Here is a 44,111-nt window from a genome sequence, read left to right on the forward strand (position 1 = left end):
ATAAAAAAACTTGCACTTTTACAATAAAACGAATATTATTAATAACTGTTGAGTTTATCATTCGTATTTTACAAGGAGATCTATTATGTTTAAATTAAAAGAGGCTAACACTTCGTTTAAAACAGAAATTATAGCTGGTTTTACCACTTTTTTAACAATGGCTTATATAATAATTGTTAATCCTATAATATTATCTGCGGCTGGCGTTCCATTCGACCAAGCATTTACCGCAACAATCATTGCAACATTAGTTGGGACATTATTTATGGCATTGTTCGGAAACTACCCAATTGCGATTGCTCCCGGAATGGGAATGAATGCATACTTTGCCTATTCAGTTGTTTCAAAAGCACATGGCATTTCGTATCATTTAGCATTCTCAGCTGTATTTATTACAGGTATTTTATTCGTTATTCTATCTTTAACTAAATTTAGAACGCATTTAATAGAAGCAATTCCAAATACATTAAAACATGCAATTAGTGTTGGAATTGGATTATTTATCGCATTTATAGGTTTACGTCTTTCAGGTATAATCGTTGCTAACAAAGATAATCTTGTAGGATTAGGCGATCTCCATTCTACTGGTGTAGTCCTTACTATAATCGGAATTGCAATTACAATTATCTTATTTGCCTTAAATGTAAATGGAGCTTTATTCTTCGGAATGGTTGCAACAGCAATCATTGCGGGCATTGCTGGAAAATTACACATTAAAGGAAATATATTCTCCTTCCCTAAATTACCTGAACATATTATTGTTGCTAATCCAATAACAGCCGCTTCAGATGTCATTCATTATGGACTATATTCGGTTGTTTTTTCTTTCTTATTAGTTACAATTTTTGATACGACAGGTACATTCTTAGGTGTAGCTTCACAAGCTGGTTTATTAAATAAGAAAGATGAAAAACGTACTGGTCGTGCGATGCTTTCTGATTCACTCGGTACTACAATTGGTGCTATGTTTGGTACTTCACCTACAACAGCTTATATCGAATCTACTGCAGGTGTTGCAGCTGGAGGTAGAACAGGTTTAACGGCACTTGTTGTTGCATTACTATTCGTTTTTGCAGCATTCTTTAGCCCACTTGTTAATTCAATTTCTGATGTAGCGGCAATTACATCACCGTCATTAATCGTAGTAGGTTGCTTAATGATGGGTAGCGTTCGTCATATTGAGTGGGATCACTTTGAAGAAGCATTCCCTGCATTTTTAGTTATTATCACAATGCCACTTACATCAAGTATTGCGACAGGTATTGCACTTGGGTTTATTACCTATCCATTATTAAAAGTCGTTAAAGGGAAAGCAAAAAATGTTAAACCAGTTATTTATATATTTGGTATTTTATTCTTAATCCAATTGGTTTTCTTCCCACATTAATAATAAATATTTTAAGGCACATGATCTTTTAAAAGATTAATGTGCTTTTTTATTTTTTTTTTAGGTACTAGCCTTTCCTTGATGGGACATCTATGCATATTTTGTTTATGTAGATTATTCAAGGAGGTGTTCTACGATGTGGAACAACCAAGATCAAGTCAACATGAACTCAAGTAGATGTAGACGTAATGACTGTGATTGTGACGATTGCAGAAGAAGACGTTGCGATTGTGATGATTGCCATCGAGATCGTTGTGATTGCCATAACCATGATTGTCACTGCAGATGCAGATGCTGTTGTACTAGAAGAAAAAGTAACTGTGGCTGTATGAATCCGTGTTTAGGTGTCGATATGGTAATGTTTGAAATGATGATGAAAAACATGATGAACAATAATAACAACAAAAATAATAATAATAAGGATTAATCTATTTTCTCCCTCCCCCAAAAAAAAACCTGAATTTAACAGGTTGATCAAACTGATGAAACGCTCGCTTTCTTAGTTGTTTCGCTTTTATAATACGCTTCGTACTTTGAAAGACAAGCGTTTTTAATCAGTCTCAATAGTTTAATTTTCAACATATTAAAACGACCTGATTAACAGGTCGTTTTTTCATACGATATAAAACCTAAAATTTGTTTACGAAGTCGCTTAGCATCTTCATAACCTTCTTTATAAAGCTCTAATAAACGTTCTTTTTTCCGTTCGATTCGACTAACCTTTAACTTTTGTATAGGACGAATGACTAATATATTTCCAGCTTTTTCTTGCTCCTCAATATATTCAAGTTGCTTATTATAAACTTCATACCTATTTAGTACTGCCTGAACAAGCCCTGGATAATCTTTATACTTTTTTTGCAAATACCAAGTTCCTTTTGAAGGCTTTTTACGATAACCAGCATTTCTAGTTAAAACAACTATATTTTTAAGATTGCCATCCGCTTCAGATTTACTGATCGGAATCGGATCTGCAATGCCACCATCCATCAAGAAATGTTCATTAAACTTAATGATTGGAGCCATTAACGGTAAAGAACTTGATGCCCGAATTATATTTAACATATCTGTTGATTCTACAATTTGATCTTTATCAAAATAGACAGGTTCTCCTGTAACACAATCAGTCGTACCAACTACAAATTTTTGCTCAGCATTATAAAAAGAATCAAAATCAAAAGGATCTAACTCATTAGGAATAATATCAAATAATAAGTCCATACCAAAAAGCTGCTTATTACGAATTAAATTTTTAAAAGAAATATAATCTGGATGCTGTAAAAATTCCGTATTTACTCGTTTATTACGACCATGTTGTTTTGATAGATAAGAAGTACCCATACAAGCACCCGCAGAAACACCAATTACATAAGGAATTTCTATATTTTGTTCAAGAAAATAATCAAGAACACCAGCAGTATAAATCCCCCTCATTCCTCCACCTTCGAGAACTAAGCCCATTCCATTCATTTTCACAGCCCCCCTTTTTTCAAATTTTTTAGGACAATCTATTTAAATATTTTATTATATGAGGTGATGAAAGGGAAGAAATTAGAGTTGTGTGCGGTCAAGTGTGTTCAATTCTTAGTTTGCTTGATTTAACCTTTAAGGTGATAAATTCCTCGAAGCTGTAATTAAATTCCGGGTATCGCAATTAAATTCTGAGAATCGCAATTATAATACTCAAATTCCCCGCTCATCTAATAAAATTAATTCGTTTCCACCCATTCCTATTCAATTTTACAAATAATTGGTCGGATTCCTTAAAAAATGCTATATAAATCACTACATTCTCACTTCTCAAACAAGAAAACAGACCTCCTATAGGTCTGTCCTCTGTATTTCCTGCCTTCCTACTTCTTCTTTGTTTTTCCCGGTTCGAATAGTTCTTTAACACCTTCAACATTTTTCAAAGAAGTAGTATGATATGTTCCATTTGCCCACTCTTCCATTTGATCACTATACCATTTGCTTCCGAGGTTTCCGGATTGACCTGGTCCAACTACGTTTACTGATTTACTTAAATCTGCAAAGTTTACAACAGTTCTCCATGATGCACCATGGTCTACGATTCCTTGGTCATCATATCCAGCTGCTTTCACTGTAGTTGAGCTGCCTCCTACTGGAATTGGATCTCTTGCATTAAAGAAATAGCTTAAGATTTTAATACTGGATAATGGGTGTTCGAAAGCAACTTTATGGTGATCACCCCAATTCCACTTAGCTGCATTTTCACCGTCGGTTTTGCTAATATTTTTAATCGTTGTTTTGAAGGTTTTTAATAAAAGTTTATCAATTCCGCCTTGTTCATCAACCCAGATTACTTTATTCCCATTTAAGCTGTCACGTAGCAATTGATCGACTACGACTTTGCGGTCTCCAAATAAATCCATCATATCGTTTGAGATTTGTTGATCGAACAATGCTTTATTTATTTCAGTCATCCACATTTGGAATATGAGAGGAGAGGCTTCATCTTTATCATCTATAAAATTCCATTTTTCAAGTTCCTTTAAAGCTGATTTTTCAACAGATGATAATTGATCTTTATTTTGTTTTATTGACTTAATAAACTTCGGTGCATGTTCCTTAGCCTGTAGGTTCATTTCGTCCATTTGTAGCTTTTGCATATCTTTAACAGTCAGTTTGTTATTTTCTTTTAATACTTCCTGAATGCGTAATTGACGGTAAGGCTGTGCCCATGAATTTGAAATATGGTATGGATATGAATCATCTACTACTTTATTATTTGCAGATGAAATAAATCCTTCCTTTGGATTAACGATTGTTGGTAGTTCATCGTATGGAATGAATCCTTTCCATCCATAATCACTAGTCCAACCCGGAACCGGCATTAGTCCATCACCTTTTTTACGAATTGGAATTTTTCCATTCGCTCGATAGGCAATTGTTCCGTCATCCGATGCAAAAACGAAATTTTGAGCAGGGGCTTCAAATAAAGCTAATCCTTCTTTAAACGAATTCCAATCCTTTGCAACGTCAAACTTTAAAACGGCTTCTAGCTCTGTTGTTGGTTGTAGTGCTGTCCATTGTAAAGAGAATACAGTTTCTATTCCAGCATCGCTCGCAAATTCCGAAATCACTGGACCATGTCTCGTAATCATAACAGGTAAAACCTTATTCTTTTTACCTTTAATTTTGATCGTTTCATTTATAACCTGTGCCTTTTCCCATTGACCATCATATAAAAATTCGTCTGGCTCATTTAGATTTCGTTTTTCAATATATAAATCTTGTACATCCGGTCCTACGTTTGTTACTCCCCAGGCAATATGTTCATTATGACCAACGATGATTCCCGGAACCCCTGCAAAAATTACACCACTTACATTCATATCACCAGATTTTAATTGAGTTTCATACCAAATTGCTGGTGTCGCTAATCCTAAATGAGGATCATCTGCTAATAACGGTTTACCGGACTTAGTTTTAGTTCCACTAACAACCCAATCATTACTTCCATTCCAAACAGGTGGAATAATTGCGCTTGCAAAGCTCTTTTCTACGTCTATTTTTGAAGTATTACTTGGAATAATATACGGATCTAGATCATTATTAGCTGGGAATAGCTCCAAAGCCTTATCCTTTGGAAATTTATTCATAGCATAATAACGAAATGCTTGTTCATTCCAGTGACCGCCTAAATCAAATGCCATATATTTACCAATTACTAGTGAGTCAATTGCAGTCCATTTAGTTGGTTTATATTTTAAAATTTTAAATTCAACTGGTAGTTTATTTTCCTTTATTGCGTATTTTATGTATGCATTTACTCCTTCTGCATACCAATTTAAAACATTTTGACCATTTTTATCGTATTTGCTGTAAGAAGCTTCTGCAGCTCTTCTTAAACCAAGCGTTCGAAAATATGAGTCACGCTCCACAGTAGCATCACCAATCACTTCACTTAATTGTCCGGATGCTTGTCTCCTACTTAAATCCATTTGAAATAATCGATCTTGTGCAGTTACAAAACCTTGCGCAACATACAAATCATGCAAACTCTTAGCACTAATATGAGGTACACCTTTATCATCCCTAACTACCTCTACTTTATGGTTTAACGTACTGATCCTTAAATTTCCTTTAATGCTTGGTAATGATTTTTTTGTTAAGTACAGGCCGGTGCCCGCAACGATTAAGACGATGACAATTAAGATAGTTGATGTAACTTTAATCCACTTCGGAAAGCGCTTCCGACTTTTTGAAATCTCAATTGGCGCACTCATTTTTCTCCCTCCTGCTTAAACTGCATATAAAACATATACTGTATAATAATTCTGCAAGTCTTATTGCATTCCTTCTTATGACGAATGGGGTATAATACTATTTATTAACATTAAAGGAGTGTATGGAAATGTCACTAAATTCTTGGTTCGAAAAAGGCATGACTTTTCAAGAATATGTAGAAGCAATGAATGTAAATAAAGAAGAACTTCTAAAAATCTATAATGAAGTTACGATTCCTGAAAGTACACAAGCAAAACTTGAACAATTAAAGAATCGTCATTGGAAGGTTGTTACTTTAACTGCAGATTGGTGTGGAGATGCATTACTTAATGTACCAGTTATTCAGAAAATGATGGAGAATGCAAATATAGATACTAGATTCCTAATTCGAGATGAAAACCTAGAATTAATGGATCAATATTTAACGAATGGTAAATCTCGTTCTATTCCAATTTTTGTTTTTATGGATGAAAAAGGGAATGAAGTAAATGTATGGGGTCCACGTTCTGCGGAGATTGAAGAAATTGTAGTTGAAATGAAAAAAGAGCTTCCAGATAAAGAAGATCCAAATTTCCAAGAAAAACAAACTGCTGTTTTTAAAGCGATTCGAACAAACTTCGTTGAAGACAAAAAATACTGGAATTCAGTTATAAATAGTGTAGAAGAGAAATTATTCTCATAAGAAAAAGTAAGGGTTATTTAGTTGAAGAATCTTTCAATTAAATAGCCTTTTTATTTATAAAAAATTATATCGTAAATTTCTAATAGATTTTCACAATAAAAATAACTAATTAATCCACCCATTGCAATGAATGGACCAAAAGGAATTGGATTACGCCGCTTTAATTTTCTTGACAATATTACAACTACCCCGTAAATACTGCCTGAAAAACAGGCAAGCATAAATGCAATGAGGGTCAGTTTCCAACCTAATATTATTCCTAGCACACTAAATAACTTAATGTCTCCCCCTCCCATACCACCTTTACTAATCAGATTAATTAGAAGCAAAACCACAAATGCTCCTATCGCTCCTACTATACTACTCCACCATGGGTCCATTGGAAATAAGATTCGCTCAAAACTATAAATAAATAAAAAGAATAGTAGAATCCGATTAGGGATAATCATATAGTTCACATCCGAAACAACAATAATGATTAATAAAGATACTACCGAAAGAGTGATCATTAACTCTTTATTAAAACCAGTTTCATAGATGGAAAAAACAAATAATAAACCTGTTAGTACTTCAATTAATAGATATTGTTTGGAAATTAGCATCCCGCAACTTCGACATTTCCCTCTTTGGAGTAAAAAAGAAAATACCGGTATTAATTCTATAGAACTCAATTTATGTCCACAATTTGAACACGAGGAACCTGGTGAAATAATTGATTTCCCGATAGGTACTCTTAACCCAACAACATTAAAAAAAGAACCAAATACTAGGCCTAATACAAAAAAAGTAAAGTAGACTAATGCTATGATTACCAACTCCTTTAAAGTCATTCAACTAGTTTAGTTAAGGGTCATTATATCATTTAAACATAATCTACTTATTTATTAAAAAAGAATACTTTATGAAAAGATAAAGAAAACTTGCAGATTGGCGAAGGCAGAGTCGTAGTTGCACCTATCTTTTATTTCTAAAATTGGTAATTGCGTCGAATACTCCTCCTCGAAACTAATCTATAATTTCTTAAAGTACAAAAAAAAGCAATCTACCATTCTTATGAAAAGTAAATTGCATTTATTATTATGTTTATTTAATTACACTACCTGAGCCAGCGAATTTCGGTTTCCAATATGAATTAGAAAGACTGACAACAGCTACTCCCTTACTTGAAGTCGCTGAAATAAAATTATTATTTCCCATGAAAATTCCTACATGGCTAATACCTTTTTTATATGTATTTTTGAAAAAAACTAAATCTCCAGGAACAGGCTTTTTAACAATTGAGCTGACAGTGTACATTGACGAAGCAGTTCGAGGTAGTGTAGTACCTACTTTTTTATATACATACCCTACGTAACCTGAACAGTCAAAACCTTTAGTAGATGTACCACCAAAACGATATGGCACTCCAGTATATTGTTTAGCGATTTTTGTTACCTGATTTTTCTTTGAGTATGGGTTATATGTAGATGCTGCTTGTGATTTAGTCGTAAAAAATACCATGCTCAGTAAGCATACGAAAGCTATAAGGACTTGCTTTTTCATCTCTTTCTCCCCCTTCATTGATTAATGTTAGTCTAACAAAATACACTTTTGAAAGCCATTACAAGAGTGTTACAAATTGTCGAAGTGTTTGTAATACTATAAAACCTTGTAGGTTTTTGCCAAAAATATGCAGCAAAAAATGACTATCATTCGACAGTCATTTTTTAGGGTATTGAAAAATTCGAATACAAATTGCCCCTAATTCATCAAGTTGTACACCACGTTATATAGGGCTGTTCTTATTTGGTTTTACGGTGAAATCTAGAGGTAAAAAGTTCGGACCATGCTTTGATAATTAAGAAGAAGAATTCATTTGTTTTTACTGGATTATGTTTAGTTTTTGGTTGTTTCAAAGTCTAATTTAATGTTATTTCTTCTATTTCTTTGATTTATTATTCTATTACCCTATGTTTCTCTAACTCTATTTGCAGTTTTAATAGTTTATATTGTAGTTTTGACTTTTTTATTTGAAGATTTGCCAAATTTAATTGCAATTTCAGCTTTTTTATCTGCACTTCCATATATTTCCACCATGGACAGCAATCATCCTGTACAAAATGAAAACAGACTGTCATGTGACAGTCTGTTCAGTAAGTACCAACTAAAAAAATTAAATTAAGCGATAAACTCTAGCTTCAAAAGGTTTAAATTCCATGTTTTCAACTAATTGATGATCTGTTAATTCAATGTTCGTTAAACTTAATTGTGCGTTCTTTTTCGTAAGTTCTTTCGGTAAAGTAAATTTTTGTTTCTCTGATGATAAATTAGTAATGACTAAGAATATCTCTTTTTCACCATTTCGAGTGTATGCATATACAGGTTCATTTTTTACGTCTAGATATTCATACGATGCATAAACTAGTGCCTTATTTTCTTTACGTAATGTAATCATCTTTTTATAGAATGATAAAATAGAGTCTGCATCTTTTTCTTGAATTTCAACATTTATTTCATTAAAGTTTTCATTCGTTTTAAGCCAAGGTTTACCCGTTGTAAATCCAGCATTCTTTGTACTGTTCCACTGCATAGGTGTGCGGGAATTATCTCGGCCTGTTTTCCATAAAATGTCTAGAACATCTTGTTCAGTTGAACCATTTTCAATCATTGTATTATACATATTTTTTGCACTTACATCATTATAATCGTTAATTGATGTGTATTGTACATTTGTCATTCCAATTTCTTGCCCTTGGTATATGAATGGAGTTCCTTGCATAAAGAAATACATTACTCCAATAGCTTTTGCTGAAATTTTCCAAAATGCCTCATCATCGTTTCCTAATGTACTAACTGCTCTAGGTATATCATGGTTCTCTATAAATAATGCATTCCATCCATATCCTTCTAAACCAGTTTGCCATTTAGTAAGTACTTCTTTTAAATCAGCGATCGAAGTTTCAGATTCATCAGTTTTTTTCCAAAGATCTAAACTTTCGAATTGGAAAATCATATTGAACTTACCTTCTTTTTCTCCAACCCACAGGTGTGCATCTTTTGTTGTTACACCATTTGCTTCTCCGACTGTCATGATGTCATATTTATCAAATGTTTCACGTTTTAGTTCATCTAAATATTTGTGAATTCCTTCTTGATTCATGTGCATATCAAAACTTGCCACATATTTCTCTTTCTTTGGATTTGGCATATCTGGAAAACCTGGTCGTTTTCTTATATGACTAATCGCGTCTACTCGGAAACCGTCGATTCCTTTATCTAACCACCAATTAATCATATCATAGACTTTTTGTCTTACTTCTTTGTTCTCCCAATTTAAATCAGGCTGTTTTTTGGAAAATAAGTGTAAGAAATATTCATCTGTTGCTTCATCATATTCCCATGCAGATCCACCGAAAATACTTTCCCAGTTATTTGGCTCATTGCCTGATTTATTTCCTTCTCTCCAAATATAGTAGTCTCTATAAGGATTGTCTTTAGATTTTTTAGATTCTAAAAACCAAGGGTGCTCATCACTTGTATGATTGACTACTAAATCTAAAATTAACTTCATTCCTCTTTCGTGTACGTTCTCTAATAATTCATCAAAATCAGCCATTGTGCCAAACTCATCCATAATGTCCTGATAATCTGAGATATCGTAACCATTATCATCATTTGGTGATTTGTAAAATGGACAAATCCAAATGACATCTATACCGAGTTCCTTTAAATAATCTAATTTCGAAATTACACCTCTTAAGTCACCAATTCCATCACCATTTGAATCCATAAAGCTACGTGGATAAATTTGGTAAGCAACCGCTTCCTTCCACCAACTTTGATTTGTCATAATCTCTCTCCTCCAAATGCATAAAAGCGTTTTCAATATTGACTATATTAGTAGCCTTCAATAAAAATTAAGTACAATTTTATTGCAACCGTTTGCACATCATTATCTTAACATTCAACTAACTATAGTTCAATAACCGAAATTAAGAGCCAGCTTGCACTTTATTAGAACTTTCTATTCTAAGTCCCCTATGCTGCCTTATTTAAAAACCGTTTTCACAAAAAGCAAAAAAAAAGCAACTTAGGATATCCCTTAAGCCGCTTATAGTTCTAATTTCTTTACATCCTTTACTTTTGCTGAAGGATGAATTTGAACATCTTCTCTATATTCCACAAGGTCAATGACACATTTTTGTCCAATTGTAACAGCATCGCCTCGTACTACACTCGCTGTCGTATAATCAATTTTTACAGCACTTCCTTCAATAACATCTGCTTTGAAGTTTGTACGGTTGTTAAAAATTTTCGTAAAAAGTCGTGAAAATACATTACTTTCATCAAATCGACTAATTTCAATTGTTTCTCCGCCAATTTCAGGAATATAACTAAATCCACTATGATAGCTATATCCACCATGCGTAATTTTTACATTTTCAGCATTTAATAAACCATTCATTGATAAGTGACCTTTTGCTGTAAATACTTCACATTCAGATCCTTTTTCTGTTGAAAGCGATCCTTTTATATTAATGACTTCTGCTTTTACTAATCCTGTCGTTTTCATTGAACCAGAGACATGAATACTTTGAACATTTAAGTCACCTTTTGTTTTAAAGCTACCACTAATATTGACATCTCCACCAGAAACTTTTCCATCAATAGAAGCTGAGCCACTGACGTTCATTTTTTTTGCTTCAACATCACTTAAACATTTAGCACTACCACTGCAATTAAAGTATTCCGTTTCTACTTTACCATTAAATTTAGCAGAACCACTTACCTTTACTTCATGACAAAGAATATCACCTAGTATTCGACCGCTACCACTAATTTTAACGTCATCATATCGTCCAGTACCAATTGTTCCTGAACCATTAATAATCGCATCTTGCCTCGATTGCACATTCGCCATACTGTCTCCTCCTTATCTTTATTTAATCGATTTATCTAAATAGCTCGATAGAGTAACATTGATTAAGATTGAATCCTTTTGATCAACAAACGTCTCTTGATTTCCAATAATCCATGTACCCATACCAAATTTTCGAATATAAATGATAGTCGCTTCATCCATATTAATTTGGTTTTTATGCGTTTCTATTAAATTTAAAAATTGTTTTATTTCATCTATTGTTACACTTCCATTTGAAAGCCACTCGTTTACAAAAAGTAACGAGCATAGTTGAACCGTACCTAAATGCTCTAATTTAGTATTTGGAAAAAGTGATTGATATATTTGTACGACTTGTTTAGGGATTTGCTCCAAAGATAAAGTAGCATTCCCACGATCAGAAACGATTTCTTCATTGATTGAAAACACTCTAGCAATATCATCTAATGATTGGTCATCCTTCAACTCTTTTATTTTTTCAATCCGATCCAAAATTCTCTGTTTTGGAAAAAACGTTTCCTGTCCAGTAAAGCTTGATTTTTTCATAAACCACTCTTCAGGAATGATGTTTTTCCTTTTCCATCTATAAAGCTGTCCGTACGATATGCCTGTAAGTTGTAGTAAATCTTTTTTGGAAATTAATTCTTCACTCATATGACATTCCTCCTGACACGAGTATAACAAAACAATGTTTTATTGTAAAGTATTCGGATGTAGCACTTTTGATATAATACCTATTCAATTTCCCAACAATATTTCGCGTAACAATGTTTTAATAAAAGTCATTTTCATATAAAGAAAACTCGTCGATTGACGAGCCTATTAGACAAAAACGTAGTTGCACTTATACTTTTTTCATAGAATTGTTTATTACGTCGAGTATTCCCCATATTTCTTGAAGTGAAAAAAATACCCAAAATCCATTTATTCATGAAGTTTGAGTAGCAATCTCATTTTAAATCTATTTAGTTAGAATGCACCTTTTCCTTACCCCTAAATTAAATCTACATCTTCTTTCTCAAGAACTACGCTTACTTGATATTCCTTCAAGTTAATGGTTCTCTCGCTCGCGAATTTGACCCCTTCGTTTTCGAGCAAACGCTTTTGCCTTAAAAATCCTTCTTCATCTTGGATTCCTATTTCACCTTTAGCATTTATCACTCTATGCCATGGCAATTGGTATTTTTGGCCCATCGAGTGTAAGATTCTTACAACCTGTCTAGCTCCTCTTGGACTTCCTGCCAACTTTGCAACTTGGCCATATGTCATTACTTTTCCTGGTGGTATATTTTTAATAATATCAATCGCTCTACTTGTAAAAGATTCCATTTTTTCCCTTTCTAAAATTCACATTTTGGGCTATTTTATATTAATTTTACCACATAACTTATTATGCCTATTTATTAATAAAATAGTGTCCGTTTCTACTATTAAAGAATAGTCTAGTAAGTAGATTAAATATACTCGGGAGGATGATAGTGAATTGAATGCTAATTTTTTAATAGCTTTACGAGAAGGCCTTGAGGTTTCCTTAGTAATCGGGTACTTACTCATTACTTTAATTCAGAGCAAAAAAGAGCATTTAATTAAGTCAGTAGTTTACGGAACAATACTTGGAGTAGTAGTAAGTATTTTTGCTGGATTTTTCTTATTTACAACATTCGGTGAACTAGATGGAAATGTTGAACATACTATTGAAGGCGTAATCCAATTAATTGCAGCATTGCTAATCTTCTATTTTATCTACTGGTTAAGTGGTCAAAGTAGCATTAATATTTCAAATAAACTAAAATCAGAAGTTAAAATTATAGATAGTAGTGTTTCATTATTTTTAATGGCAAGCGTATTTGTGATCCGGGAAGGCTTAGAGCTAGTTCTGTTTGTTTTATCAAATGCTCATACAATCGCCTTTGTTGGTATGATTTCTATCTTACTAGGAATTATTGCAGCTATCTTGATTGCATATTTATTTATCAAAACTACAATTAATTTAAATATTAAAGTGATTTTTACTTTACTAGGTATTCTATTAATTTTCTTTGGCGGTAAAGTATTCACTGAAGGTCTTTTCTCCTTTATCGATGCTACCCCACTAGTTGAACAAATCGTCTATTATGGATTTGTCGTCATTTCACTATTTATTTTATTTAAAAACAACATACTATCATTTTTCAAAAAATAAGATAGAATTGTCTAATGCGCCTGACTTTAAATACTTCAATAATAGAAGAAAACCTGCAAGATGTGAGTTTTCTTCTTTTCTAGTTTCACTTTTGCAATAAACATCACTTTTCTGTATAGTTTTTCCCATTCATACTATAATATTTTTATAAGATAAAGAAAGGTCGGATACAATGAAAATTACAATTTCCGAAGATGCATTAAAATGGTTTCAAGATGAGATGAATGTCAAAGAAGGAGATACAATTCGTTTTTTCGCGCGATACGGTGGAAATAGTACAATACATAAAGGCTATTCTTTAGGTGTTACTAAAGAACAACCTGTGGACATCGGAGAATCTATTACGATTGATAACGTAGTCTATTTTATAAACGAAACAGACTTATGGTATTTTAAAGATTATAATTTAAATGTAATTGTAAATGAAAATAATGAATTACATTTTGATTATGAACCTAAATAATGTAAGGAGCTTAGGTAGCGTTTGTGCCTAAGTTCTTTTTTTTGGTTCTGTTTAATTTGATTGTTGAGTTTCTTGTTCAAGTTACTGGCAGGATAGCTCAATTAAAAAAAATAAGCATTTATTTATGAAGAAATCCTATAATTAATTCTGATATATTACTTGTTGAATCTAGTCATCTTGGAGGAATTAATTTGGAAAAAGATATTAGAAAAGGCCTCATTTATGGCTTTTTATTTGGAGTAGCAATTGCGATTTTATTTATTAAACATTTTGAAATAATCGCAGATTCTGAAGGAAATGAGATCAATTATTTACGGGTATTTGATTATTTAATCATAATTTTAAAGCGTGGTATAGTTGGTTCTTTTAGTGGAGCGATTATTGCTTTTATTCTATTTAAACTAAATTCTTCTTTAAAACTGACTAAAAAAATGAAAATTGGTGCCCTTATTTTTGGCTTATGTGTAGTGGGACCGGTTATTCAATATTTAGTATCTTTAAGATTAAATGAAATGTTACTTTTTAACTAACAAAATTTAGGTATTTTTTTGCTAGAGGAATTGGAGCGATTTAATTTATAATGACAATTGTTAGCTTTTTAAAAATTGCTTGGATTCTAAGCAGGTTTAAGTTTGAACAAATATTTGTTCAAGCGTTTAAAGAACTTTTTAATAAAGAAATAACAAAAGCAAGTTATTATTTCATCTTTTTTTGTATTGGAGCAATAGGCGACATCGTATTATTAATAAATGGTACTTTTTATGATAAACTCTGATACGCTTTAGTCTATGTTATTTAGTAAGTTATTTCTAAAAGGTTGTCTTATTAGACAGCCTCTTTTTTAGTTTAAATACAAAAGAGTGCCCCACTATTTATGTGAGGCACTCTTCTTCAATTATTCTTCAATCTTTTTCTTTTTGCTTACTAACTTATAAATAACCGGAATGATGATTAGTGTTAAGAATGTTGAAGTTGTTAAACCACCAATTACAGTTACTGCTAATCCTTTCGAAATTAAGCCAGATGTTGAATTTGAAAGGGCCATTGGTACTAATGCAAGAATTGTCGCTAATGCTGTCATTAGAATCGGACGTAATCTCGTCTTTGAAGCCTCAATTAATGCGTCAGTTACTTCTAATCCATTTTTACGGTTATGTTCGACACGGTCTAATAATACAACCGCATTCGTTACTACAATACCGATCAACATTAATAGTCCAATCATTGCACTCATTGATAATGTTTGCTTACCAATAAATAGTGCTAAGAAAGCTCCGACTGGTACGAAGATTAATGATGTTAAAATAACAAACGGTGTTCTTAAGCCACCAAATGTCATACTCATGATTAAGAATACTAATCCAACAGCAACTACCATTGCTATTCCTAAACTGCTGAATCCATCTGAAATCATATCTAAACCGCCGCCAATTTTCATATCGACGCTTTTTGGTAAATCAATTTTATTTAAATGATTTGTTACATCTTTTGTAATTGCTGCAGTATCTTTACCCTTTACTTCTGCACTTACTGATGCAAACATTTTTCCATCATCATGGTTGATTGAAACTGGTGCATCCTTTTGAGAAATCGTTACATAGTCTTTTATTTCTTTCGGACCTGTTGCAGTCATAAATTTAATTTTTTCAATATCTTCTTTTGAAGTTGCTTTAGTTTTATAACCTACAGTAAGCTTATTTGTTTCGCCGTTTAAATCGTAATCACCGATTTCAACGTCGTTAATTTTTTCATTAATAGCTCCCATAACTTGGAACATTGAAATATTTTCATCGCGTGCTTTATCGTTTAATGTAATTTCTAATTTAGGTTGTACATCTTTTAAATTATTAGAAACATTTTTCAAACGATCATCACTATTTAATTCTTTTTCAATTTTTGATGCTGCTTCTTTTAAATCAGCAAAGTTAGCAGAATATAAATTCACATCAATATTGTTCCCAGTTGGAGGACCATTTTGAGAAAGTTCTTTTGCTGTGATTGTTGTACCTCTTACTTTCGCATCAACAATTGAAGGAACTTCTTTGTTAATTTTTGAAAGTTCTTTATCCATGTTCTTTCCATCTTTTAGATTGATTTGGAAGATTGCTTTATTTTTGCCACCATCCATATTCATCATAAAATCACGTTTACCACCAACAGTAGCTTGTACACTGTCAATTTTGTCTGAATCTGCAAAGTATTTTTCTAATTCTTTTGCAACTATATTTGATTGGTCCACAGTACTATTCGATGGAAGAGTTGCTGTCACTTGAAGTGTTTTATTTACACTACCTGGTAAGAATGAGAATCCTAATAAAGGAATCATCGATAATGAACCAGCTAATAAAACGATTGATAATAAGATAACAATCCATTTACGTTTTAATGCCGAACGAAGTAACTTTTCATAACCTCTCATAAAACGAGTATCATTACTGTGTTCTTTTAATGGTTTTGATAAGAATTTTGCTCCTAATGTTGGAATTAAAATGATCGCAACAATTAGAGAAGTTAAAATCGAAACTACTACTGAAATAGCAAATGGTCTAAAGAATTCTCCAATAATACCACTTACAAATGCTAAAGGTAAAAATACTACTACCGTTGCAAATGTAGATGATGCAATAGCACCAATTACTTCTTTAGTTGCATATAAAGCCATCTCTTTTTTCTTATATTGATTTCCTTTTTGTTGTCTCCATCTGTAAATATTTTCAATTACAACGATACTATCATCAACAATACGTCCAATTGCAACAACTAGACCACCTAAAGTCATAATGTTCAAAGTATACCCCAATGAATTTAATACTGATATTGTTGCAAAGATTGAAATTGGTAATGATAGAATTGAAATGATTGTCGCTCTAATATTTCTTAAGAATAATAGAATAACGACTACTGTAAATAACGCACCTAATAAACCTTCTTTAATTAAAGAACTAACGGATTTCTCGATTTCTTTACCGTTATCCATAATGACATGCGTTTCTACATTATTGTCTTTCTTAAACGATTTAATTTCTTTTTTAACAGATGTTGCTACATCCGCTGTATTTGAATCTTGTGTTTGAGAAACAGATAAAATATAACTTTCTTTTCCGTTATATCTAGAAATTTGATCTTGAACTGATACTACTTTTACATCTGCAATGTCAGCAACCGTAACATTTTTTGGCGTTACTGTTTGTGCTTGTCCTGCACCTCTACCTAGTTGTGCTCCTTGAGTCATCGTACCCATTTGTGAACTTTGAGCAGCTGCACTAGATAAAACTGTTTTTTTGATTTGATCGACTGAGTTTAGCGTACCTTTCATTCGAACAGAAACTGTTTTTCCATTGTTCTCAACAGATCCTAATGGCACTGCATAATCTAGACCTTGAATTGCCGTTTTAATTGTATCTAAAGAAATCCCTTTTTCTTCTGCTTTTTTATTATCTACAACGATTTGAATTTCTTCATCTTTTGTACCTTGAAGACTTACATCACTAACACCAGTGATTTTTTTAATTTGAGGAAGTAAATCTTTTTCAATTGATTGTTGTAAATCTTTTACTTGTCCGTTATTTGCAATTGCAACTTGATAAATAGGAGCAGAATCCATCGCAATACGTTGAACTGTCGCTTCTGCTTTATCAGGTAACTTAGTTTTATTGATTACATTATCAACGTCTTTTTCAATTTTATCCATATCCGATCCAAAAGGATAAATTAAAAAGATTGAAGCCATATTTTCACTCGAAGTACTTGTTAACTGATCATAGTTTTCAAGCTTCATTAATCCTGATTCGATTGGTTTAGTGACCTCAGTTTCTATATCCTCAGATGATGCACCAGGGTATACTACCTGTACTGCAACAGCTGGAAATGAAACATCAGGAAATGTTTCAATTTGTATTTTTTGGGCTGAATAAATTCCCCCAACTAAAACAAGAACACTTAATATAATAACTGATATTGTGTTCTTCAAACTTAATTTCGTTAAGCCTGCAAACATAATGTATCTATTTCCCCTTTCAATTGGTTACAATTCTAATACGTGATTAGTTTATCAAATGTATATGAACAGAATATGAACAATTAAGAACATAATTTGAACTTTTTAATTTTACAAGTTTTTCGGAAGGATAATCATAAAGCTAGTTCCTTTTCCAACAACACTTTCAACTTCTATTTTCCCATGATGTATTTCGATAATTTTTTGTACAATCGAAAGACCAAGCCCGGTTCCTTTTTTATTTCTAGAACGGTCTGCTTGATAAAAGCGTTCAAATATCCGCTCAATATCTTCCTTACTTATTCCTAGCCCACTATCGCTAATGATGACGTGAATAGTATGATCCAACTCCAAAATATCTACTTTAATGTATCCAGCTATACTTGAGAACTTAATCGCATTTTGAAGTAAATTAATCCAAACTTGTTCAAGTAGTAAACGATCTGCTACTATTTCTGTTTGTGGTAAATTTAAAACTAATTGTAGCTTTTTACTTTCCCAATGTGGCTCTAGCGCTAAAATAATTTTTCGAATTTGTTCATCTAATTTATAGGTCGTAGGCTGGAATGGATGTTGTTCAGAGTCTAGTGAAGCTAGCTTTAATAATCTTTCGCTCATCATAGAAAGACGTTCACTCTCTGCCTCAATAATGGATATGTAATGTTCCTTTTTCTCTTCAGCTAACTGCTTATTTCTTAAAACCTTTGCAAATCCCTTAATAGATGTTAACGGCGATTGAATTTCATGAGAAACATTTGAAACAAATTCACTTCTCATCTCTTCTAACTTGTTTAACTTGTTCGTCATTACATTAAAGTTCGAAGCAAGTAATCCAATTTCATCTTTACGTTTAATCGTTACTTGAACGTCATAGTTACCTTTAGCCAGTTCTTTTGTAGCCCGAATTAGTTCTTTTACTGGCTTTACTAATAACTTAGCAACAAATAAAAATGTTACTGATCCAATGATTAATGTTGTAAGCAAGCTAAAAAATAAAACTCTCCGCATTTTAAAGAACCCACGATCTATATTGGGCTGAATAAATAAAGCATATTGATGCCCATCTTTTTCAAAAGGTAGACCAATGAGATATCCTTTTGTTTGAACATCACTTTTGTTTAGTACATTTAATACTTGTTCTTTTTTTATATTCTTCTTTTTTAGTGCTGTATTTTTCAAAACGATTTTACCCGACTCATCATACAGTGATATATAAAAATTTTTACTAAGAATTTGTAAGGTCGCATCTACTCCATTTTGATTATCTTGTTTAGAATAGATAGAAATAAAATTTTCTCCAACATCAATTAAATCACTTTGTACTTCTGTTTCAACATGTTTAATAAAGTATTTTGAAGCGATAAAAAAAGTAATGACTAAACTCAATAAAATAACTGAAATAAAGATTAAAACCAATCTCGTATACATGCTTTTCATGCGTGATTTTCCTCTAATTTATAACCTAAACCTCTTATTGTAACGATTTCGACTGTAGCCTTTAACTCTCTTAGACGCTCTCGTATTCTCTTTATATGCACATCAACTGTGCGTTCATCTCCTTCATAATCAAGTCCCCATATTTGCTCAATCAAATCATTTCTCGTAAAAATTCTTCCAGCTTGACTTGCAAGCTTCATCAATAATTCGAATTCCTTTAATGGTAATGTAATGGATTGTTCATTCGCCGAAATTTCATATTTAACTTGATTAATCGTTAAATTACCTACAAAGATATTTTTATCAGATAGTAATTGAAATCTTCTTAATAGAGCTTTTACACGGGCTACGATTTCCAATGGATCAAAGGGCTTAACAACATAATCATCTACCCCGAGGTCAAAGCCTTTTAATTTATCTTGAGATTCACCTTTTGCTGTAACCATTAAAATTGGAATATCATAATACTTTTTAACCTCTTTGGTCAGCTCATATCCATCTACTTCAGGCATCATCACATCAACTACTACTATTTGAATATTATTTTCTTCCAGTAACGTTAATGCTTCTTGACCATTTTCAGCCTCAATAACTGTATAACCTTCACCACTTAAAAAAATAGAGATTAACTCCCGAATATTTGCATCATCATCGACAACTAATACTTTTACATGATTCAATAAATTCACCTACTTACATTTACAAATAATTATGTACCTATTATATAAATTCATTATGAACTAAATATGAATTACGAAACCAGAACTAACTATATAAAAAAGAGAATGGCTTAATTGACCACTCTCTTTAGGTAGTTTTAAATATTTTTTCGACCTATTTTAAATTCGTGATTTTCTACAATACTAATCAATCTATTCTCACGACTTTACCTGATTTTCTAACTCTAACGATCCTCTTCCTTTTCTCAGACTTTCCACATTGATATTTTCCATTTTCATCATCTACTACAGAATCCTTACGAGTCATAAATACTGCTATTAACATAGTTAAAATAAGTATCCCGCCAAATATATACATTTCTAGCACTACATAACCCCCACTTACTTTATCAAAATTGAATGCAAAAAAGACACTAGGAAAATCTCCAGTGCCTTAATAAGACATCATTTTGGAAACCTTCTCCTACACGCCTACGAGGTTAGCTGTCGGATTCGGACCTAAAAAGTAGCCCTACCTAAAAAGGATTCACCCCAAAGTACAATTGTACAAAAATTGGTTCCCCCGCTTCAAAATTGAAATGTCCTCAATAATAGAAGAAACACTCAACCAAAACTCAGCGATCTATGGTCATTTAATTTTATGTATATTACTTAAATTACAATTCAACTACTAAATTGTAAACTATTTTACTACTTAAAGAAACTAATATGTCTTTTGATTAAAAATGCTGGGCCAATAAATGACCATTATGTTAATCTTTTCCTAGTTGATTTTTGGAAAGCAAGTTGTTCAATATTACTTACTAAAAAAGGGCATGAGTCCATCTCTATTATGAAACCCTAATTCACAGTTAACGTATGTAATAATCTTTAACTATGGTCTTTTAAAATAAGTAATAACCCCCATTATTAAATTAAAAGTCACATATATCAATAAGATGGTTCCAACAATTCTTCCTGTGCTTTTATTCTTTTTCTTTGCAAATTTGTTAATTAAGAAGACAATAATAGCTATTACTAAAATAAGAATTAATAGTGGCAAAAAAATAAATAAGTCTGACATAGTTTATTCTCCTTTAAGTAATCTCTAAACATGAAGATACTAAATAAACTAATATTCTATGGAGAATCTTTTTATTCCTTGTTTACTAAAATACACTAGTACAAATAGAAAAAAGGATCGCCGCAGCAACCCTTTCTTAGCGCAGATTATTTCTCCCAAAGTTCAACCAATCTACCTTCAGGATCTTTAATCCATGCAAACTTACCATAATCACTAATCTCTTTATCCTTTGCAAGAGATACACCGACTTGTTCAAGATGCTTAATCGTCTCGTCTAGGTTATAAACTTGAAAATTTAACATCACTTGCTGTTCTGATGGGAAATAATTGTCTTCTTCCGTAAAGAAAGAAAAGATCGTTTCATTTTCTGAATCAGGTTTAATAATAGTCCCATTCCAGTTTTCTATTTCAACATTCAGCACTTTACTGTACCATTTTTTTAAAGCATCCAGATTTTTAGTCCTCCAAAATATTCCCCCGACACCTTTGATCATCATATTCTACTCCCTCACTTTTTATAAATTTATTAAAAAAACACTTTTGTTTACTTACTTTGCATAACCTTCTCTATTCGACGATCTGGTAATAGCCACATAATTGCAACGATTACATAAATTATTTGAGCGAACCATGGCCAGATCAAAGACGTGCAAACTGCAGATAAGTAACAAACCACTGAAGCTTTTCCTTTCCAATCATTACCTACTGCTTGTTTTAACTTTGAATTCTTTCCCTCTTTTTGAATAATTATACCTTGTAAAATGAAGTAAGCTATTGCTGCCATTAAGAGTATTACTCCATAAAGCATTGTCGGATAAGGTTTATAATGGTTTTCTCCCATCCAACCAGAAGCAAAAGGAATTAAGGATAACCAGAAAAGCAAATGAAGATTTGCCCACATTATTGATCCTGTCACCTTTTGTAAAGTGTGTATCATATGATGATGGTTGTTCCAGTAAATACCTACATAAATGAAACTAAGTAAATAACTAAGAAAGGTTGGGAAAAGTTGTAATAAGTCTTGTATATTCGGACTGTGAGGAATCCTAATTTCTAGAACCATAATTGTAATAATGATAGCAAGTACACCGTCACTAAAAGCTTCCAACCGATTTTTATTCATTTTTTACTCCCTATTATTATTTGTCTTTTTGTTTTATTTATATTTCTATCTATTTAATTTCCTTATTTCCTCGTAATATTAAAATTTCATATCGGTTAATTTAAAGAATGCCCGTCACTTAGCAAGCCTTTGTTCTAATTCACTTTTTTGGCGCAAGTGATGACGAAAATGCATATAAACCAAATCAAGCCATTCCCTTGCATTTAGCCATCCGAACCCTCCATGCTGGACTTTATAATTTGGGTTAATATGATCCACTTTCGATTCCCATTGGCTCAACCTTATAATTAATTGATTAATTCTGCTGATAAGCTCGTCCTTGCTTTCTGAATTATTAGGTGGATCATTTAGTTCATCTGGTAATCTAATTTTAATTGGTGGAAATCCCCCAAGCTTATATAATTGCTCACCAAATTCTGTTTTTCCAAGGGGTTGCTCATCATTTAATGTGGCACAAGTTTCCATGCTATCGATAAATGATTAAATGGTCATACATTTGACCAATAGACCAAACCGCCTCTTCAGATTTATACCTTAACTGTTCCAAAGAGTAATTCTGAAGCTCGTTTTTGTATCTATTAATCAGTTCAAGTTCGCTCAGGGTAGATTCCTCCTTTGTATTCACTTAAATCTAAAATTTTACATTTTTTGCATATGTAACTAATCATTCAATATTTCTTTTACGAATACCTGCTTCAAAATATCTACCATTTATCTCAATTAAAAAATCGACTTTGCAGTCGATTTTTTTTTGTACAACTAAATTATACTTTACATAAGAACTAGAATAGAGTCCTAATTACTAAATATAGTTTTATTTATATAGATCCACAAACACAAAAAAGGAATCTCCTAAATTAATGATTCCTTAAAAAATTCTCAATAGCTAGTATAGTATTTAAATAACTTTTTAAATTTAATATGGAGTAGGTATAGGCGTTCCCGGTGGTCTCCACCAAGATTCAACAGTTTTCCAAGCAGTATTATAATCGTAACCTTTTCCCATCAAATAACCTATAGCAACTGCTTCTGTTAATGCATGTTGATAGCCAAGATGTTGTGCTTCTTTTAATCCATGGCTAACAGCTGGATTTATTAATGTTAGAATTTGTTGTGGATTTACAGCTTGCTGTGGATTTCTATAATAATCATTGTGATTATAAGGTACATAGTTGTAGAAATTCATATTAACTTTCCTCCCTTTTCAATAACGTATTATGCAATCTTGGGCTTTCGAATCTTTATAATATATGTAGATTTGGGAGTTTGCGGAATAGGCTTTAAGCATGGCTTAAAAATTTTTTGGTGAACATTACAGTCACAACAGTTTCTAATATACTTTTATAACGTGAATCCTTCCAAAAACTTCCCAATGCTTAATTTAAAATAAGCAGCCAATGGTTGTATTAGAAGTTCAGCTAATGCCTTAATTGGTTAAACTGTTCACATTCACTTATGATTCAAAAATGTTTCAATTGCAGTAATTAATTTTGTTTCATCTTTTTTTGTCTTTCCTTCTATTTCACTAGTTGTGAAACTCATTAATTTTTTGTTTTGATTATAAAATGAAATACTGTATATCCATCCCTTTACATCAGTCTTTTTATTTTGGGCAACTTTAATATCTTTAATATCACTAATAAAGTTATTAATTGCGTTCTGTTCTGTTATTACTGTGTTCTCCCCATTCTGACCGTTAGTAACTTCAATTTCATTAATTCCATTTAAATTTCCGTGATACACTTCCGAGAAACTCTACCTTCAAATATTTTTAAGTTAATTATATCAATTTAATGACTTATATAATTTGAGGGAATTTTAGATTTTTCCATATAAATTCAGATCATTCTTATGCACCATTTATTACATTCTGTCTAAATAAAATAAATAAAAGGCACTGACTAGGTCAGCACCCCACCCTGCGACTATCCGTCACACAAAAAGACTACCTAAGTAGTCTAAGTAGTCTCTCTTTGTTCAACTATTAAGAAACTATAAAACTAATACTGATATAGTCCTGTCTACGCAAAATAAAAAGTAAAGGTACTATTTTTAATCTACTTTTTCTACCAATGATTGATAAATTTCTTTCAGTGACCACACTTTCCCTTTTTCATCTTTATAAATGACATGTTCACTTTGAAAATGGGCAGGGGAATCCAAACCTGCAGCAGCAGCTAACCGAAATAATCCTTCACGCATTGAAATTAGATAATTCGCTGTTCGATATTTTTTTTCATCAATGACAAGGGCTTTTTGTAAATCAGGATCTGTTGTGGCCACACCGACTGGACATGCATTGGAGTGACATTTTAATGCTTGAATACAACCAATCGTAATCATAAATCCTCTTGCGATATTAACAAGGTCAGCCCCCATTGCCAGTGCAATCGCTACTCGATCTGGCGAAAATAATTTTCCTGAGGCTATTATTTTAACTTGGTCACGTACACCATATTTTCTTAAAGCATGATCCATTAAAGGTAATGCAGATTTAATTGGCAACCCTACACTATCCGCCAGTTCCTGGTATGTGGCACCTGTCCCCCCTTCACCACCGTCTACAGTAATAAAGTCAGGGCCCTTCCCAGTACTTTTTATATATTTTGCTAATTCATCAGCTTCGTAACCACTTCCAATAACTACTTTCATTCCTACTGGTTTTCCAGTTTGTTCACGAATTTGTTCCATAAAGTCAAACAAAGAAGGAAAGTCTTGAAACTCTCGAAAACGATTAGGACTATCAATCGATTTAAACGGTTCTACCATTCTTATTCTTGCAATTTCCTCTGTTACCTTTTCCCCATCAATATGCCCACCTCGTGTTTTGGCACCTTGAGCTAATTTAAGTTCAAAAGCTTTTACTTGAGGAATTTTACTTTTTTCTTTCAAGGCATCCCAATTAAAATTTCCCTCTTCATCTCTAACCCCGAATAAACCTGGGCCAATTTGCATGATAATATCAACGCCACCCTTTAGATGGTATTCAGACAAACCACCCTCACCTGTATTCATCCATGTCCCCTTCGCAATTGCTAATCCCTCTGAGAGTGCAGTAATAGCCTTTTCACCTAGGGATCCATAGCTCATAGCAGACATACCAATCTGGCCTTTTACAATAAAAGGATACCTCGTGTTTTTACCGATCACAATTGCATCACTATCATCCAATAAAAATGCAAGTGAATTATTCTTCTCTAATCTTTCTTCCTTCTGTGTAAATAAAGGCTCTTTAATCAATAAATATCGGTTTGTTGTTACGTTTATTTGCTGGTCCATTTTTAATTCTTCTGACAGTTTTGGAAACATCGAATTTCTAATATAATATCCTTTTTCTTCAAAGTCTCTTTTAGACCCAAACCCAAGGACATCTCGTTTATATTTTGCTTTTTTGACAATATGCTCATATTCTTCTCTAGAAAAAGGTTTACCTTCTAGGTCATTGTTAAATAAATACTGACGTAACTCAGGTCCAATCGTTTCTAAGAAGTACCTAACCCGTCCTATTACTGGATAATTACGGAGTATTGGATGCTGCTTCTGTTTTCGATCGATAAAAAACAAATATAGTGTACCTATAATTAAAACTAAAAGTATTATGGCCAAAAAAGTGAATCCAAGGATAATTAAAACATTTGTTATATTCAATTATAATTCCCCCTTGAAAAAGTTCCGTAACATAGCTATCAAATTTATTTTAAATTAAAATACTTCTTTCCTACTCTCCTTAATCGGGTTTACATTTTATTCTTTACATATTTCCTTCCAATTTATACAATGCTTGCATCATCGAACACACCCAAATTCAGCATAAAACTTTATCTGATCATTTGAATATTCTTCAAGAGAGGTTTGTATTTCCTTTCTCTTCCAAATAAGTGGTCTCTCTTTTTTATATAGAGCCTAATATTTTCATTTATAAATATTCAAAAAAACATAAAATAGTCCTCTCATAATTGAACTTTAATGCCCCGATTCCAGTGGAAATTTGAAGTGTCTTAGGTCTCGCTCCATAGAAAAACGAGTGAAAACCTAAGTCTTTTTTTCTTTAATACTAATCTCAAAACAGTCCTGAATATTAAAATCTAATTAACTTTTTATCTTCAAAATAATAAGTTAATAAATTTTCTAGGACGTGTTAATATTCTTCTTGTTAAATAGTGGAATAATATGGAATACTAAAACTAATAACTATTATTTTAATTGTTGAATAATAACTTCAGGAGTGTCTTATGAATAAGATTCGGATTAGTAAAGTAGGTTTATTTAAACTATTTTTCATTTCAATATTACTAGTTACATTTATATTCGTTGGAAAAAACGTACTTTTAAACTTCGACTTTAAAATGTTCTTTAACTATATGGAGTCTCTTACATTAATACAGTACTTTTTGATTTTTACATTAGGTATTTTAGCTGTATCGCCAATGTTTTTATATGACTTCGTACTTGTAAGACTATTAAAATTAGATTTTAGTTTTCGAAAAATACTAATGGTTGCTTGGCTTGCGAATACTTCCTCAAACCTAATTGGTCTTGGTGGGGTTGCCGGTACCACCATACGGACTCTATTTTATCGAAAAGATCGCACCGGACCAGAAATTGTTAAAGCAGTGAGTAGTGTTACGATATTCTTACTTTCTGGATTATCGATATTGAGCTTAGTTTTATTTACTGGAATATTTGATTTATCATTTTTAAATGAATATAAGTATTTATATATCGCTATAATCATTGCAATTTGTTATTTCCCGGTTATGTTTTTAGTCGTTTATTTAAAACGTAATTTTTTCTCGGAGAATTTTTCCGCAAAATATATGCTTTCATTGGTTGTCATTTCCTTATGTGAGTGGTCTTTTATTTTATTATTCATTTACTTCATTTGCTTATTTTTACATATCGACATTTCAATCATTGAGGTTTTACCTGTTTTTTTAGTAGCATCTGTTGCAGCACTTTTAAGTATGATTCCAGGTGGTCTTGGGTCTTTTGATTTTATTTTCCTACTAGGTTTTACATACTTTGGAATCGATAAGGAAACGACACTTCTTGTTTTATTGATTTATCGTTTCAGTTATTTCTTTTTTCCGTTTGCTTGCGGTATTATTTTAGCTCTTAAATTATTATGGAATAAAATAAATCAATCATTTAATAATATTCCAAATCAAATTTCTACTTATTTAGGGCATAAACTTTTAACGATTTTAGTATTTTTATCTGGCGTTATTCTATTAGTTTCCGCTGCTGTACCAAGCATGCTTTTAAGAATTAGTCTTTTAAATTTAATTTTACCTTCGACAATTATTAATATTTCACATTTAATTTCCGTCACAGCAGGCTTTACATTGTTAGGACTCTCTCGTGGAATTGATTATAAAGATAAAAGAGCATGGTATATTACACTTTTCATGCTGATTGTTGGGGCAGTTACAACGTATTCAAAAGGATTAGATTATGAAGAAGCACTTTTTGTATTAGCAGTTGCTTTTATATTATTTATTTCAAAGAAACAATTTTATAGAGAAAGCTTCGTTTTAACTTGGGGTAAGCTTATTGTTGATAATTTTATTTTATTTTTCTTTTTGGGTAGTTATTTACTTATTGCTTATATCAATCTACCTCAAACAAATGTCAAAATACCTGCTAAATATTTACCTTATATACTTGTTAATTCGAGAGATATCGTGATTAGTGCAGTTCTTGGTTTTGCAGCTGCTTTATTATTTTTTTATATCGCATTTTTTAAAGTTAAAAGAAAACAATTTGAATTTATAAATACGAAAGCTGAAGAAGAAAAAATAAAAGAACATTTTAATCAGTATGGTGGTACAGAACTTTCACATTTGGTTTTTTTACATGATAAATATTTATTCTGGGCTCAGGATGAGACAGTATTATTTATTTTTCAGCCATATGCAGACAAATTAGTTATTTTAGGTGACCCGGTTGGTGAAAAATCTCGTTTATATCCTGCTATTGAGGAATTATTAAACTATGCTGATCAATTTGGATATACACTTGTCTTCTACCAAGTAAACTCAAATTCACTATCCTATTTACATGAAAATGGATTTGATTTCTTTAAACTTGGTGAAGAAGGTTTTACTGATATATCATCATTCACTTTATCTGGAAAACGTAATAAAGGAATTCGTGCACTTTACAATAAATTTGAACGCGAAGAATATAGTTTTGAAATTATTGAACCCCCTTATTCAAATGAATTTTTTACGGAATTAAAGGAATTATCACAAGAGTGGTTGAAAGGGCGAAAAGAAAAAGGGTTTTCACTTGGCTATTTTGATGAGGATTACATCAAACTTGCACCAGTAGCTATTATTAAAAACAATGAAAATAAAATGATTGCTTTTGCATCTATTATGCCAAACTATAATGAGCATACAATTTCAATTGATTTAATGCGTCATAGAGTTGACGCACCAAAAGGAATTATGGACTTTATGTTTGTTAACTTAATTGAATGGTTTAGGTCTAGAAATTTTCATTATTTTAATGTCGGTATGACACCTTTAGCAAACGTGGGTCTATCTAAGTATTCTTTTACAAGTGAAAAAATTGCAGCGCAAATTTATCAATATGGACAATTTTTATATCACTTTCAAGGTTTAAGAAGCTTCAAAGAGAAATATGTTAATTCTTGGACACCTAAGTTTTTGGCGTATCATAAAAAAACATCCTTACCAATCACAATGCTACAAATAACTTCATTAATTTCTAGGTCTAGAAAAAATTAAATTTACAGCCAGTTAATGTATTGAACATTGACTGGCTTTTTTATTGTGAAGAAGCTATTTCCACTTCAAACCTCCTCAATTAATAATCAAAATAAATAAATTGGTAAAAAATAATAGTTATTATCGCTTGCAAAATTATTTCTCATCAATTATGATTGTGTCATATTAAATTGTGCACAATTAATATAAAAGGATGTCGATCGAATGAATAAAGAAAATCAGCTTTTGCTTGAAAATCAACTATGCTTTTCAATTTATGCTTGTTCGCGAGAAATTACTAAATTATATCGTCCAATTTTAGATGAGATTGGCATAACGTATCCACAATATCTTGCATTGCTTTCACTTTGGGAAAAAGACCAACAAACTGTGAAAGAACTTGGGGAGACTCTTTTTTTAGACTCAGGAACTCTTACACCAATGCTAAAACGAATGGAATCTGCGGGACTAATTTTCCGTAAACGTGATTCAAGTGATGAAAGAAAAGTATTAATTACATTAACTGAAGAAAGTATTAAATTAAAAGAAAAAGCTTTCTGTATACCTGAGAAGTTTTTCAAGGAAAGTAATACTACTCAAGAGGAATTTTTAACAATATTAAACCAAACAAAAACATTATTAAAGAAAGTCCAACTTGCAAATGAAAATAAAAAATAGATAATTTATATTAAGGAGAGCTTGTAATGGAAAAATTATATACTGCTAAAGCAACTGCAACAGGTGGACGTGACGGAAGAGTTATTTCATCTGATGATTTTATTAATTTATCACTTAAACCACCGGTAGAATTAGGTGGTCCTGGTGGAGCAACAAATCCAGAACAACTTTTTGCCGCTGGCTATTCAGCTTGCTTTGATAGTGCATTAAATTTAGTAGCTCGTAGCCAAAAAATTAAATTAGAATCCACATCAGTAACTGCAAACATAACAATTGGTAAAGACCCTGCTGACGGAGGATTCAAATTAGCTGCTCAACTTGATGTAAAAGTACAAGGTGTACCAACAGAAGTAGCTGTAGAACTAGTAAAAGCAGCTCATGGTGTTTGCCCATATTCAAAAGCAACTAGAGGAAACATGGATGTACAATTAAGAGTAATCGGATAATATTTAGCATAATGGGAGAAGGAAAAGTTTTTACATACACCTTCTCCCTCTTTCTTTATCCTTGTTCCATTATCGTTTCATATTTCAATGAATCGTCTTTTGTGAAGAATTTTCTATAGGATAGAAGTGTTGAGGAGAATACACTAATTGCAATTGCGCCTATTAAAATACATTCGATTAGCAATTGATATTTAATCGCATATAAAGGACTTATGCCAGCAAAGATCATTCCCGTCATCGAGCCTGGTAAAGTAACAATTCCTACAGTTTTAGCTCGATCAATTGATGGAATTAAGGCAGCTTTTATTGAATTTTTTATGACATTATTTGAAGCTTGTTTTGTTGTTGCCCCTAAGCATAATGCAGCTTCAATTTGATCTTTACTTGCCTGAATTTCAGCCTTAAGTCTTGTTAACGCTAAGCTATTTGCATTCATTGATGTACTAATAATCATACTTGAAATTGGAATAACATATTGAGCTTTTAAAGCAATTTTATTTGCTACCAATACGACTCCTAAAGAAATCATGACGCCTAGCAAAATACTAATAAATGAAATAAAAAATGCTCCTTCAATTTCTTGTGACCTTTTACTCGAAGTATAAGCACCGAATAAAATCATACAAAATAAAATAATGATGACAATTAAAAAATGCTCTATTTGTAGTATGTATTCAAGTACATAACCCATGATCATTAATTGAATGACGGTCCTTACTGAAGAAACGCCAATGTCTTTTTCAACACCAAGTTTTTGATAATAGGATAATCCGATTGCAATAATAATTAATAAAAACGTCAGAGATACTCCTGTAATATGCAAATTACCTTCCATCATTTCACCTCTTTAAGCAATTGTAGAAAGAAAATTTCTCCCTAATTCTGTGCTTGGTCTATTAAAAAACTCATTAACTGGACTCACTTCTACTAATTTACCATCAATCAGTAACCCTACTCGATCAGCTATTTGTTGAACTAGATCCATATTATGTGTAACAAGAATAATCGTTAAATTTTCTTCTCTTTTTAAAGTTACTAGAAGCTCCTGAATATGTAGAGTCGATTGTGGGTCTAATGCTGAAGTAATTTCATCACATAATAAAATAGTTGGTTTCATGGCTATTGCTCTTGCGATCGATACTCTTTGTTGTTGACCAATCGAAAGTGTTGAAGCATTTCGATCAAGTAATTTCGTCTCTAATCCTACTTTTTCTAATAAAGATTTTGCAACTGTTTTCGAATCTGACTTATCATAGCTACCGTTTAATTTGACTCCAAACAAAATATTATCCTCAACGGTCCCTTCAAATAATGAAGGAGTTTGTAGGATCATTACAGCACTTTTTCTTAAACTTTGAGGTGTCATTTTGTATATTGATTGTCCATTTAAATGAATTTCACCTTTGCTTATCGACTGTAATCGATTTAATGTCCGAAGCAAAGTCGATTTCCCCGCTCCTGAAGTTCCAATTAGGCAAAAAATTTCACCCTTATTAGTTTGAAAATTAATGTTTTTAAGGATCGAACTACCAAGAATATCTACACTTATATTGTTAATTGATAAGGTCATTTTATTTCACCTCTTACTAAATGAAAGGTGCCCCATACAAGGACACCTTTTTAAAATTAACTAAATTATTTTTCTTCCTCGGCCATGAGGTATGCAAAGTGGCGTTCCGAATAATGGGTCCTTCACAATATCGCAATTCATACAGAAAACGTCACAGATTAAGTTCTGATTTATGATGTTTTCTGGATCTCCTTCTGCGTATACTTCACCATTTGAAATTGCAACAACGTTGTGTGCATATCGACATGCTAGGTTTATATCATGTAGTACCATAACAATTGTACGCTGCTCTTTTTCATTTAATTCGTAAAGTAAGTCTAATATCTCGATTTGATGTGTTAAATCCAAATACGTTGTTGGTTCATCTAATAAAATTGTATCTGTGTCCTGTGCCAATGTCATCGCAATCCAAGCACGTTGACGTTGTCCACCAGATAAAGAATCGACTAATTGATCTTTTAATTCATACATATTTGTCATTTTCAAAGCATGATTTACTTTTTCTTCATCTTCTTTTGACCATTGTTTTAACCAAGTTTGATATGGATATCTTCCTTGTTTTACTAATTGAAAAACGGTTAAACCTTCTGGTGCAACAGGACTTTGAGGAAGGATTGAAAGATTACGTGCAATTTCCTTTGTAGGTCGCTTACTAATTTCTTTTCCATCAAGTAAGATGGTTCCACTTTTTGGTTGAAGTAATCTTGCAAGTGAACGAAGTAATGTTGATTTTCCGCAGCCATTAGCTCCAATTAAAACTGTGATTTTTCCTTTTGGGACTTGAAAATTTAATTCGTTTATAATTGTACGATCATCATACGATAACGTTAATTTTTCTGTTTCGATTGCGCTCGTTGACATCTTATCACCTTTTTCCAGTCTTAAATAATAAATAGATAAAATATGGTGCACCAATTACAGCAGTAAATACACCAGCAGGTATTTGAATTGGACTAAACACCGTTCTTCCTATTGTATCAGCTACTAATACCATGATGGCACCGATGATTCCAGATAAGGGAATCAATACACCGTAAGAAGCACCAACTATTTTCCGAGCAATATGAGGTGCAATTAGTCCAACAAATGCGATTGCTCCTGCAAATGCAACTGCACCAGCTACTAATGCTGTACTTATAAATAATAAGATTAGTCGATTTTTTTCTACTTGAACACCTAAGCTTGTTGAAACTTCATCTCCAAGTTGCTGCGTATTGATATGTCTAATAAACGATAATGCTAACACGATAAAAACTAGCGTCCAGACTGAAATGATTTTAACTTGTTCCCAGTTCGCTCCATATACGCTCCCGGTTAACCACATATTCGCTTCAGTTGCTCTAAAAATAGGTCCAATAATCATAAAGAATGAAGTTGTCGCTTGAGCTAATGCCGAAAATCCTACTCCTACTAAAACTAATCTTAAAGGTCTTAATTCCCCATCCTTGTAAGCAAAAGCATAGACAAATACTAAACTGATCATGGCACCGATAAATGCCGCTAATGGTAGCCATTTTATACTTACTGTTAATTGATTCGTCCGATTATCACTAAATATAGCTAAAAATAATACAACGGCAGCGCCTGCTCCACCTGTTATTCCAAGTATATCTGGAGATGCTAGTGGATTTCTAACCAACCCTTGAAGAATTGCTCCAGCAATCGCTAAAGAAATCCCAGCAAAAATGGCAATGATGATTCGTGGCATTCGAAATGCTTGAATAAATAATTCATCTATTTTTTCGCCTTCACCAAAAATAACAGATAATACTTTTGGAATTGAGATATAACGGTCACCTAGCGTTAAGCTCACTATAAATGAACTGATCAGTAAAAGAAGGGCAATTATTAAAACGGAAAATGATCGTTTACTAAATAGTAGTGAAAAGTACTTGTTTCTTAATTTGATCATGTTCATTTTACTGTACCGCCTTTTCTTGCTAAGTAAATAAAAAACGGTGCACCAATAACTGCAGTCATAATACCAACTGGCGTTTCTTCTGGCATTAAAATATAACGAGATCCTACATCAGCTAAAAGAAGTAAAATTGCCCCGAAGATCCCACAAAATGGAATCATCCAGCGATAATCATTTTTAACGAACATTCTAACTATTTGTGGAACAATTATACCAACTAATCCTATTGGTCCTGCTATACTTACAGCACCACCGGCTAGAATGATGACTAATACAACTAATGTCGTTTTTAATAAAGCTGTATTTTGACCTAAAGCTCTAGATACATCTTCTCCTAACATGAATGTATTAATCTTTCCACCAAGTGCAAGTGAGACCACCCAAGCTATGACGATATATGGTAGTACCATATGTAAAGAATCAAGTGAACGCCCTTGAACTGAACCCGCTAGCCAAAATAGTACTTGCTCTAATGCTACTTCATTTGTTACTAGTAAGCCTTGGGTGATTGAGCTAAACATAGCTGCAATTGAAACACCAGCTAAAGTAATTTTTAATGGTGTCGCTCCGTCTTTCCCTATTGAACTTAACCCAAATACAAATACCGCTGATAATGTAGCTCCTATAAATGAAAGCCATATAGTCGCATTAGGTGATTGTAAATGAAAAAAAGTGATACTAAGTACAATTAACATCGAGGCACCTGCGTTAATTCCTAGAACGCTTGGTGATGCTAGAGGATTTTTAGTTAAAACTTGCATAAATAAACCAGCGATTGCTAAACTTGCTCCTACTATTGAGGCAATAATAGCTCTTGGAACTCGAACATTTTGAATAATTAACTGTTCATTAGACCCATCAAATTGTGTAAATGAATGAATTAAGCTTGTAAAACTAGTATCTGTATATCCTAGTAAAATACTAGAAAAAAAACAAATCACTAATAATAAGATACAAGCTACAAATACAATAACTCTTGATCTTGGATGAATAAGCATTTTATATCTCCTACTATTCTATTCTCTTCTATTAGTCTAAATGATATGAATTATCAAGTCAATGAGAATGATTTTCATTTTCTTATTGACTTCTAATCAAATCTTAATCTATAATACTATTTGTCGAGAAAAATGATAATCATTATCAACTAAAAAGGGAGACCATTCTATGAAAAAACTAAAATTTTCCTCACTAATTGCTCTATTCATTGCAGCAATTATGGTATTAGGTGCTTGTGGCACAAAAAAATCAGACGAAGCTTCTGGTAAAGAAAGTAAAAAAGCAAATACAATTACAATTGAGCATGCAATGGGTACGACAAAAGTTCCTGTTAATCCAAAAAGAGTTGTTATTTTAACAAACGAAGGAACTGAAGCTTTATTAGCATTAGGTGTGAAACCAGTTGGTGCTGTTAAATCATGGACAGGTAACCCTTGGTACGATCATATTTCTAAAGATATGGATGGCGTAGAAGTTGTAGGTGTGGAAAGTGAAGTTAACCTTGAGAAAATCGCTGGTTTAAAACCAGATTTAATCATCGGTAATAAAATGCGTCAAGAAAAAGTGTATGAGCAATTAAGTGCTATTGCACCAACAGTTTTCGCTGAAACATTACGTGGAGATTGGCAAGAGAATTTCAAATTTTATGCAAAAGTTTTAAACAAAGAAGAACAAGGTAATAAAGTATTAGCTGATTATACAAAACGTGTTGATGATCTAAAAGCTGAATTAGGCGATAAAGTAAATCAAAAAATTTCAATGGTCCGTTTCATGGGCGCTGATGTACGAATCTATCACCAAGATACATTCTCTGGTGTAATACTTAAACAATTAGGTTTCCAACGTCCAGAAGAACAAAATGCTCCTGATTTTGCTGAAAGAGGCGTAACAAAAGAACGTATTCCAGCGATGGATGGAGATTACCTATTCTACTTTACATTTGATGATGGTAAAGAGTCTGGATCTAAGCTTGAAAAAGAATTTACAGAAGATCCTTTATTCAAAAAGTTAAATGCTTCTAAAAATGGACATGTCATGAAAGTAAGTGACACAATTTGGAACACTGCGGGTGGAATCAAAGCTGCTTACTTAATGTTAGATGACGTTGAAAAGACTTTTAAATAATAAATAATAAAAAAGGTTTACCTTTATTGTCAGATGACAATTTAGGTAAACCTTTTTGTTAATATCGGAAGTAAGGAAAACTTTATAAGAATTACCTTACCCACACTACCTGCTTATCCCGCTTTTCCCGCATCTTCAGCCTTACCTGCACTTAGTGTAAGCATCATATGCTCCTGGTCCCAATATTCATTGTTAAATTTTAAACTATTAGGGGTTTTCGCGAATGTTTTGAATCCTAGTTTTTCATATAGTTTTTTTGCTGTTTCGTTTCCTTCTATGATATTTAATGTAAGTTGTTCAAGCCCTAAGCTTTTTGCTAAGTGGATTGCTTCTTCGATTAGAAGATAGCCTGCCCCCATTTTTCGAACTCTAGTAGAAACATAGACAGACTCGATTTTCCCTTTATGTTCTGCTTTAACCTTTTCAAATGTTTTTAATGTTGCTACTCCAATTAACTCACCTTTGTCAGTAAATGCACCGATTGTATAATTTTTATCTTGATCTAATATTTCTGCTTTGTATTCAATAGGGTCATCTTGATCAAGTATTTCATCCATAGTTGTAATAAAAACTTCAGGATTCTCTTTTAAACCTTCTAAACGAATATTAAGATAGATTTCAGCATCTTCTTTAGTTAATAAACGTATTTTCATACTATCCCGTTGCCAAAAAATTATAAAAACTAATAAACATTTATTATTTTTATAAATTTGTTTTCTTCCCTGTTCTGCGTGTTCGATTTCGCTAAACTATAGCTAATCTCGTTTGATATAACACTCCAAGGGCGTAAATTCGGATACAACGAATCCTACATATTAACAATGACATTTAGTTGTCAAATTGCTAATTCATATCGTGACAAGTTGATTGCTGCATTTAAATCTCTATCCATTTTATGACCGCATTTACAACTGTATAAACGATCAGATAGCTTTAAGTCATTTTTAATGTTTCCGCAACTTGAACACATTTTAGAAGAAGGATACCATTTATTAGCTTCTACAAACTCAATCCCGTATTTTTCACATTTATATTGAACTTGTCGTTTAAATTCGTACAAACATTGTTTCGCAATCGCTTTAGCCAAATGCTTGTTCTTCATCATTCCTTCGATGTTTAAGTTTTCCATTACAATACGATATGGCTTGGTTTTCACAATATCGTTTGAGGATTGATGGAGATGATTCCTTCTAATATTTGATAATCTTCTATGTAAGTGTCGTATCTTATTTTCAATTTTTATAATGTTGCCCGTTTTGACGAAACGGTTTCCCTCCTTATTCTTATTGTACTTACGGGAAACTTGACGCTGCAACCTACGTAGTCGTTTCTCCGCCTTCTTTACTGATATCGTTTTATTAATGTTTTTCTTCTTCTCGCCATCAGAACAAATAGCTAATTTATTTATTCCTACATCTACCCCAAGTGAGATATCTGTCAATTCTACAGTTGGTCTCGATGTATCAATTCCTACTGAAAGATACCAATATTTCCCGTCAAAACTAATCCTAGGATTAAAGTATTTTTCGTTTGGAATTGTTTCAGAGGTTACTGTCCAACCGACTTTCTCAATTAATACTTTATTTCCTTTTACTTTCAACTTCACATTATCGTTATAGAAAGAAGCTTTCGATTTTCTGCTACTTTTGAATTGTGGTTTATGAGTTAACCCTTCGAAAAACCTATTATAGGCATCACAAAGATCTTTAATTGCTTGTTTCGTAATATTGTTAGATGCTTCATATAGCCAAGCAAATTCATCTGTTTTTTTTAAAATTGTCAATTCTTTTCTAAGTATTCTATCTGAAATAAATTTCCCACCAATTTTATAATTTTCTTCTTGCTTCGCTAAAGCCCAGTTATAGACCCATCGAGCTGTACCTACTGATTTCCATAGTTGTATTATTTGTTCTTTAGTTGGTTTCAATCTCACTTTCTTAGCAAGTATCATTTTCTATTAACTCCTTATTTCTTTAGAACATTTAATTGCAACTTCATATTTGTCACGTAAATATCCTAATCGAATTAAATATTTTTAATAGAAAATAATAATTAAGTTGTTCTTGCGAATTATATTGAGTACCACCTACGGAAACACGATAAGGTTCAATTTTAATAGTGTTATCCAAATTTCTAAGTGTCTGTTCTGCTCTTCCTAAATTTCTGACAAATTCGTCTATCGAATAAGTTTTCAACCAAATCACCTCAAATATATTAAAACATGACAAGTGATTTCCATTACCGATAAATTGTGCCATTTTTGTAAACTAAAACTGTTATTAACCTCCGTAGTTCTTGCAAAGTATATTTTATATAACAAATGGAAGGTTTTCAACGCTTACAAAAACTAGACTCTAGTAAACTCTCATTGTCATAAACTTGTAAAAAACATAAAAAAACGCTTGTATACCAAGCGTTTAGACGACTCTCTTTTCATGACTTTTCACAATTCCTGTTACAGAAATGTTAGGTTTGTCATAGTCATTAAGTAAACTTTATTAAATCAAATAATCTAGTTTTTTATCAAATAAACTCTTTCTGGCCTGCCAATCGTTCCATACGCTAAATCCGCTAATACTTTTCCTTGAGATACTAGATATTCTAAATATCTCCGGGCAGTAGTACGACTAACGCCAATTTCCAGGCCTATATTCTCAGCAGTCATCCCGTTATGAACTTCTTTTATCGCAAATAACACTTTATCTAAAGTAAGCTTATCAATGCCTTTAGGGTATATACTTTGCTCTTCAATCATCGAATTATTTTTTCCGATTAAACCATCTATTTCTTCCTGAGTTAGATAAGCACTTTTTGATTGTAGGCTTTGCACTTTATTTGAATAATTTACATAACGAATTAGAGACTTTTTAAAACGATCAAAAATGACTGGCTTAATAATAAAATCAAATACACCATAATGTAAGGCCTTATTAACTGAGTCGATTTCTTTGGATGCTGTAATCATAATAACATCTGCCAAAATTGAATTTTTCTTCATCCATTGTAAAAAATCTAAGCCATTCATGTCCGGAAAATAAACATCTAATAATACTAGCTGCGGTTTTAGAATCTCAATTAAATCAACAGCATCTTGGTAATTTGTTGCAATACCAATTACACTAAACCCTTCTATTCTTTCAATAAATCGCTGATGAATTTCAGCAATTCTACTATCATCTTCAACTATTAACACTTCTATTAAATTCTTTTTCATCGTATCTGTTACTCTCCTTTTGGCGTTTCGGAATGGCAACAATAAATGTAGTTCCCCCATGTTCGTTTGAATGAAAAGTAATTTGTCCATTTAATTTATGGAGCAATCTCTGGACTAGGTGAAGTCCGATCCCTGAGTTTTTAGATTGCTCCTTTGTAGAAATACCATATTCAAAAATCTCATCGATTAATTCTTCAGGGATACCATTTGCATTATCCTCAATTTCAATCACTAAATCCTCACCTAAGTCAGTAAGAAATAGTGAAACAAGCTTTTCCGATTTATTCGTTTCTAATACTGCATCGAACGCGTTATTTAATAGATTTCCGATAATTGTTATTAAGTCTTCCCGATTTATTTCTTTTGGGACATCTGCAAAACTACTATTATAATCAATGTTAAAGTCTACTTTTAACTCATTGGCTAAACTTATTTTACCTAATAGAAGTCCTGCAACGACTGGGTCCGAAATTTCCTCCATTATAAAATGGATAATATTTTGAGTTATATTTGATTCCGTTGAAATTAATTCAATCGCTTCTTGGTATGATTCAAGCTGTATTAAGCCTAAAATTGTATGCAATTTATTCGAGTATTCATGTGCCTGTGCTCTAAGGCCTTCTGAATATGCTTTTATTTGTGATAGTTCATTTAACAATTTATTCAATTCCGATTTTTCCCTAAAGGTTGTTACTGCTCCGACAATTTTAGAGTCCACGCCAATTATTGGTATACAATTAATAATCATTACTTTTTCATTTATTAAAAACTCTAAATCATAAATTGGCTTACCGGTTTCAACTACTTTCTTCAGATGCGAATTATGCAATATGTCTTCTATTTTTAATCCTCTAAGCTTTATATTGTTAGGAATAGAAAGTACTTTATGAGCATTTTCATTTACTACCGTAATCTCTCCGTATTCATCAATCGCAATAATCCCCTCGTGAATGGATTCTAAAATTGCGTGTTTTTCTTTGTACATTCTTCCAATTTCTTTCGGCTCCAATCCGAAGATGGATTTTTTAATATTAAATGAAATTAAAAAAGCTGCTCCAATTCCAAGTAGTAAAATGACAATACTATTTTTTAATAGTTTTTTACTAAACGCTTTTGCTTCATGATCGATATCCTTTATTAAGTAGCCTACAGAAACAACTCCAATTACATTGCCATTATCATCAAAAATAGGAGTTTTTCCTCTTAAAGAAGGGCCGAGTGTACCAGTCGATTCTGATACGATTTCCTGTCCTTTAAATACTTTATCATTATCTCCACCAACCATTTTCTGGCCAATTAAGAACGGATTTGGGTGTGAATAACGTACTTCATTTTTATTCCCTACAACGATAAATTCTGCACCAACTTTTTTCCGGATTTTTTCAACGATTGGTTGAATAATACTCGAAGGATTTTCATTAGAAAATGCTTCACGAACTACTGGCATATTCGCCACTGTTTGAGAAATAGCTAAAGCCTTTAATCCCTTTTCATGTTTAAGATTTTTTAGAAACATTTCTTGAGATACTATTTCAAAAACACTACTTATAACTAAAATGAGAACAGAAATAAAGATGATCAACTTATAATGTAAACGCATAAAATTTCCCCTTATATTTTTATAATAATCAAAAAACTCCTTTTATAAAAGGAGTTTTGTTAGAATTTTTAAGCTTCTACATTAATAACTACTTCTTTACCTCTCAATTTAATAATAATTGGAATGAGGATCCAAAGTACACCAATTATTAAAAATACTAATGAAATAGGATGAGTAAAGAAAATACTATAATCACCATTTGATACAGTTAAAGCTCTTCTTAAATTATTCTCAATCATTGGACCTAAAACGATTCCTAATACTAATGGAGCGATTGGGAAATCATTTTTTGAAAGGAAATATCCGAAAATACCACATGCTATTAATAGAAGTAAATCATTTACAGATACTTGTACGGCATAAACACCAAAGATTGAAATGGCTACAATTAGTGGTAATAAGTATTTCTTCGGTGTTTGAATAATCTTTGCAAATATTTTTACTAAAGGCATGTTTAAGATAATAAGCATTACGTTTCCAATAAACATACTCGCAATTAATCCCCATGCTACGTCAGGATGTTCATCGAATAATAGTGGCCCTGGTTGTATGTTATACATCATTAAAGCACCCATTAAGATTGCAGTTGTTCCTGAACTTGGGATACCTAAAGTTAGTAAAGGAATCATCGCTCCCCCAGACGCGGCATTGTTTGCTGACTCAGGAGATGCAACTCCTGCAATTGTACCTGTTCCGAACTTTTCTGGCGTTTTACTAATTTTCTTTTCTAATATATAAGCAAAAAACGAAGCTAAAATAGCACCCGCTCCCGGTAATAAACCGACGAAAAATCCTAAAACAGAGCCCCTAGCAATCGGTGCTACACTTTCTTTTAATTCTTCTTTAGATGGTAATAAGTTATTAATCTTTGCCATCTCGCCATCTTCTATTTCATTTTCAATAATTGTTTTAAATACTTCCCCTAGAGCAAATAGTCCTACTGCTATTGTTAAAAATTCTAACCCTTGGTAAAGCCATGGAATGTCATATGTAAATCGAGAAACTCCTGATACGGAATCAATTCCAATTGTAGCCAGTAGTAAACCGAAGATCGTCATAATTAATGCTTTTGTTACCGACTTTCCTGCTAGTCCACTTACAGCACATAATCCAAGAAGCATTAAAGAAAAATATTCAGCTGGACCGAACTTAATGGCTAATGCTGATAATGGTTTTGCTAATACGATCAGTGCAATAAGAGTGAAAATTCCTGCTACAAATGAACCAATTGCAGCAATTGATAAAGCACTTCCTGCTCTACCTTTTTTAGCCATTTGATAACCATCTAAAGTCGTCACTACCGAGGAAGATTCTCCTGGAGTATTTAATAAAATTGATGTAGTAGAACCACCATACATAGCACCATAATATACACCAGCTAATAATATAATTGCACTGCCCGCTGCTTGCTCAGGTCCTAAAAAACCAGTTACAGAAGCAGTAACAGGTATTAATAAAGCGACCCCACTCATTGGCCCAATACCAGGTAATACCCCTACTGCTGTACCAATTAATACTCCGGCAAAAGCAAACAATAAGTTATACCATGTAAATGCAGTTTCAAATCCCTGCATTAAATATTGAAAAGTACTCAAGTTAATAACTCTCCCTTCTTAAAACCAAATTGACCAAACAGGTAAAGTACCTTTTAAAACATCGACAAAAATAAAATAAATAATGAATGAATAACCTAATGAAATCGAAAGGGATTTTATCCAGTTTCCGCGCTCCATTGTTTGAATCGAAACAATCAGGAATAAAAACGAACTAATAATAAAACCGATTTTCTCAAGTAAAAGTGCATAAAGAATAGCTGAAGCTAGGATGATAAAAAATTGCTTATAATTATATTGAACTGCTTCCTTTTCTTTTCCCTTATAAGAAAATGTTTCGTAAAATAACCTACAGCTTAATAGGGACAGCGCACAACCAAGTATAAATGGAAAAACGTTCGGGCCAACTACACTTCCGTAAGCTGCGGCTGCTATACTCCGACTTTCTATAATAAAAGTAATACCTGTAATAAGAAAAATGATTGCTGCTAATCGATCAAATTTTTTATTCATGTATCTCACCTCTTTATGTTCAGTAATGGAAAAGAGGGAATGTTTTCCCCCTTCTTTATTTCAATTATTTATTCATACCTAATGCTTTTAATAAATCTTGAACTTGTGTTTCTTGTTCTGATAAGAACGAATCAAATTCTTTACCATCTTTATATTCCAGCTGCCAGCCTTGCTTTTCTACTTCTTCTTTCCATTCATTTGTCTCAACTAATTTTGAAATTGTTTTTTCCCAATATGAGTATGCATCCTTAGACATTTTCTCTGGTCCAAAAACCCCACGCCAAATGATAAACTCAGCATCTATTCCTTGCTCTTTCGCTGTTGGAAACTCAGATAATACATCTCCTTGTAAACGTTCAGGTGATGTTACAGCTAAAACTTTAACCTTACCTGATTTAACAAACTCAAGTGTACTAGAGACATCAGTCGAAATGACATCTGCATTATTACCTAATAGTGCTGTTATTGCCTCAGAACCACCATCATAGGAAACATACTTAATTTTCGTAGGATCAATACCGTATTTATAAGCTGGTAAAATTCCAATTAAATGATCCATTGACCCTGGTGCAGATCCCCCAGCTAAAGTAATATTCTTTGGATTCTTTTTAATATCTTCTAAAAGTGATTTTAAATCTTTATATTTAGAATCAGCCTTTACAACGATTGCACCATAATCCTTTGTTAACTGTGCTAAAGGTGTACTATTTTTATAGCCATAAGGACTATTTCCCTCTTTTTTCAAGTTGTTAATAATAATTGGTGGTGAGTTTACGAATAGTTTTTCATTATTGGCTTTATCTTGTGTAGCATACTCAGCCATGAATACTGTACCGCCACCACCCGGCTTATTTTCTACCGTCATTGGTTCTTTAACAAGCTTTGTTTCACTTAATACTTTAGTGAACGATCTAGCCGTTAAATCCCATCCGCCGCCTGCTCCTGATGGTGCTACAACCGAAATTGCCTTATTAGGATAAGATGAGTTATTACTTCCCGTTGTTTCACTACTACTTTTACATGCCGTGAGACTTACAGCAATTAAAGAAGTCATTACGAATAAACTAGTCTTTTTAAATTTCACTTTTAGTTCCTCCCCTTTTTGGAAACGCTTTCTAATACAAGTATTATAGTTTAATAATTCTGAAAAAAGTTTTTATGAACGTTAAAGACGTAAAGTCCATTAAAACCATTTTGTTCATAAAAACCACGATAATGAGAACTTTCTGATTGCGGTACCATTAGGCGGAAACAGAGGCGGTGTTGGGATTTTGAAAATTGCTTTCTCATAGTAGGTTCATGAGGTACTTGGTACTTGATTCGCTGATTTTTGTAAATTACTTACTCATAACGGGTTCATGAAGTACTTGATTCGCTGGTTTTTGAAGTTTACTTACTCATAGCGGGCTCATGAGGTACTTGATTCGCTGGTTTTTGTAAATTTCTTCCTCATAACGGGTTCATGAGGTACTTGATACGCTGATTTTTGAAATTTAATTACTCATAGTAGGTTCATGAGGTACTTGATTCGCTGGTTTTTGTAATTTACTTCCTCATAACGGTTTCATGAGGTACTTTGTACGCTGGTTTTTGTAATTTACTTCCTCATAACGGGTT

At 32.4% G+C, this 44,111-nt stretch carries 42 protein-coding genes and 1 riboswitch; of the genes, 11 read left to right on the top strand and 31 right to left on the bottom strand.

Annotated features, from left to right (window positions below; all coding sequences use genetic code 11):
* Positions 1-85 precede the first annotated feature (85 nt).
* Both CN514_RS02010 and CN514_RS25245 read left to right on the top strand, forming a co-directional pair.
* On the top strand, positions 86-1,387 hold the full coding sequence (locus tag CN514_RS02010; RefSeq protein ID WP_098231147.1) for an NCS2 family permease: 1,302 nt from the start codon (positions 86-88) through the stop codon (positions 1,385-1,387).
* A gap of 136 nt (positions 1,388-1,523) precedes the next feature.
* On the top strand, positions 1,524-1,814 hold the full coding sequence (locus tag CN514_RS25245) for a hypothetical protein (RefSeq protein ID WP_141529284.1): 291 nt from the start codon (positions 1,524-1,526) through the stop codon (positions 1,812-1,814).
* Positions 1,815-1,984: 170 nt separating this feature from the next.
* On the opposite strand, the gene CN514_RS02015 is transcribed toward CN514_RS25245, so the two are convergent.
* Both CN514_RS02015 and CN514_RS02020 read right to left on the bottom strand, forming a co-directional pair.
* Positions 1,985-2,857 (bottom strand): patatin-like phospholipase family protein, encoded by an 873-nt coding sequence (locus tag CN514_RS02015; protein WP_098231148.1) that lies wholly within the window; start codon positions 2,855-2,857, stop codon positions 1,985-1,987.
* A gap of 383 nt (positions 2,858-3,240) precedes the next feature.
* Positions 3,241-5,637, bottom strand: coding sequence for a penicillin acylase family protein (locus CN514_RS02020; RefSeq protein WP_098231149.1), 2,397 nt, complete (start codon positions 5,635-5,637; stop codon positions 3,241-3,243).
* A 128-nt stretch (positions 5,638-5,765) separates the two neighbouring features.
* Here CN514_RS02020 and CN514_RS02025 point away from each other — a divergent pair, with 128 nt between their 5' ends.
* Positions 5,766-6,320 carry a thioredoxin family protein gene (locus tag CN514_RS02025; protein WP_098231150.1) on the top strand — a complete coding sequence of 185 codons (555 nt, stop codon included), beginning with the start codon at positions 5,766-5,768 and terminating at the stop codon, positions 6,318-6,320.
* Between the two features lie 50 nt (positions 6,321-6,370).
* Here the strand turns inward: CN514_RS02025 and CN514_RS02030 are convergent, their stop codons facing one another.
* From CN514_RS02030 to CN514_RS02055, 6 genes are all read right to left on the bottom strand, one after another.
* Positions 6,371-7,150: a prepilin peptidase gene (locus tag CN514_RS02030; protein ID WP_176525760.1), complete on the bottom strand. Its 780-nt coding sequence runs from the start codon at positions 7,148-7,150 to the stop codon at positions 6,371-6,373.
* A gap of 253 nt (positions 7,151-7,403) precedes the next feature.
* Positions 7,404-7,862 (bottom strand): C40 family peptidase, encoded by a 459-nt coding sequence (locus CN514_RS02035; RefSeq protein WP_098231151.1) that lies wholly within the window; start codon positions 7,860-7,862, stop codon positions 7,404-7,406.
* 610 nt (positions 7,863-8,472) lie between these two features.
* On the bottom strand, positions 8,473-10,149 hold the full coding sequence (locus CN514_RS02040; protein ID WP_098231152.1) for a glycoside hydrolase family 13 protein: 1,677 nt from the start codon (positions 10,147-10,149) through the stop codon (positions 8,473-8,475).
* Positions 10,150-10,410: 261 nt separating this feature from the next.
* Complete coding sequence (locus CN514_RS02045) at positions 10,411-11,220, bottom strand: polymer-forming cytoskeletal protein (RefSeq protein ID WP_098231153.1); 810 nt, start codon at positions 11,218-11,220, stop codon at positions 10,411-10,413.
* 18 nt (positions 11,221-11,238) lie between these two features.
* On the bottom strand, positions 11,239-11,853 hold the full coding sequence (locus CN514_RS02050; RefSeq protein WP_098231154.1) for a DUF4004 family protein: 615 nt from the start codon (positions 11,851-11,853) through the stop codon (positions 11,239-11,241).
* A 339-nt stretch (positions 11,854-12,192) separates the two neighbouring features.
* Positions 12,193-12,528: an MGMT family protein gene (locus CN514_RS02055; protein ID WP_098231155.1), complete on the bottom strand. Its 336-nt coding sequence runs from the start codon at positions 12,526-12,528 to the stop codon at positions 12,193-12,195.
* A 154-nt stretch (positions 12,529-12,682) separates the two neighbouring features.
* Between CN514_RS02055 and CN514_RS02060 the strand changes: the two genes are divergently transcribed.
* From CN514_RS02060 to CN514_RS02075, 4 genes are all read left to right on the top strand, one after another.
* Positions 12,683-13,381 (top strand): FTR1 family protein, encoded by a 699-nt coding sequence (locus CN514_RS02060; RefSeq protein WP_176525761.1) that lies wholly within the window; start codon positions 12,683-12,685, stop codon positions 13,379-13,381.
* A gap of 172 nt (positions 13,382-13,553) precedes the next feature.
* Complete coding sequence (locus tag CN514_RS02065; RefSeq protein WP_098231157.1) at positions 13,554-13,844, top strand: HesB/YadR/YfhF family protein; 291 nt, start codon at positions 13,554-13,556, stop codon at positions 13,842-13,844.
* A 191-nt stretch (positions 13,845-14,035) separates the two neighbouring features.
* On the top strand, positions 14,036-14,374 hold the full coding sequence (locus CN514_RS02070; RefSeq protein ID WP_098231158.1) for a hypothetical protein: 339 nt from the start codon (positions 14,036-14,038) through the stop codon (positions 14,372-14,374).
* A 50-nt stretch (positions 14,375-14,424) separates the two neighbouring features.
* Entirely contained in the window at positions 14,425-14,619 is a 195-nt protein-coding gene (locus CN514_RS02075; protein WP_098231159.1) for a hypothetical protein, read from the top strand.
* Between the two features lie 120 nt (positions 14,620-14,739).
* Here the strand turns inward: CN514_RS02075 and CN514_RS02080 are convergent, their stop codons facing one another.
* The 11 genes from CN514_RS02080 to CN514_RS02130 form a co-directional block, all read right to left on the bottom strand.
* Positions 14,740-17,841 (bottom strand): efflux RND transporter permease subunit, encoded by a 3,102-nt coding sequence (locus CN514_RS02080; protein ID WP_098231160.1) that lies wholly within the window; start codon positions 17,839-17,841, stop codon positions 14,740-14,742.
* Positions 17,842-17,952: 111 nt separating this feature from the next.
* Complete coding sequence (locus CN514_RS02085) at positions 17,953-19,278, bottom strand: sensor histidine kinase (RefSeq protein WP_098231161.1); 1,326 nt, start codon at positions 19,276-19,278, stop codon at positions 17,953-17,955.
* The gene (locus CN514_RS02090; protein WP_098231162.1) at positions 19,275-19,958 is read right to left on the bottom strand and encodes a response regulator transcription factor; all 684 of its coding nucleotides are present in this window, start codon (positions 19,956-19,958) and stop codon (positions 19,275-19,277) included. The genes CN514_RS02085 and CN514_RS02090 overlap by 4 nt, the downstream gene beginning before the upstream one ends.
* 187 nt (positions 19,959-20,145) lie before the next feature.
* Positions 20,146-20,325: a hypothetical protein gene (locus CN514_RS02095; protein ID WP_098231163.1), complete on the bottom strand. Its 180-nt coding sequence runs from the start codon at positions 20,323-20,325 to the stop codon at positions 20,146-20,148.
* An 86-nt stretch (positions 20,326-20,411) separates the two neighbouring features.
* Positions 20,412-20,552: riboswitch (cyclic di-AMP (ydaO/yuaA leader) on the bottom strand.
* 280 nt (positions 20,553-20,832) lie between these two features.
* Positions 20,833-21,021, bottom strand: coding sequence for a hypothetical protein (locus tag CN514_RS02100; RefSeq protein WP_098231164.1), 189 nt, complete (start codon positions 21,019-21,021; stop codon positions 20,833-20,835).
* A 146-nt stretch (positions 21,022-21,167) separates the two neighbouring features.
* Entirely contained in the window at positions 21,168-21,515 is a 348-nt protein-coding gene (locus CN514_RS02105) for a VOC family protein (RefSeq protein ID WP_098231165.1), read from the bottom strand.
* Positions 21,516-21,565: 50 nt separating this feature from the next.
* Positions 21,566-22,144, bottom strand: a complete 579-nt coding sequence (locus CN514_RS02110; RefSeq protein WP_098231166.1) for a TMEM175 family protein — start codon at positions 22,142-22,144, stop codon at positions 21,566-21,568.
* 114 nt (positions 22,145-22,258) lie between these two features.
* The gene (locus CN514_RS02115; protein WP_353652049.1) at positions 22,259-22,609 is read right to left on the bottom strand and encodes a hypothetical protein; all 351 of its coding nucleotides are present in this window, start codon (positions 22,607-22,609) and stop codon (positions 22,259-22,261) included.
* Positions 22,610-23,060: 451 nt separating this feature from the next.
* A complete protein-coding gene (locus tag CN514_RS02120; RefSeq protein ID WP_098231167.1) occupies positions 23,061-23,330 on the bottom strand; it encodes a hypothetical protein in 270 nt (89 codons plus the stop codon).
* A gap of 263 nt (positions 23,331-23,593) precedes the next feature.
* A complete protein-coding gene (locus tag CN514_RS02125) occupies positions 23,594-23,887 on the bottom strand; it encodes a hypothetical protein (protein ID WP_098231168.1) in 294 nt (97 codons plus the stop codon).
* Positions 23,888-24,196: 309 nt separating this feature from the next.
* Entirely contained in the window at positions 24,197-25,792 is a 1,596-nt protein-coding gene (locus CN514_RS02130; protein ID WP_098231169.1) for an FMN-binding glutamate synthase family protein, read from the bottom strand.
* 584 nt (positions 25,793-26,376) lie between these two features.
* On the opposite strand from CN514_RS02130, the gene mprF reads away from it, so the two are divergent.
* The 3 genes from mprF to CN514_RS02145 all read left to right on the top strand — a co-directional run bounded on the left by mprF (position 26,377) and on the right by CN514_RS02145 (position 30,002).
* Positions 26,377-28,899 carry a bifunctional lysylphosphatidylglycerol flippase/synthetase MprF gene (gene mprF / locus CN514_RS02135; RefSeq protein ID WP_098231170.1) on the top strand — a complete coding sequence of 841 codons (2,523 nt, stop codon included), beginning with the start codon at positions 26,377-26,379 and terminating at the stop codon, positions 28,897-28,899.
* 204 nt (positions 28,900-29,103) lie between these two features.
* Positions 29,104-29,556: a MarR family winged helix-turn-helix transcriptional regulator gene (locus CN514_RS02140; RefSeq protein ID WP_098231171.1), complete on the top strand. Its 453-nt coding sequence runs from the start codon at positions 29,104-29,106 to the stop codon at positions 29,554-29,556.
* Positions 29,557-29,582: 26 nt separating this feature from the next.
* Positions 29,583-30,002: an organic hydroperoxide resistance protein gene (locus tag CN514_RS02145; RefSeq protein WP_098231172.1), complete on the top strand. Its 420-nt coding sequence runs from the start codon at positions 29,583-29,585 to the stop codon at positions 30,000-30,002.
* A gap of 55 nt (positions 30,003-30,057) precedes the next feature.
* Here the strand turns inward: CN514_RS02145 and CN514_RS02150 are convergent, their stop codons facing one another.
* Genes CN514_RS02150 through CN514_RS02170 form a run of 5 tightly spaced genes read right to left on the bottom strand, consistent with a single transcriptional unit; the run spans position 30,058 to position 34,488 of the window.
* Positions 30,058-30,837, bottom strand: coding sequence for an ABC transporter permease (locus CN514_RS02150; RefSeq protein ID WP_176525762.1), 780 nt, complete (start codon positions 30,835-30,837; stop codon positions 30,058-30,060).
* A gap of 12 nt (positions 30,838-30,849) precedes the next feature.
* Positions 30,850-31,572 carry a phosphate ABC transporter ATP-binding protein gene (locus tag CN514_RS02155; RefSeq protein WP_098231174.1) on the bottom strand — a complete coding sequence of 241 codons (723 nt, stop codon included), beginning with the start codon at positions 31,570-31,572 and terminating at the stop codon, positions 30,850-30,852.
* Positions 31,573-31,632: 60 nt separating this feature from the next.
* Positions 31,633-32,433, bottom strand: a complete 801-nt coding sequence (locus tag CN514_RS02160; protein ID WP_098231175.1) for an ABC transporter ATP-binding protein — start codon at positions 32,431-32,433, stop codon at positions 31,633-31,635.
* A 4-nt stretch (positions 32,434-32,437) separates the two neighbouring features.
* Entirely contained in the window at positions 32,438-33,490 is a 1,053-nt protein-coding gene (locus CN514_RS02165) for a FecCD family ABC transporter permease (protein WP_141529285.1), read from the bottom strand.
* Entirely contained in the window at positions 33,487-34,488 is a 1,002-nt protein-coding gene (locus CN514_RS02170) for a FecCD family ABC transporter permease (RefSeq protein WP_098231176.1), read from the bottom strand. The genes CN514_RS02165 and CN514_RS02170 overlap by 4 nt, the downstream gene beginning before the upstream one ends.
* Positions 34,489-34,657: 169 nt before the next feature.
* Between CN514_RS02170 and CN514_RS02175 the strand changes: the two genes are divergently transcribed.
* Positions 34,658-35,614 carry an ABC transporter substrate-binding protein gene (locus CN514_RS02175; protein ID WP_098231177.1) on the top strand — a complete coding sequence of 319 codons (957 nt, stop codon included), beginning with the start codon at positions 34,658-34,660 and terminating at the stop codon, positions 35,612-35,614.
* Positions 35,615-35,727: 113 nt separating this feature from the next.
* Here CN514_RS02175 and CN514_RS02180 read toward each other — a convergent pair whose 3' ends face one another.
* The 7 genes from CN514_RS02180 to CN514_RS02215 all read right to left on the bottom strand — a co-directional run bounded on the left by CN514_RS02180 (position 35,728) and on the right by CN514_RS02215 (position 43,578).
* Positions 35,728-36,267 carry a GNAT family N-acetyltransferase gene (locus CN514_RS02180; RefSeq protein WP_098231178.1) on the bottom strand — a complete coding sequence of 180 codons (540 nt, stop codon included), beginning with the start codon at positions 36,265-36,267 and terminating at the stop codon, positions 35,728-35,730.
* A 182-nt stretch (positions 36,268-36,449) separates the two neighbouring features.
* Entirely contained in the window at positions 36,450-37,565 is a 1,116-nt protein-coding gene (locus tag CN514_RS02185) for an RNA-guided endonuclease InsQ/TnpB family protein (RefSeq protein ID WP_098231179.1), read from the bottom strand.
* A gap of 561 nt (positions 37,566-38,126) precedes the next feature.
* Positions 38,127-38,828 (bottom strand): response regulator, encoded by a 702-nt coding sequence (locus CN514_RS02195; protein WP_098231181.1) that lies wholly within the window; start codon positions 38,826-38,828, stop codon positions 38,127-38,129.
* Positions 38,794-40,428, bottom strand: a complete 1,635-nt coding sequence (locus CN514_RS02200; RefSeq protein ID WP_176525763.1) for an ATP-binding protein — start codon at positions 40,426-40,428, stop codon at positions 38,794-38,796. The genes CN514_RS02195 and CN514_RS02200 overlap by 35 nt, the downstream gene beginning before the upstream one ends.
* A 68-nt stretch (positions 40,429-40,496) precedes the next feature.
* On the bottom strand, positions 40,497-42,002 hold the full coding sequence (locus tag CN514_RS02205; RefSeq protein WP_483294992.1) for a tripartite tricarboxylate transporter permease: 1,506 nt from the start codon (positions 42,000-42,002) through the stop codon (positions 40,497-40,499).
* A gap of 39 nt (positions 42,003-42,041) precedes the next feature.
* Positions 42,042-42,494 (bottom strand): tripartite tricarboxylate transporter TctB family protein, encoded by a 453-nt coding sequence (locus CN514_RS02210; protein ID WP_098231183.1) that lies wholly within the window; start codon positions 42,492-42,494, stop codon positions 42,042-42,044.
* 64 nt (positions 42,495-42,558) lie between these two features.
* On the bottom strand, positions 42,559-43,578 hold the full coding sequence (locus CN514_RS02215; RefSeq protein WP_435817641.1) for a Bug family tripartite tricarboxylate transporter substrate binding protein: 1,020 nt from the start codon (positions 43,576-43,578) through the stop codon (positions 42,559-42,561).
* Positions 43,579-44,111: the final 533 nt, after the last annotated feature.

The organism is Bacillus sp. AFS001701 (assembly GCF_002559405.1).
Taxonomy (GTDB): Bacteria; Bacillota; Bacilli; order Bacillales; family Bacillaceae_G; genus Gottfriedia.

What these genes read in the sequence shown, in the direction of transcription:
- CN514_RS02010 (WP_098231147.1), top strand. Translation starts at nt 86, where the DNA reads ATGTTTAAATTAAAAGAGGCTAACACTTCGTTTAAAACAGAAATTATA.
- CN514_RS25245 (WP_141529284.1), top strand. Translation starts at nt 1,524, where the DNA reads ATGTGGAACAACCAAGATCAAGTCAACATGAACTCAAGTAGATGTAGA.
- CN514_RS02015 (WP_098231148.1), bottom strand. Translation starts at nt 2,857, where the DNA reads ATGAATGGAATGGGCTTAGTTCTCGAAGGTGGAGGAATGAGGGGGATT.
- CN514_RS02020 (WP_098231149.1), bottom strand. Translation starts at nt 5,637, where the DNA reads ATGAGTGCGCCAATTGAGATTTCAAAAAGTCGGAAGCGCTTTCCGAAG.
- CN514_RS02025 (WP_098231150.1), top strand. Translation starts at nt 5,766, where the DNA reads ATGTCACTAAATTCTTGGTTCGAAAAAGGCATGACTTTTCAAGAATAT.
- CN514_RS02030 (WP_176525760.1), bottom strand. Translation starts at nt 7,150, where the DNA reads ATGACTTTAAAGGAGTTGGTAATCATAGCATTAGTCTACTTTACTTTT.
- CN514_RS02035 (WP_098231151.1), bottom strand. Translation starts at nt 7,862, where the DNA reads ATGAAAAAGCAAGTCCTTATAGCTTTCGTATGCTTACTGAGCATGGTA.
- CN514_RS02040 (WP_098231152.1), bottom strand. Translation starts at nt 10,149, where the DNA reads ATGACAAATCAAAGTTGGTGGAAGGAAGCGGTTGCTTACCAAATTTAT.
- CN514_RS02045 (WP_098231153.1), bottom strand. Translation starts at nt 11,220, where the DNA reads ATGGCGAATGTGCAATCGAGGCAAGATGCGATTATTAATGGTTCAGGA.
- CN514_RS02050 (WP_098231154.1), bottom strand. Translation starts at nt 11,853, where the DNA reads ATGAGTGAAGAATTAATTTCCAAAAAAGATTTACTACAACTTACAGGC.
- CN514_RS02055 (WP_098231155.1), bottom strand. Translation starts at nt 12,528, where the DNA reads ATGGAATCTTTTACAAGTAGAGCGATTGATATTATTAAAAATATACCA.
- CN514_RS02065 (WP_098231157.1), top strand. Translation starts at nt 13,554, where the DNA reads ATGAAAATTACAATTTCCGAAGATGCATTAAAATGGTTTCAAGATGAG.
- CN514_RS02075 (WP_098231159.1), top strand. Translation starts at nt 14,425, where the DNA reads ATGACAATTGTTAGCTTTTTAAAAATTGCTTGGATTCTAAGCAGGTTT.
- CN514_RS02080 (WP_098231160.1), bottom strand. Translation starts at nt 17,841, where the DNA reads ATGTTTGCAGGCTTAACGAAATTAAGTTTGAAGAACACAATATCAGTT.
- CN514_RS02085 (WP_098231161.1), bottom strand. Translation starts at nt 19,278, where the DNA reads ATGAAAAGCATGTATACGAGATTGGTTTTAATCTTTATTTCAGTTATT.
- CN514_RS02100 (WP_098231164.1), bottom strand. Translation starts at nt 21,021, where the DNA reads ATGTCAGACTTATTTATTTTTTTGCCACTATTAATTCTTATTTTAGTA.
- CN514_RS02105 (WP_098231165.1), bottom strand. Translation starts at nt 21,515, where the DNA reads ATGATCAAAGGTGTCGGGGGAATATTTTGGAGGACTAAAAATCTGGAT.
- CN514_RS02110 (WP_098231166.1), bottom strand. Translation starts at nt 22,144, where the DNA reads ATGAATAAAAATCGGTTGGAAGCTTTTAGTGACGGTGTACTTGCTATC.
- CN514_RS02115 (WP_353652049.1), bottom strand. Translation starts at nt 22,609, where the DNA reads ATGGAAACTTGTGCCACATTAAATGATGAGCAACCCCTTGGAAAAACA.
- CN514_RS02120 (WP_098231167.1), bottom strand. Translation starts at nt 23,330, where the DNA reads ATGAATTTCTACAACTATGTACCTTATAATCACAATGATTATTATAGA.
- mprF (WP_098231170.1), top strand. Translation starts at nt 26,377, where the DNA reads ATGAATAAGATTCGGATTAGTAAAGTAGGTTTATTTAAACTATTTTTC.
- CN514_RS02140 (WP_098231171.1), top strand. Translation starts at nt 29,104, where the DNA reads ATGAATAAAGAAAATCAGCTTTTGCTTGAAAATCAACTATGCTTTTCA.
- CN514_RS02145 (WP_098231172.1), top strand. Translation starts at nt 29,583, where the DNA reads ATGGAAAAATTATATACTGCTAAAGCAACTGCAACAGGTGGACGTGAC.
- CN514_RS02150 (WP_176525762.1), bottom strand. Translation starts at nt 30,837, where the DNA reads ATGGAAGGTAATTTGCATATTACAGGAGTATCTCTGACGTTTTTATTA.
- CN514_RS02155 (WP_098231174.1), bottom strand. Translation starts at nt 31,572, where the DNA reads ATGACCTTATCAATTAACAATATAAGTGTAGATATTCTTGGTAGTTCG.
- CN514_RS02160 (WP_098231175.1), bottom strand. Translation starts at nt 32,433, where the DNA reads ATGTCAACGAGCGCAATCGAAACAGAAAAATTAACGTTATCGTATGAT.
- CN514_RS02165 (WP_141529285.1), bottom strand. Translation starts at nt 33,490, where the DNA reads ATGAACATGATCAAATTAAGAAACAAGTACTTTTCACTACTATTTAGT.
- CN514_RS02170 (WP_098231176.1), bottom strand. Translation starts at nt 34,488, where the DNA reads ATGCTTATTCATCCAAGATCAAGAGTTATTGTATTTGTAGCTTGTATC.
- CN514_RS02175 (WP_098231177.1), top strand. Translation starts at nt 34,658, where the DNA reads ATGAAAAAACTAAAATTTTCCTCACTAATTGCTCTATTCATTGCAGCA.
- CN514_RS02180 (WP_098231178.1), bottom strand. Translation starts at nt 36,267, where the DNA reads ATGAAAATACGTTTATTAACTAAAGAAGATGCTGAAATCTATCTTAAT.
- CN514_RS02185 (WP_098231179.1), bottom strand. Translation starts at nt 37,565, where the DNA reads ATGATACTTGCTAAGAAAGTGAGATTGAAACCAACTAAAGAACAAATA.
- CN514_RS02195 (WP_098231181.1), bottom strand. Translation starts at nt 38,828, where the DNA reads ATGAAAAAGAATTTAATAGAAGTGTTAATAGTTGAAGATGATAGTAGA.
- CN514_RS02200 (WP_176525763.1), bottom strand. Translation starts at nt 40,428, where the DNA reads ATGCGTTTACATTATAAGTTGATCATCTTTATTTCTGTTCTCATTTTA.
- CN514_RS02205 (WP_483294992.1), bottom strand. Translation starts at nt 42,002, where the DNA reads ATGCAGGGATTTGAAACTGCATTTACATGGTATAACTTATTGTTTGCT.
- CN514_RS02210 (WP_098231183.1), bottom strand. Translation starts at nt 42,494, where the DNA reads ATGAATAAAAAATTTGATCGATTAGCAGCAATCATTTTTCTTATTACA.